Source organism: Methanobrevibacter sp., assembly GCF_015062985.1.
Classification (GTDB): domain Archaea; phylum Methanobacteriota; class Methanobacteria; order Methanobacteriales; family Methanobacteriaceae; genus Methanocatella.
In genome coordinates, this window is record NZ_SUTI01000006.1 from 1 (window position 1) to 57,671 (window position 57,671).

Here is a 57,671-nt window from a genome sequence, read left to right on the forward strand (position 1 = left end):
CGTCCGGGATTTGAACCCGGGTCTCTAACGTGGCAGGCTAGAGTCTTAACCAGGCTGGACTAACACCGCATGAAAAATAACAACAAATAAACTTATGTTTTAATGATATATAAATCTTTGCATATGTTGGCCGATATCTGGGAAATTCTTAATCATTCCATTTTGAAAATATTTTACATCATTAATCCTTTTTTAACATTAAATTTTTCTTGCTGTTACACAAATCCAATCGTTTTCATCGTTTATGAATGCTTTGAAATCCTTAAATCCTGTCTTTTCCAACAATTTTTTTAAGACTTCTTCAGAATAGATTTTCATGTCCAGCAATTCTATTAAATCCTTGAATTTTTCCATTTCGCCTTCTCTGTAGACTGCTTCGTTACAGAAAAATACCAAACCATCTTTTTTAAGGACTCTATGAACCTCTTTTAGGTCATTGATAAAATCCGGCCAGAAGTAAATTGTTTCAAAACCTGTGACAATGTCAAAGGTTTCATCATCAAACGGCATGGCTGAAACTGATCCCTGCAAAATTTTCACTATTCCTTCCTCAATGAATTTCATATTCAATTCAATTGACTTTTCAACGCTCACTTCTGAATAGTCAATTCCGACAACCTTTCCATTTTTGGAAATCTGCTCGGCAAAGCGCTCGATGTTTCTTCCGCCGCCGCATCCTATGTCCAATATTATGCTGTCGCTTTCAATTTGAAAATGACTTACGCCCCACTGAGCCATATTTTCATGAGATTTATTCATTCTGTCCAATATCTGATGGCCCAATTCGCCAACCGGCTTTCTTGCATTTTTGATTAGTTCCTTACTTTCAATATGATGGCCTGTATTGACCTTATCATCTTCACTCATTTTATCACTTTTTCATTCCTTTACGTGTTTTGATTGCTTGTCCTGTATTGAACGATTCGATTTCACATGCTCCGAGAAGTGATTTGCCGTAGGCAAGTAGCTTGTCCTCTTCATTGACAATCAGCACTTCATCCTTTGCTCTTATATTTTCATCACATTCCACGACAAATTTTGAAAATACGCTTTTTCCTTCAAGTGCAAAAGGTTCTGAATCCTTATTGACAACAACCCTATTTTGAGGATATGGCATTGCATTGTGAAGCCTTTTTGCACCTTCTTTCGATAAGATCAAATAGGAATCTGACGCTCTCATGTTGACAATCAATACCTTTCCGTCATATATATGCCTGATTTTTCCAGTCTTTTTACTTTTTTCAATGTTGATGTTTCCTGTGAATAGGGCCTCGCCGGCGCCAAATCCGAATTGATAGTCTGCAATGGCCTTGACCTTTTTGACATCATCCTTTTTGTATCTTATCTCATCGGAATCGATGCATTTATTGTAAAGGCCTATTTCAAGGTCCTTGATTATTCTTGAATGGATGAGCACCTGCTCATAGTATTCGACAAATTCGGATATGAAATCCTCTACGAATTCAATGCTGTCAACATCCCTTATCTTTGGTGCATCATTTTGGCTTAAAGGATAAACTTCATCAATTTCCAATGGAATCAAACCGAACGGAACATCCAAAACCATGAAATCACTGTTTTCCAAATCGATTTCCTGTTCGGCACCGTAAATATAAAATTCGCCCAGTTTGCCTGAAGTGAACTTTGAGTAAGGCTTTCTTGTTGGAGGCAGAATTATAAGGTCTCTTTTCTTAGGCATTTCCCTCAATTTCTGCATGTGTCTTAAAACTTCACTGCGGCACAATGATTCGGGACCTGTGTAGAAGAATGCAGACTTTTTACTCCTCGGGTCATACTTTTCCAAATCTCTTGAATAATATCCCAGCTGCCTGACCGCTTCCAACAGTGCAGGATGAGCTCTGCAGCGCTCTTCAACAAGTTCCATCAAGTTTCCGTCATAAATGGCCTGTCTGATTAATCTCAATTCTGCAAATGAAACATGCAGGTTATGCTGGGCAATCAGATCCCTTCTCTTTTCCTTAGGCATTGCCCTCAAATCGTCTGGAGTGTATTTGGTACATACCTCACAGGAGCATGGCATTTCCTGCAGGTTCTCCAATTTGAAGGTTCCTCTTGTTGACAAAAGCCTATCATCCTCTGCATACAATATGTAAGCTGCTGAATCAAACAAGTCACAGCCCATTGCCACACACAACGCGAAAATCATAGGATGACCTGCACCCATCAGATGACGTGCAGTGTTGTCCGGCAGTTCCTTCATTGAATTCATCACAACGTCGACCAGGTCCTTGTAGTGATAGGATTCCATCAGCGGGACAACCGCACCGATCGGATATAAGTCAGCGTCAAGCTTGGACAGTTCGCGGGCACATTCACGTCTCAAGTCCAGGAAAGTTGAACCCTGAACAACAGAGTTGAGCATCATTTCCATATTTTGCTCTTTTTTAAACTCAACTGCCTCTTTCGCCCTTTCCAAAGTAATTTTCAAATCTTCTTCAGCCTTTTCTCTGTCAACAAAAGGTGCTGTTGGAATGTCAAGGCTTGTTCCGATGTCAGTCCTGATAAGTTCCTGAAATTCAATGACTTCCTTGTTTGTTATTTCCACATCACCATATACTGACAATTGGAAAGACCCTGAATCTGTCATGATCGGACCGTCAAAATTGATTAGGTTATGTAATCCTTCATCAATCGCCTTCTGCTTCAATTCTTCATCCTTATAAATTAAATACGCATTGGTAATGACTATATCCGCACCGTATTTGCCGACATCAACTGCTTGTTTGCGCGGATGAATGACCGGCATTAATGCGGGAGTTCTTACGTCGCCATGCTTAGTTTTTAAAACTCCAACACGTCCCATATTATCTTTTGCTTTAATCTCGAACATTTATCTAACCTTACAAAAAATCATCTTATAAAAAGTCATCTCCTAATAGTGGAGTAAATTGGTATCTAAATTTAATTATAATTAGAAATTATATAAATTTTGCTCATTTGCAAGTTAAAAAATAAAATTGAAATATTAAAAAAAAATTAGCTTGAATAATTGATATTATGATGGCTGATTTCTAAAATCAATAAATATTAAAAAATACTAAACTAACTAATAGATAAAATGAGTTATGAAAACAAAGCCAGAATAATAAACGATGACATCTTCGATTTAGTTAATGGATATTTCGATGACGAAAGAAGTGGTCGAAATAATGAAAACAGAGTAAATTTTTTTGATACTTACAGAGATTATTTTGTTTTAACAGATGATGGATCATATTCTATTAATTCTAAAGAAATAAATAACAAAATTGAAACACTTCATACATCTACAGGAGCAATAAGTGAGTCATTTGAGAAGTTTATCAAGCCTATGAAATTCGACTACAGCAAAGACATTGCAATTTTGGATATCTGTGCAGGACTTGGCTATAACTCATCCGCGGCAATAGCAGATTTCATGAGAAACTCAAACAGAAATCTGACAATTGACATGGTTGAAATCTCAAAGGCAACACTGGCATGCGGACTATTGGTACCGTCACCCATCAAAGAGCACGACATCACAAAGAAGGCCATTGAAGATGAACTGATAAAACAGGATTACGCTTCACTGCAATTGGAAAAGTGCGAAATACCAGATAACATTAGTATAAATGTCTATATTGAGGATGCACGCCAGACTGTGCAGAAATTGAAGGACAACTCATATGATGCAATATTTCTGGATCCGTTCAGCCAAAATATGGCTCCTGAATTGTTTTCACTTGAATTTTTCAAGGAATTCAGGCGAGTCATAAAGGATGACGGGATCGTTGCAACATATACCTCCTCAGCACCCGTGAGAGCCGGATTTATTGAAACAGGATTTTACATTGGACAAGGCCCGATTTTCGGAAGAAAGCAGGGAGGAACTCTTGCAAGCCCAAATCCGTTAATGGTCGATACCGCTCTTCCGAAAAACGATGAGATAAGAATCGCACTGTCAGATGTTGGAATTCCATTCAGGGACCCTGACCTGAAAAGCAGCAGTGAATCAATTTTAGACTCAAGAACAGAAGAAAGACATCTTGCACGCCATAACACCAGAATATCCTCCGCGGTCAAGACACCAATTTTTTTAGGTGATGAGATGGATGATGAAAAGTTAAAAAGACGTGTCGAGCGAAACCTTGCAAAAATGAATATTCCGTCTACAACTTCACCAGAAGCCTTTTACATTATAGAATGCGAAAAAAATTATTCTAAAAATCAGGATGAGAAAAACAACTCAACAAATAGAATTTTGGATATGAAAAAAAGATTAAAAGAAGTAAAAAATGGAAATTATGTTGCAACATAATTCCCTTCTAAAAGATCATATGCATCTTGTTTTGTTGTTTTGACCGGACCGGATATGACTGTCAAGTCTCCTCCACCACCACCGTGGTTATGTCCGAAAACGGACCAGTCTGAATCACAGTCTGCACAGATGATAATACCTTCGGCACTTCCTCCTTCATTATAACCGGTGGCGGGGAACACACCCCAATTGCTGTATTCGTTGCCCGCAAAGAAAATGCTCCAGTAAAGGTTATGGCCTCCACAATATGAACATGTCCTTAAAATCTTGGTCTTGTAGAAAGTGTAACCATATTTGCTCTCTTCACTGGCTGTTGATGGTCTTCCGATGACCAAAAGGGTACTTCCATCCAAAGAAACGCCGTTTTCATCATAGACAGCAGTTCCCTCAGCTAAAACATGAATCTTTTTGGTTAATTTAAAGCCTGTGTTCAAGTCTTCAGATACTGCATTATATGTACCCTCAGGAAGGTTGAAGGTATATGTGGCGGCTCCTTTCTCGTCAGTGACAACTGTTTTAGTTACTCCATTGATTGTTATTTTCATTGAAGTATATTTCGCAGCATTACCGTTTTCGTTTACAAGGTGAACTGTGAATTTTGAGGAGTGGCCTGCAACTGCTGTAACGTCTGAAGCAGTAATTGTAGCAGGTTTAACTGTTACTTTGGTGCTGAAAGTATAGCCGGTTCTTGGATCAACCGCCTTAATGTAGTATGTTCCCTTGCTTGAAAGTTTGAAAGTTAAGGATGCGACACCGTTACTGTCAGTTGTAACAGTTTGTTTTTTTCCGTCTACATAAATATTCATATTCTTATTTTTGGCTAAAGATTCGCTGGTATATAAGGTAAGCTGATACTTTGTGTTGACTCCAACATATGTGGTCATGGTAGCCGGAGCATCAATCGGAGACAATACATTAATCTTGTTTGTTTTGGACTCCCCGGTAGCCAGATTAGTTAACTTGATTGAATAGTCTCCCGGAAGGGAGTTTACTGATATTTTGGCAATGCCGTTTGCGTCGGTTTTTATAGTGTAAGAGCTACCTGCATAATATTGGATATTTGAATTTGCCAGCGGTTTGCCGTTTGCATCAAAGAATTTTGCAGAAAAGACTTTGGAACTTAAATAATGCTTTTCAAAGTTGCTTGACTGAATAGTTGACAACACCTTAATAGTTTTTGTAACACTTTCGGAAGTTACGGGGTTGACTGCTTCAATTGTATAAGTTCCAGGCTGGGAACCTATATTGAGACTTGCAATACCTTCAGAATTGGTAGTCCTGGTATAAGTAGTTCCCTTATAAACAAACTGAACATTCCTATTCTTCAAAGGATTACCGTTCTTATCAAAGAATTTGGATTTGAACGGTGCCGGATTAGAATAATACTTCTGCAAATTACTGGACTGAATAGTAGACAACACCTTAATGGTATTGGTAACGCTTTCAGAAGTGACAGGGTTAATAGCCTTAATTGAATAGGTTCCAGGCAAAGACCCGATATTTAAACTGGCAAAACCATTGGAATTGGTAGTTCTGGTATAAGTAGTTCCCTTATAAACAAACTGAACAGCAGTATTCTTCAAAGGATTACCGTTCTTATCGAAAAATTTAGGTTTATAAGGTGTCGGATTAGAATAATACTTCTGTAAATTACTGGACTGAATAGTTGACAACACCCTAATAGAGTTGGTAACAGTTTCTGAAGTGACAGGGTTAATAGCCTTAATTGAATAAGTTCCCGGCACGGATCCTATAGTAAGTCCGGCAACCCCTTTGGAATTGGTAGTTCTGGTATAAGTAGTTCCCTTATAAACAAACTGAACATCCCTATTCTTCAAAGGATTACCGTTCTTATCCACAAATGTTGCCTGATAAGCTTGGGTACCAGTATAATATTTCACCAAATCACTTGATTCGATTGTTGGCAAAACTGTAAGAGTATTTTTAGAAGTTGCAGAGTGTCCATAAGCCGCAGATATTTTGTAAGTACCTGAATTCAGATTTTTAATTAAAAATGATGCTTTACCATTTGAATCAGTATTTACTGTGTGTGTCTGACCGTTGACCCAAAAATCAACAGGTACTGATTTAAGCGGATTATTATTCTTGGTTAAAGTGGCCGTATAAGTAACTTGGCCTGTATAATACATTGTAACATCATTGGCTTCCATAGAATAAGTTGTTTGTGTACCGGAAGCTATGACTTCATCTGTAGATACATCGGAAATCCCCGATGGGGGCTCTTCATCTACATCACTAGTCATCACATCATCGGTTCCATTTACATCACTTGCCGCAACGGCAGAAACGGAAAATATGAAAACCAGCATTATAAAAATTAAACTAATTTTTTTATTAAACATAAACGTTATCTCCATCTAACATTTTCGTGTTTAATTGTATTTTGTTTTTTCTATAAAAAGCTATTGATTTTAAAAATAAGCTTAAATAGCCTTAAATAGCTAAAAATAAGCAATTATAGCCTAAAAAATATATTAAATATTTGAAAGCAAATGAAACTATATATAAATAGAAAAAAGCTATTTAAATTGAAATCTCGAAATTAAATTAAACTTGTTAAAACTCTAAATAATAATCAAATAATCGAATATGAAAAAAACAAAGACCTAATAGATAAATTTGGATAAATGAAATTAATTCATCTTAAACTTAAAAATAAAGATATATTGCCGTTAAATCATAAAACAAAGCAAGGAAAATAAAAAAATAAAAAAAGGCAAATAAGGTAAAAAATACCTTACTCGACAGTTACACATTTCGCTAAGTTTTTAGGCTTGTCAGGGTCATGACCCTTTTCAAGAGTGATGTAATAAGCAATCAGTTGTAAAGGCACGATATATACCAATGGTGCAATAATCTCCTTTACCTCGGAATTAATTGGAATTACATCATTTGATTTGGCCTTAAGAGACTCGTCATTATCTGCCCCAATTGCCAATACGTTAGCTCCACGGGATTTTACCTCTTCCAGATTGCTCATGGTTTTTCTGTAGTTGTCCCCAGGCGGGATGATGACAACAACAGGAATTCCTTCATCGATTAAAGCCAGAGGACCATGCTTTAGCTCACCTGCAGCATAACCTTCACCATGAATATAGGTAATCTCCTTGAGCTTCAATGCACCTTCCAAAGCTGTAGGGTAGGAATAGCCCCTTCCCAAATAGAAGAAGTCGCGTGCATAATTGTATCTTTTTGAGATATCCTTGATGAAATCAACACTCTCAAGGCTTTCATCAATGTAATCAGGGACCTTGTCAAGCTCCTTAAGCAATTCAGCATTATTGGAAAGCAATGCCGCAAACAGATAAATTGATGTGAGCTGAGCCACATAGGTTTTTGTTGCTGCAACACCAATCTCAGGACCTGCCTGAGTTTGAATTACATATTGAGCCCTTCTGGTTATGGATGAACCCGCTACATTAACTATTCCTAAAGTTATGGAAGTTTGATTAGCAACATCCAATGCCTTCAAGGAGTCTGCTGTTTCACCTGATTGTGAAATGAATATGACCAGAGTCTTGTCATTTAAAGTGTTGGCAGAATATTTGAATTCTGATGCCAGAATCACATCTGTAGGAACGCCGGCAAGAGATTCGATTAAATATTTCCCTGTCAATGATGCATGATAGGATGTTCCGCATGCAACAAAGCATATCCTTTGAATATCACCAATCTCATCAATTATCTGCTGGATATTGTCCTTTTGGGTTAATGTATTTCTAACGGCGGTTGCCTGTTCATTGATTTCCTTAATCATGAAATGATCGTAGCCTTCCTTTTCAGCCATTTCGGGAGTCCAGTTGATTGTGTCGATTTCCTTGTTGACAACATTGTCGAATTCGTCATGGACAACAACGCCTTCCTTATCTATTATGACTATTTCTCCCCTTTCAGGATAGATTATGTCACGGGCATATTTCAAAATGGCCGGTGAGTCTGAAGCAAGATAATAACCCTCTTCCCCTATTCCAACAATTAATGGAGAATCCTTACGGGTTGCAACAATCTTGTTAGGTTCATTCACGCTGATTGCTGCAATTGCATATGCTCCTTCGATTATTTCAATGGTTTTTCGAACAGCGTGTTCCAAATCAAATTTTTCAGCCATGAACTTTTGAATTAAATGAGGAATGACCTCTGTATCAGTATCTGATTTGAAAACATGTCCTTCCATCATCAATTTTTCCTTAATTTCCAAATAATTTTCAATAATACCGTTGTGAACTACAGCCACTGTATTGTCCTCGTCAACATGGGGGTGTGAATTCATCTTGGATGGGTCTCCGTGTGTTGCCCAACGAACATGTGCAATACCGAAGTTTCCAGGCATGTCAGTGAGGTCCAATTTTTTATCAACCTCTTCAATTTTCCCCTTGTCCTTTTTAATATGAATTTTGTCTTCAAAATAAGTAGCTAATCCGATTGAATCGTATCCCCTATATTCCAACTTTGAGATACAATCAAAGAGAATCGGCGCTACATCCTCGTCATTCTTTAAGATACAACCAACAATTCCGCACATCTAATCACCTTTGATAATCGTAAATGTCTTTATACATCTTTACAACATCTCCAATTATTAAAATAGCTGGAGTGTTAATCTTTTTATCTGAAATATCGCCTAAGGTTCCGAATACCAAGTTTTCATCCGGCAATGTTCCGCTTTCAATAGCACAGACTGGAGTGTCAGCTGAGCGATATTTCATGATTTCAGCTGTGTTTTCCTTAATGTTTCCTATTCCCATCAGGATTACTAATGTGTCTGCAGTATAGTCCCAATGGACCTGACTTTCAGGTTTTGTAGGGTCCTCATGACCTGTCACAATAGTAAGTGAAGTTGCAACTGCCCTGTGGGTTACCGGTAGTCCAAGAGAAGTCGGTGCCCCAATAGCTGAAGTTACACCTGGAATAACTTCGAATTTGATATCATGTTCCATTAAAGCCAATATCTCTTCTCCTCCACGACCAAAGACAAAAGGATCGCCTCCTTTAAGTCTCACTACATTTTCATGATTTTCAGCCTGCTGGATAATCAACTCATTTATTTCATCTTGAGTTTTATAATGCTCTCCTGCCTTTTTACCAACATAGATTCTTTCTGCAGTATCGGGAGCATGAGCCAATATTTCTTCATTAGCCAAATAATCATATAAAACAACATCAGCTTTATTCAATGCTTTTACAGCCTTAAGAGTTATTAAATCAGCATCTCCAGGTCCTGCACCAATCAAATAAACTACCATTATATCACTTATAAAAATCCTTTAAAGAAATTCAAACCGTCATCGGAACCGAATATTTTCTCACAGGCCCTTTCAGGGTGAGGCATCATTGCACATACAAGTCCTGATTCGTCGCATACGCTTGTAATAGCTTCCATGGATCCGTTCGGGTTTTTACCTTCGAATTGTAAAACGATTTGGTCCTGGTCTTTCAATAAATCAATGTCTTCAGTGTAAAACCTTCCTTCAGCATGAGCTATCGGAAGTGCAATGCTCTGATTGTTTTTGAATGCCTTGGTAAATGGGGTTCTGTTTGTTGCGACTTTCAGGTCAACCCATTCACAGTTGAATTTAGGATTTTCATTTGTAATGAAAATACCCGGAACAAGACCAATTTCACCTAAAATCTGAGCACCATTACAGATTCCCAAAACCGGTTTTTCCTCTTTCACCAATTCTTTAATACCATCAATTACAGGTGTGATGGATGCCATTGCACCCGCTCTCAAGTAATCTCCATATGAAAAACCGCCAGGAATAACGATGCCATCGAAATCTGTTAATTTTTCTTCGCTCCACCAGATATATTCCGGTGTAAGGCCTGCCAATTCAATAGCCTGTGCAACATCTCTGTCACAGTTGGTTCCCGGAAATCTTATTACTCCAATTTTCATTTTCTACACCTATTTACCGCAAGCCATATTCTGTGGAATAACATTGATCTTATAATCATGAATCACTGGATTACACAGTAATCTTTCACACATGTCCACTACATTTGCCCTTATTGCTTCACGGTCTTCTCCTTCCATTTGGAATTTGATAATTTCAACGGTTTTTACGTTGTTTACATCATAACCAAGCAATTCAAGAGATCTTTCAATTGTAGTAGCTTCAGGATTTAACATACCGCTTTTTAAAGATATTTTAACTTCAATATCAAATAACATCTAAATCACCTTTTCATCATCTGGAATAATTCTATTATAAACTTCTATATAAGCATCCATAACTTCATTATCTTTTCCTTTTCTGAATAATTCCTTATCCAGCATGTCTAAAGTTTCGCTGTCCCATAATCTGCATCCATCTGGAGAAATTTCATCACCCAAAAGGATATTTCCATCTTTATCCTTACCGAATTCAATTTTAAAATCAACTAGAATAATGCCTGATTCCTTTAAGAATTTTCTTAGGATTTCATTGATTTTTAATGCCTTTTCAGTTAGAATGTCAATTTCTTCTTGAGTAGCTATTCCTAAAGCCTTGATAATTGAATCGTTTAGCATAGGATCATGGTATTCATCATCTTTATAGTCCATTTCAACAATAGGAGGTTCTAATCTTGTACCGTCTGCAATAGGATATTTACGTATTAAACTTCCAGTAGCAATGTTTCTAATGATGACTTCAATAGGAATCATCTCAAGTTTCTTTGCAATCATGACGTTAGGCTCAGGAAGGTCAACGAATTGTGTCTCAATACCATTTTCCTCCAATACCTTAAATATTTTAGCGGAAATAACGGCATTGTAAGCACCCTTATTTTCCATAACCTCTTTTCTTTCACCGTCGCCGGCGGTCATATCATCCCTAAACTCAATAATGACTTCATCATCATTAGTGGAATTGTATACGCTTTTTACTTTACCGCAATTAATTAACTCTTTTTTGTCCATGATATCAACAAAATTAAATTATTATAATATAATTTTTGGCTTTAATATTATATAAAAATAGTTAAAAAAATAAAAAAAGAAGGTAGTTTTAATACCTTGATATGATTTGATTATCCGTGCCCAATTTGAGCACCGGTTTCTGCATCATACTGGTCGAAATGACCGTCACTGTATGTCACTTCATAATAATAGCTTCCGTCATCAAGCTGATGGTTATATTTCAATTCCCTGCTTTCAACATCACTGCTGGATGATGAAGATGAAGAGGATGAGGAAGATGATGAAGATGGGGAAGACGAAGTGCCTGAAGATGAATGCTGAGTGCTTTCATCATTATCTCCATCGCTTTCGCTTGAAGCGTTATCTATTGTCGCATTTATAGTGGTGGTGTTATTTGTAACGTTTTTTGTTGGAACAATAGGCTCTTTATAATTATTCATGGATGTAACCAACAAAGTCACACCTATAAGAAACAAGCATATTATAATTGTTGTTATAATCAATTGAGTCCTGTTCATGATTTTCACCTAATTATTAGATAGTATATTATCATTTAAAATAATTTTCCCATACGCCAATATTGTGGCTATAACTCATTAATGTATTTCAGGTCATCCTTGGTTTGGCCAAATTTAACCCCATTTAACAGTCCGTTCGGAAGTTCGGACAATATTATAACAGGATAGTCCTCCTTTGGCTTTATGAACATTGTATGAGTGACTTTCTTTCTTGTTTTGGCCACAATCCTATAATCATTGTTCTCTTTAGAAAAATCTCCGTTTAAAAAGACTTCATTGAAAGATTCCTCTAAAAGATAATCGGGAAATGATTCCTCAATTTCAAAATGAGTTAATATGTCTTTGAAAAGCATAGAATCATTCCAAGCTAGGAAGCTTACTTTGGTCGGATTCATATGATGAACCGATTAATTCGCCGGTTTCCACATCAAATTGGCGGAATCCACCGTCCTTATAGGTAACTTCACGGTAGTATCCTTCACCATTTTGTTCATTAAATTTAACTTCTTCTTTTACCACATCATTATCTGATGCCATATTATCACCTCTATTAGTTAAATTATCGATTTAAACAGAGTTTTTGTATAACTCACTATGTTCATTAAATTATGAATAAGGCCATTTAAATACTTTTCTAAAATTATCCGGAATATCTTAAACTTTCGGCAATGCCCAATATGAAAATAATATTACTTTCAAGATTCACCACCTCAAAGTCCAAATAAAATAAACAAACAATTAAAAAATTATAAAAATAATAATATATATTTATACAATCAATCTAAATATGAATATGAATAAATTTATTTCTTTATTAATCAAAAGATATTTTAAAAACTATTCTTCTATTACTTTTATATAGACTATGGATAAATATTATAAAATATGAACACAAAGGATATCGCGATTATTTTGATATTGCTGCTGGCCGTTTTGGGGCTGATTATTGGTGCTTACTACACTGAATCAGTCAATGACAGTGCAAACACCACTAATAATGGAAAAATAGATTATAATAACTCAAGCAATGTAATTACAATCGACATAGAACCCCAACTAAAAAATGAAAGTTCCATTGCCAATTCCTGAACTAAAATAAATAAAAAAAATAAAAGAGATGCTATAGCTTTTGCTATAACACTCATACCCTTTCTTCAACATCATCCCAATCAGGGTTTTTGGCAGGACGGAATGTGAATATAAAGGTTGCAGCCAGAAGAATTGCCGCAACAATAATTGTGAATACAGTCTGATCGAATGTTGAAGTTTTTATTACATCAATCAATCCGCCAATCCAAATAATTGAAATGAATAATGGAAGGATATATTTGACAATTACAATCCACCATTTCCCCAATTTGATAGTTTTACTTCTAGAATTTAAAAAATCAATTAGTTTATCTGCTTCAAATACCCATGCAAATACAATACACTCCAGGATAACACCGAACAGAAGTGCAATCTGGTTGATGAACGTATCCACATATCCGAGTACTGATCCACCATAAGAGGTCGCATAAATCATAGAGACAATAGCACCGAAAATAATCAGTATTGTCATTGTCTTGGATCTTGTGTACCCAAACTTGTTTTGAATTGAAAAAGACAATGGTTCGATTGTGGACAATATGCTTGTAAGACCTGCAAGATATACAGTCAGGAAGAACAGAGGTCCTAAAATGTAAGCCCACTGACCCAGCACATTGAATACAGTAGGATATGCAACGAATACAAGTCCTGTTCCCTGAGTTACAAGTTCTGATACTGCAGTTCCGGACTGCATTGACATGTAGCCTAAAATTGAAAATACTCCTAAAGCTGCGAAGTTTTCAAAAAGGGAGTTTGCAAGAACAATTGAAATGGTATTTGTAATCAGATCAGCATCATCCTTTGTGTAACTTGCATATGTGAAAGCTATTGACATTCCCAAACTCAGTGAGAAAACTATTTGTCCAAATGCCGCCATCCAAATCTCAAAGTGTGTCAGAAGTGACCAGTCAGGGTTGAATAGTTCCGCAAGACCTATTGAAGCCCCAGGCAAAGTCAGTGAAAAGCCAACAATGACCACCATAATTACAAACAATGCAGGCACTAAAACTCTTGAAACCTTACCCAGACCCTCTTCAAGATCTTTGTGAGATATAAACCAGATAATTACCCAACCTACAAGCATTGCAACAGCAATGATTGGAATGAAATGCAATAAACCTGATATGGAGTCACTTGACTGCAGAAGAGTGGTTGCAAAGAATGCATCCGGATTTGCACCCCATCCCTTGGTGAAACTCAAAATCATATAGATTCCATCCCAGCCCAGAATAGCTGAGTAATAAATCATAATCATAAAAACCGCAACCGGCAAAAGCCAGCCTAAAAATTCCCAATTGGAGTGAATCTTTCTAATCGCCTTTGGAAAAGAAGATTTGAAATTGTATCCTACACCATATTCCAAAATCAAAAACGGAATTCCCATCAAAAGAATCGCCACAATATAAGGGATGTAAAATGCTCCCCCACCATTTGAATAAAGCACATAAGGATATCTCCAAATGTTTCCAAGTCCAACGGCAGAACCTATCATTGCGAGGATAAATGACAAGTTGCTGCCCCATTCATTTTTATCTGCCATAATTTCCCATTTTCCTTTTTAATTATTAGTCACATTTTTGTAATCAAAGTATTAAATAAGTTACTTTTTTAAAAAAATAAGTATGATTTTCAATATTTTCCAAAATCAATGAAATCAATTGGATGGTTATATCTTTCATCCTCCGGAGGCAACTGCATATAATCGCCATATAACTCAGTTAAGATTTTATCATAATCTTTGGGGACATTGACATAAACATCTTCAAATTTGACTTTTTCAACTTCCCTAAAATCCTTTTTATCATATATTAATGGATATTCATGCGCCATTGCGGAAATGTCAAATATCCTCTCGGCATTCACATCAGCATATTTGCTTAAGAATCTTAAACATCTTTTATTAATTTTGGTCGGATTCAATCCTAAAAGATTCAATATATGATATGCAGTATGAGAAAGTGCCTTAGAAAGAAACGGCAAATCATCCAACCTCATAGCTGACATTAACAACAGGCGGTTGTATAAAAATGCCTTCTTAAGCTGGTAAGACTGTTTGGACTCATTTCCGGTCAAGTCATCCAACACAAAAATATCTATGTTGAAACCGATGTCAAAATTAAGCTGTGATGCCCATTCTTCTTCAAATCTGGTATCTTTAAGAGATAATTTGGCAAACAGATAAGGATAACCGGCATGTGATTCCACAGATAACAATTCATATTTTTCATTGGATGAAAACAGTTTTTTGAATCTTTCAAAATCATCCCTTAGCATGCACACATCCAAATCATCATCCCACGGAATAAAGCCATTGTGCCTTATTGTCCCTAAGAGGGAACCTGCATACATGAAATATGTAATGTCATTCTCATCACAAAAGCTGATCAAATCCTTTAGAATCATCAGTTCAACATCATGAATGTGATTTAAAGTTTCGTCATCGTATTCTTTTAGTTTCACACAATCACTATTCTTTTTTAAGGAATTTCATAAAATTTTCTTTATTTTCAATTGCAGTTGTTGTCGGCCTTCCCAAATCCGCTCTGGAACCAATTGAAGACATGATTTCAATGAATGAAAGTTCATCCCTTGACTTTGCCAATTTCAATTCCTCATCCAAATCGTCAAAGTTGTCAACTGAAACTGCATATGAATAGCCGCAGGATTCGGCAATATTAACCAAATCCATAGTTGAAGCTACTGTCGGCATTCCACCAACGGTTTCATGAGCTGCATTATTGATTACGATATGAACCATATTATCAGGATTCACATTGCCTACAAGAGCCAATGAACCCATATGCATCAATGCCGCACCGTCACCGTCAATGCACCATACCTTTTTATCCGGCTTGTTTATGGCAACACCCAATGCTATTGAAGATGAATGTCCCATTGAGCCTACAGTCAAGAAGTCATACTTATGCTCCTGACCGTTGGCTTCCCTTATCTCGAAAAGCTCGCGGCTTGCCTTTCCTGTTGTTGAAACAATCGGGTCCTCATCGGATACATTGACAATGTGTTCAATAATCTCTTCACGAATCATGTCATTGTCATTTTCATAAACTACTTTCTCATCATAGGTCAGGGCATTCTTTCGGATGACGAATGCAACGCTTTTTCCTGATTCAAGAATGTTCCTATATCCGGACATCACTTCTTCAAGCTCATCTACGGTTGTATCCTCACCTATGACAAAGTTTTCAATATCCATCAAATCAAGCAAATCACATGTGATTTTGCCCTGATAAATATGCTGAGGCTCATCATGAACTCCCGGTTCGCCACGCCAACCGATGACAAAAATGGACGGAATCGCATAGACCTTGTCATTCAATAAGGATGCGACAGGATTGATGATATTTCCTTCACCACTATTCTGCATATAAACGACAGGAACCTTGCCTGTAGCCAAATGATAACCTGCTGCAAGGGCGGTACAATTACCTTCATTGGCGGCTATCAGGTGATGCTTTTCATCAATTCCATAATTGTTCATCAAATAGTTACATAATGCTTTTAGCTGTGAATCCGGAACGCCTGTGTAGAAGTCACAATCTAAAATTTCTACAAAATCTTCAACTTTCATTGTGCCTAATCCTATTTATCTAATTGTGGAGTGATAATCTTCTCAATTAAAAACTCTGCGGTTTTTTCAATTTCATCATATTTAACTTCCTTAGGCAAGTCCTCACCGAATGCATCTTTTACTTTACTGATCAGGTCATCTGTATAGATTAATGTTGCATCACGGATATCTTCCACACCATCCAATGCCAGTGATTCGCGATTTGCCTTATCCATTTCATCAAAGCTGAATACGGACTCATCAATCCAAGAGGATATTTGACCATCCTTATAACCGACAATTACAGGATATCCTCCGATATGGCCAAAGACTCCCGGTGCAAACACTTTCTGATTTTCACCTGTGCGGATTGCATCGATGACAGCGCTGATAATGCGGTAGTTACTTGAAGCGTTCATCATGTTCCTCTTTTGGTCAACAGGCATGCTGATGGAGCATCTGCTGAATATTTCATCATGAGGAATGTCCTGCTCTTCACCTTTGTAGTAGATTTTAAGCGGCAATTCGACTCCTTCTGTCTGGCCTTCCTTACTTATGCATACGTCGTGGAAGTGTGCTGCAGCAAAGTTAAAGTCGACATTCCAGAAATCGTCAACCCCTAAAATGTCCGCTACTGCAAATTTCATTCTAGGAATCAGGTGATTCAGGTTTCCGCTTCCAAAGTCGGGATATGCTTTTCCAGCGCTTTTGAGCCATGGAATGACAGCATCGGAATAGGAAGTGTTGATGACAACCGCATCGGTATCTGCCTTATCGCATGCTTCCATTATGTTTTTTGTAAATCTGATTGATAACGGGGTCCAAATACCATAAGCCCTTACATTGCTCCAGGAGATGCTTCCGTACTTGAGTCCAGGATAAGCTCTGCTTGAGTTTACAATGAAATCAGGACTGTATTTGCTTATTGCCTTTTCGATTGATTCTATGTCGTTTAAATCAACGCCTGCTTCAATTTCAATTTGAGATTTGTTAACTTCACGAATGAGACTTGCAACACGAACTATATTAACATCGGATTGCATTTTTTCCTGGTTTCTTCCAACAACGACTAATTTTATTGCAGGGTCGTTTTTACTTACTAAAAAGTCCAATAAATAGGTACCCACACTGCCTAAACCAATAATCATTATTGTAATTTCATCATCTTTTACATGTTTTTCCACTATTTTTAACCTTTCATCTAAAGTTTTCATTTTATTTCTCCCAATAATCTTTAATAAATTGATAATCTTTACGGGTATTGCAGTTAACCCAATGATTCAATCCGATGATTTCAATATCATCGGAATTTTCAATCAAATCGAAATACTTCTGGATAATGCCCAGGTTAGTGTCTTCGATAATGTTTTCATAGAAATTGTCATTGGCAATCTTCAACAGTTCCATGTCAGTGAACTTCCAGGTCTGGCCTGAATTGAAAATGGCCTTGAACTCTTCATCTATTGTCAAATTTCCATGGTCGCTGTTGAAGAGGTAATGATACTCATCATTCTCATTCTGATACAGGACCACGGCCTTATTTGAATAGATCGGCTCATGATTATATGTCAAAACGTTTTTATCTGCATCAATAACCTTTGCAAATGATTCCTCATCTATATCCAAATCGCCTTCAACAAAAAGAATTTCCTCAATGTCTGAAAAATTGTCTAAAGCTTCCTTAACTCCAAGATATAAACTGTAACCTGAACTTAAATCACTGAAATGGTCGTTGTAGACAAGCAGAATCTTTTCCTTTAAATCCTCAGGAATTTCCGTTTCCAAATATTCCTCCAAATCAGAATACTTATATCCTCCCACAACGATTATTTTATCATATGAATCCAATTTCTTAAGCATTTGATAGATTAAGGTGTTTTGAGGATTTCCTTCGCAATACAGGCATTTCAGCATTTTATTTTCTTCCGGAATATCCTTGTTGAATCTGCTGGAAACTCCGGCGACTGTGATAATAGAAACTTTCAAATCCTTCACCTAATTTTTTGTGTAATTTTGAACGCATTCATCCAATCCTTTGTCCAAATCAATGATTGGTTCCCAATTGGTTCTGGTTCTGATTTTTTCAGTTGAGAGCAATCTTCTTTCAGGGTCGGATTCACGGTATCCTTCAAACTTGATAACCGGATTCTCAATGCCCATTTTTGAAGCTATCAGCTTTGTCAAGTCAATGATTGAAATTTCTTCGTCAGTTGCCACGTTATAGATTGTTCCGTCAAGTGCTGAATCTGTTTTTGCAAGTTCAAGTACTGCGCTGCAACTGTCATAGTTATTCAGAAATGTTCTGCAGTTCTTTTTGGAATTTTCAAGCAATGTGACTTCACCAGTGTTTTTGAAACTGTCTATGATATGTGGAATGATGTGTTTAGGATATTTTTCATCTCTGCTGTAGACATTTGCAAAACGGATGGAACATCCTTTGATTTTTCCGTTGTCAACGGCATCCTTCATGAAGAACTCGGTCAATAGCTTGCCTGTTGCATAGCTGGTCCTTTGACTGTGCTCTGCAATTGCCATTGTGATGTAGTCTGATTCCTTTACACCTCCGTCCTCATTCCAGGAGTTCATTGAGTATACTTCGGAAGTGGAACAGTTGATATACTTTTCAGCGCCTACGCGAATAGCTTGCTCCAAAAAGTCATTCATGCTGACAACATTGGTTTCGTAAGTTTCATAAACATTGTAGAAATGTTCTGTGTGAACAACAGCTGCGCAATTAATGTAGACAACTTCATCAAAATCATCCTTTGCTTCGTTGACGTATGATTCTATCTTATCCATGTCTTCGCTGCTGTTTAAGTCATATTCGTAAAAATCAAATCTTTCATCATCGATGCAGTCTGCAACCGTATCGATTGAAGATGCGTAAAAGTTATCGAAACCGATGATTTTAACTTCATCCTCATCCTGATTCAACAGCTGGCGAACCAATTCGTTCCCGGTCATTCCGGTAACACCACTAATAACATACAATATTTTCATATTAACTACCTTCAAATTCCATTTTCTAATCTTTTTTTGTAAAATTCATCAACGCTACCATCAAATAAGTCCATCGCCTCATATTTAGGATATTCGACTGATTTCAATTCAACGCTCATCAGTTCAGCATCCAAAATAGCGTATTGGGCATTCGGATTATGGTTTCTAGGCTGGCCCACTGAGCCAGGATTAATAAATAAGACTGATTTTTTATTTCTCATGAGAGGATTGTCGAATTCATAAAACTTCTGAAAGACATGAGGATAATGTGAATGTGCTGATAAAACTATATCATAGTCGACATAGTTCCCGTTCAGGTTATCCGGAAAAATAGCCTTCCAATAATAATCGTTCAGGGATCCGTGAACGGCCAACGCCTTCTTGCCATCCAATTCAAATTCCAATTTGGCCTCCCTAACCAATTCTTCGTTCAGGTAATCCCTTGAATCCTGAGTTAAAACAGAATCTGTGAATTTTGCTGACTCAACTCCCCTTTGGCTTGAAAAATGAGAGAAATCCCCGGTTAAAATTGCATTTTCATGATTTCCCCAGATATTGCAGATAATTTTTGAAGAGAATTCCTTTCTGATGAACTCGACCACTTCATTGGACTGCATTCCATAATCAATCAGGTCGCCTAAAAGAATTATTGAATCAATATCCTGACTGGCCAAATCCCTGAAAACCTCTTCCAGGGCAAACAGATTACCATGAATATCTGACAATATAGCATATCTTGACATTTAATCACTTATAATTCATCGATTAATGTTATAATATCTTTAATGGATAACAGTTGTTCATCAATTTCCTGAGCCCTATGATGTTTTAAAATGCTTATTGCAGCATTTTGCATTGCAGGAAATGCCGCTCTCAATAACTGGTTGGCATAAATGACAATATTGACTCCATGTTCAAGGAGTTCACTTTCTGTAATTGAGTTATATGAAGATGGGACTACGACAATAGGAGTCTGCTTATCTTCAGCCCTGAACTTATCACAGAATTCGAGTATTTCATCAGGCTCCTTTCTTCTGCTGTGAATCATTATTCCATCTGCACCTGCATCACGGAATGCAAATGCCCTTTTAAGTGCATCATCCATTCCTTGCTCAAGTATAAGGCTTTCAATTCTTGCAATAATCATGAAATCGTCTGAAAGCTGTGCGTTTTTACCTGCAGCAATCTTTTCACAGAAATGCTCTATTTCATCCTGAGTCTGTTTTACTTCTGTTCCGAACAATGAATTTTTCTTCAATCCGATTTTATCCTCTATGATTACCGCAGATACACCCATTCTTTCAAGGGATCTTACTGTATAGACGAAATGCTCTGCAATTCCGCCTGTGTCACCGTCAAAAATGATCGGTTTGGTTGTAACTTCCATTATATCGTTGATTGTTCTGAATCTGGAGGTCATGTCAACCAGTTCGATGTCTGGTTTTCCCTTTTCTGTACTGTCGCATAGGCTGGAAATCCACATCGCTTCAAACTGGTCCATATGTTCGTCATCGGCAATGACTGTTTTTTCTGCAATCAAACCTGTTAATCCGCTGTGAACCTCGATTGTCTTTACAATAGGCACCATATCCAACAATTTTCTTAATCTTGCTCTTCTAAGCTCAGGCATTGCCAGCTGTTCCCTCATTTGCCTGTCAACTTTCTGTATCTTTTCATTGAAGGTGTATGGCACTTCAATAAGTTCCCCGCCATTTTCTTCAAGAACTTTAAGGATATTGTTCCTTATCACCTTCATGGAATCTTCAGCCCAATTATCCCCATGGATAATGTAATCAGGCTTAAGCTCCTTGACAATGTCATCATACATTATCTTATTTTGAACAACTACCTTTTTTACGCCTGGAATTTCTTTTACTAACTCAATACGTTCTTCTGTTGATTTTAATGGGAATCTATTATACTTTACCATTTGAGAATCGCATAAAACTCCCACAACAACATCTCCATATTTTTTAGCTTCATTAATTAAATTTAAATGTCCGTCATGGATTACATCAGTACAAAAACAAGTATAAACAATCGGATTATCAGAACTCATAATTATTACCTAATATATAAATGTTATTTATTAATTATATTATAAATTTTAAAAAAAGAAATATTTAAAAATTTCCAATATAAAAATAAATATTAGTTTTGAAAAAATATTTACAGGAATAATTATGTTTAAATCAAAAAGATATGATGATGAAACTCTAAAGCATTTACAAAAAGTTCAATTAATGATTTTGAAATATTTCATTAAGGTTTGCGAAGAAAATAACTTGACTTATTTTATATATGGTGGAAGCCTGCTTGGAACCATAAGACACAAAGGATTCATTCCATGGGATGACGACATCGATGTGATAATGTTTAGGGAAGATTTTGAAAAATTAAATGAAATACTTGAAAAAAATATTGATGAAAAATATGACTATATCAATATATTAAATGAAGATTCTTACTTTTATACCTGGGCCAGATTAACATTGAAAAATACATTATTCGCAGAATGGTGGGTGGATCAAGTTGATTACACTCCAAACATATTTATGGATATTTTTATTTTAGAGAATGTTCCAAACAACAAAATAAAGCGAAAAATCCACTTATCTGAAGGGTTTATACTTAATCAATTAACCATGTATTCATATATCAAATTTGATAATGATTCTGCATTAAAAAAACTGTTCCAACAAACAATTCATTATTTCTTAAAGATTTTACCAATTTCCCCATCTACTATTAAAAGAAAATGTGTGGAAACCTATTCTAAATATAAAGATAAAGAATGTGATGCGGTTTGCGATTTTCCTGCAGTTTGTCAATTACCAGTATATGATAAAAAAGATTTTTTACCCTTAAAAAAAGCAAAATTTGAAGATATCGAGGTCAATATACCTAATAATCCAGATAAAATTTTAACAAGAATTTATGGAAACTATATGGAACTACCTCCTGAAGACAAAAGATTCCGTCCCGCACCCGAAAAGATTGATTTTGGAAAATATTAATATAACTACAGATTAAAATTAAAAAAAAAAATATAAAATAAAATTGAATGCCCCCGCCATTTAAAATGGCAATTGAATTCAATTTACCCAACCATAAATCAAATAAACAAAATATCGCCACAGTTATTGATAGTCATAACTGTTTTAATAGTTATATTGTTCAATTAATCCTCACTTACCTTTTATTATTTTACTTATTTTTTCAGCATTTTTATTACCCGGTTCCATTGCTGATTTACGTGATGATTTATTTTTAATTGCAGATTTAAAAACTGTCGGGAGACCTTTTGGAAATGCTAATGATTTTTTAATTATGAATTTTATTCTTGAAAATGTTGGATTACTTGGATAAAAATCATTTTTAAATGAATCATCAGCAATCATTTTTTCAGCATAGTCACAAATAGCCTCGTAAGCTAATTTATCTCCGAAATAGTAATATTTTTCTACGTCTTCATCAGATATAGGGAATGGATTATCAGATTTATTAGTATTTGCCTTTTCAAAGTCTTCATATGAATCAATGTAATCTGCATGAAGTAATAATGGATTATCAAATCCAGGGTCTAAAGGAACCGGCCTTAAAATATTACATTGCTTTTTTAATAAATAAACATCAATGATGGAAGTGCTTAAACATGTATTTAAGTAATCACATGGCCTAACCCATTCCTGAATAGCATATTTACCGATATAATGGAAATTAGGATATTTTTCTTCCAAAGCACTCATATTTATGTCTTCAGTTACCACATTATTTTCAGCAGGATGAGGTCTATAAATAAATTCTTTTTCAGGATGGTCTTCTAAAAATTTTTTAACCCAATCCATAAAAATTTTTTTAGTCTCAATATCCCATTTTTGCATATATTTACCATCTTCAAGATTGTTATTCAACCTTATTAAAAATTCATCAGGATCATATTCATTGAATGTAAAACTGGAAATAAATAAAACCCATTCTTTTTGATAGTCCAATCCGAATTCTTTACCTAATTCTTCTTTTGTTTTATAAAACGAATCAAATAGCTCATTAGAAAAATCAGTCTTGATATCGCCAGTGACGGCTAAATTCTTCTCAGGAATTCCCTGTTTCATCATTTCTTCTTTAATATGTTCACTCCAACATATAAAGGACATGTGTTTCAGGTATTCTCTAGGATAATGAAGTGTTGAATTTAAAATTCTTTCAGCAATTACCTGTTCGTATCTCATGTTCAACATTTTATCAATTTTAGGTCTAAAACGTGCAGTGAATCTTTCTAAATCCTTATTATCATATCCTGAATGTGCAATTACTAATTTTGGTTTCTTTTTAATTGGAAAAACAATTTCATGATAATTCCAATAATCTTTTAAAGCAACAGAATATCCTCTTCTTTCAAATTCTGCTTTTAAAAGATATGCATTATTTAATTCTCTTTCAGGTAGTTCATAAAATATTACAATATCTGCCATTTAATCACCTAATATTGATTGAGAAATAGTTATATCAAAAGGACGTGTGATTTTAAAGTTAGATGAATCTCCTTTGAATAAATAGACTTCTTCATCTCTCAAATAGAAAAGCATCATTGCTTCATCTAATAATTTAATTTCATCCTCAGTTAAATCTTCATAAATCTCTATATATTTTTTAATATTAAAAGATTGTGGAGTTTGTGCATGGAACAAATATTTTCTTTCAGGAATGCTTGTAAGCTTAGAATCCTCTTTACTTTGGAAAATCACGTCAACTGCAGGAATAACTGGACTAGCGGCACCAAATTCAATAGCATATTTAATACTATCTTCAATTAAATTTGGTGAGACAAAAATTCTTGCACCATCATGAGTAACCATGACCGAACTATCATCAGCACCGTTTTCAATAGCATATTCAATTGAATTTAAAATAGTATAATTTCGTGTTTTTCCACCTTCAATAACAACCAGCTTATCATCATCAAAATACTCATCAATTAATGCCTGAGTTTCATTTAAATATTGTTTTGGGGAAGAAACAATAATTTTATCCAATAAATCCACTTTTAAAAAAGGTTCAATACAATAAGCCAATAACGGTTTATTATTTATCTTGAAAAACTGTTTTGGAACACCCTTTCCCAATCTGGTTCCGGTTCCTCCAGCCAATATTGCAGCAAAAATCATATAATCACTTAATTATAATTGTTCCCATAGTCTATAAAATGCATTTTTAGGATTTGCTTGATTAATAATTACATCATAAACAAAGTCAACCGTTAATGAATTGATATTTAATTCATCACATAAATTTTTTAATATAGTTGCAGTATTTTTTCCTTCAAACAATACTCCAGATGCTTTTTCATCAATGACAATGCCTTGACCACTCAATACGCCTAAAGTATGATTTCTACTAACTGATAAAGTAGATGCAGTTACAATATCTCCAAAACCACAATAATCATCCACAGTATCTCTTTTACCACCTAATTTTTCAATAATGTCTTTTGTTTCATTGTAACTTTTAGTAAATACTGCGAATTTTGCATTATTGTTGATGTTCATTCCTTCACAGATTCCTTGTGAAATTGCAACAATATTCTTGAGGATTCCACAAAATTCTGTTCCAATTACATCATTGTTTGCATTAACTTTAAAAGAATCTGTAACAAGGACATTTTTAACTTTATTTAAGCAATTATCATTAACGCAGGCAATTGTAGTTGAAGCAGGTGAACTTTTAACCATTTCAGATGCAATATTTGGTCCTGAAAATGCAACTGGTGGTCTTTCAGTAATCTCTTCAATAATATCAGTCATTGTCTTATTAGTTTTATTTTCTAGTCCTTTAGCAGTATTGACAAAAATACAATCTCTATTGACAACGTTATTTAGTTTTTCAACCAATTCTCTCATTACAGATGATGGAATGCATAAAAATATTATTTCAACATCTTTTAACTCATTCAAATCACATACTGCAGTAATATTTTCATGTAATTTAACATTCGGGAAGTATTGTGAATTCACCTTAGTATTGTTAATATCATTACAAATTTCCTCACGTCGTGCATATAATAACACATTAGCATTTGGAGCGACAGTCTGGGCAACAGCAGTTCCCATAGCTCCAGCCCCAATGACTCCAACAGTTATTGGCATTTAATCACCTCTAACAAAATTTAATTCAAAAGGAGTTCCCTTTTTCAAATCCTTATTAACTTTTTTTCCTAAAATTTCTTTTAAATATTTCGGATGAAGACCAAAGCCCGGCCTTATTGAACGGACGTTTTCTTCAGTTATGACCTCATCTTTTTTCATGTCACTAACAACAAATAATGATCTTGAAAATTCTCTATTGGCTTTCATTTTATCAGATAATTCATAGCTGACTTTTCCCAATGCTTTTTCAACATTTCTAATTGAATCAACCATCTGTTTGAATTCATGAGGTTCCATTGAAAATTCTGAATCCGAACCTCCCATATCCCTGTCCAAAATAAAATGTTTTTCAATTATATTGGAACCCAATGCAATAGATGCTGTTGAAACTTCGCCACCCAAAGTATGATCAGATAAACCAACAACAACATCGAATTTCTCTTTAATATCAGGAATCGTATTTAAGTTAATTTCATCTAATGGGGCAGGATAAGATGAAGTGCATTTTAAAAGAGCAATCTCATCATTTCCTACATCCAAACAAGTTTTTACAGCAAGTTCAATATCTTCAAAAGAGGCAATGCCTGTGGATATTATGATTGGCTTTCCTTTTGATGCAACATATTCTATTAACGGAATATCAGTTATCTCAAAAGATGCAATTTTATATGCAGGCACATCCATATCCTCTAAGAAATCAACGGAAGTTTTATCGAAAGGTGAAGAAAATACGATTAACCCTAAATTTTGCGCTATCTTTTTGAGTTTAGGTTGCCAATCCCATGGCATGTATGCATCCTCATACAACTTATGAAGGATCTGCCCGTCCCATACTGTTCCTTGTTTAATCTGAAAGTATTCATTATCACAATCAATTGTAATTGTATCCGGAGTGAAAGTTTGAAATTTAACTGCATCTGCTCCAGCTTCCGCAATAGCTTCAATTGTTTTAACAGCAATATCAAAATCATTCATGTGATTAGCAGAAAGTTCTGCAATAATAAATGTAGGATTACCTTCACCTATTTCTTTTTCACCAATTTTAAATTCCATAATATTACCCTTTTATAAATTTTAATGCATCACAATTTTTAATTACAACATCCCCTTCCTTTTTAAATCCCATTGATTTAAAAAATGAAATTGAACGGACATTGTCTTTTTTAATATAAGCAACAACTTTTCCATCAATTAATTTTAGGCCTTCTGATAACAATATTTTTGACAAACCGAGGCCCCTATATTTTTTATTTAAACTAATACTGATAACGGGATATTTTTCATCAAAATCTAATCTTAATTGACCAATCAAATCAGTTTCATACTCTAAAACATGAAATTTTACTGAATCGTCATTTAAAATATTATTAAACCACTTTTTGTGATCTTCTAATTGAATTTTTTCCGAATTGAATGAACTTTTACGGACATCATCATCATTTGCAATTTCAAATATTTTTAAACAATCCTCTTTTTGAATGGACCTAAATGTTGAATTATTTTTATAAAACTCATTTAGAATGTTTTTAACAATTTTCAGAGACCCTTTACCATTTACGGCCTGAATACCCAATAATCTTTTATCAAAACGAATCCCATTATCTTGTAAATAATTTATTCTGTCTAAAATATTATCTAAAAGATTATCATCATTCCAACAACCGGCATATTCAATAAAACCCTGATTTATCCAATTTTTAATATTATTTTTCTGATTATCAATAATGCCAATAGCCACTGTTGGAACACCAATACATGCAAGTTCATATAATGTTTGACCACTGGCAGAGATAGCTAAATCAACAGAACTCATTGCATTAATAATTTCATCAGAATCCGGAGAGTAAATTAACTCAACATGATTATTTTTTAAGGATTCAATCTCATGAGTGTTTTTAAAGCTATCTGCAATTATGACCTTCTTATTAACTTCGGGAAAATTCTCATTTAACAATTTTAATATTTTTGGAGTTAAATTTCTTAAATCATTGCCACCCAGGGTAATTAAAATATTTTCAATGGAATCATTTATTTTTAATTTTTGAATGTTCCAAAAATCATTTCTCAATGGAATAAATTCACTTCCAACCAAATAAGTTATATCTCCCCTTTCCAAATAACCCATAGCGGAAGTATCCAATGTTCCATTAACTACAATTCCTTTCGGATAATCTAAACGATTATTATCATCAATATAAACACATAATGATGAATTTTTAGAAATTTCATTATAAAAAGTCAAATCTGCCAAATAAGAATCAATAACAATAATATCTGCTTTAAAAGATTTATTTAACCAATCGGTAATTTCTACAGGAATATCCGGAACAATAGATTTTATTGATTCATCACCATTTACGATGAACCTTGGGGAAATATTATAATGTTCAAAAGCTTGATAAATAGAACTGCATCTAGCTACATGACCATATCCGTAATCTTTTCCACCTTCTGTTAAAATTACCACTTTCATTTTAATCAAATTCAGAAATTACTTTGAAAAGTTTCTCTTTGACAAATTCTATATCATCATCAGATAATGTTGGATACATAGGAATACTCATTACCCTTTTATAAAATTCTTCGCAAACAGGACATAATTCACTATCAAATCCTAATTTTTGATAATATGGTTGTTTGTAAACCGGAATATAATGTACTTGAACACCCAAACCTTCCTGTCTTAATTTTGAAAAGATTTCTTTTTTATGGTTGGTAAATTTTTCTTTTAAAAGAATAGGGTATAAATGATAAGCGGATTGCCTATTTTCCTTTTCAAGTATAACATCGAAATAAGGATTTTCGGCAAATATTTCATCATAGGTCTTGGCTATTCTCCTTCTAGCTTCAATAAACGAATTTAATTTTTTAAGTTGTGAAATACCCAATGCGCATTGAATATCAGTTATACGATAATTGAAACCTAATTCCTGCATTTCATAATACCAATCACCATGAGACTCATTAACTAAATTGTTTTTGGTTATTCCATGTGATCTGAATAACTGTAAGCGCTCATAATACTCTTCATCGTTTGTAACAATGATTCCACCTTCACCAGTTGTAATATGTTTAACTGGATGGAAGCTGAACATTGCCATTTCAGAATACTCCAAAGATCCGATTTTTTTGCCGCCGTACACCGCACCTAACGCATGAGCACTATCCTCAAAGAGTTTAACATCATTATCTTCAGCTATTTCGGAAAATTCTTTTAGGTCTACAGGCTGGCCAGAATAATGAACGGGAGAAATCAATTTAGTTTTATCACTAATTTCAATTTTAGATGCATCCAAGTTACCAGTTTTGAGTTCAACATCCCCAAAGTTCACATCAGCTCCCAGGTACAATGCTGCATTTGAAGTAGCAACAAAAGTATTTGGAGAAGTAATTACTTCATCCCCTTTTCCAATGCCTAAAGCAAAATAAGCACCATGTAACGCTGAAGTTCCTGAATTAAAAGCTACAGCATATTTTGCACCACAATATTTAGCAATGTCTTTTTCGAATTCTTCAATTTTAGGTCCTTGAGTGATTAAAGGAGATCTGAGAGTTTTTACAACCTCTTCAATATCATCCTCATCAATAGTCTGTTTTCCATATGGTAAAAATTTAGAAATAAAAAACACCCCAATTAGTTTTCTTCAACAATATTACGCTTAAATACAGGATTCACTTTTTTACCAATTAAAATACCTTCTGTAGAATCTTGTTCAATAGCCTTTTTAATATTAATCATCGCTTCTTCAGCAGCAGATAAGAAAGCTTCAATTTCCTTTTCAGTGTGAGATAAATTGATATTATTAATTCCAACAGTTATTATTCCATTATGAATCATTGCTTGGGAGTAAATTGAATTAATATCTAAATAATCTAAACTTCCAACATCTTCAAATTCAACACCACAGTGTGGTGGAAGTCCACTGACAAGAATAACATCCCCCAATTCATATTTTTCAATAAGCCCTTCAAGTCCTTCTTTTAACATTGTTCCTAATTTCCAAATATGATCATAGGAGCCAGGTTTTTCCAAAATTTTTAAAGCTGCAATGGATCCTGCCATAGATAATGCTTCACCACCGAATGTTGTTGAAACAAAAATTCCGTCTTCGATTTGTTTCATGATTTCTTTTTTACCTGCAACAGCTGAAATTGGCAATCCGTTACCCATGCCCTTTCCAAAAGCAGCCATATCAGGAACAACATCATATAATTCTGAAGCTCCACCTAAAGCATATCTAAAACCAGATACCACTTCATCAAATATTAAAACTGCACCATTTTTTTCTGTTAATTCTTTAACTTTCTGTAAAAAGTTGTCTTTAGGACCGTTGGCTTGAATTGGTTCTAAAATGACGGCTGCAATTTGATTAGGATACTCATTAAAAAGTTCTTCTAATGATTCAATATTATTATATTCGAAAGTTTTTGTTAAATTTGAGATATCTTTTGGAATTCCTTTATTATTTTCGGTTGAACCAATAGACCAATCATGCATCCCATGATATCCGGATAATGCAACCAGATCTCTTCCAGTGAATGCTCTAGCTAGTCTGATTGCAGAAGTAGTGGCGTCACCACCATTTTTGACAAACCTTACCATTTCTGCACAAGGAATAATTTCAATAACTTTTTCAGCTAATTCAACTTCAACTTCAGCTTGAAGAGAAAATGAAATTCCCTTTTCAAGTTGTTCTTTAACAGCATTATTTACTTCTTCAATATTATATCCGATTGTTATTGGACCTAATGCACATACAAAATCAATGAATTTATTTCCGTCCACATCATATAAATAACAGCCTTCACCTCGTTCAATAAACGCAGGAGAATCTCCTTGACAATAATATCTATATGATTTACTGTATGTTTGAGCGCCTAACGGAGTTACTTCAACAGCTCTTTTTAATAATTCATTACTTTTTTCATAGTTTGCCATTTTATCACCAGTTAAAAATTATTCCATTTTCTAGGATCAATTAAATAATCGTCATTTATTCTTAAACTGTCAAAATCAATATCCTCTAAAAGAGTCTTATCAAACTTATCTATGCTTTTTATATTAGTTTCTAACTCTTCAGGAGAGTTAACTCCCAAAATAGTTGAATTAATATAATTATTATAATAAACAAATACACTAGCTAATTCTGCTGCACTAACATCACATTTATTAGCAATATCTATCAAATCCTGTTTGAAAGGCTTTATTTTTTCTAAGCCTTCTGGAACATCATCAATATCGCAGGGAATGATTCCTTTCAAGAAAGTTGACCTGCTTATCAAACCGATATTATTTTCTTCCAGTTGATTTTGAATGGCATCAAAACGCCTATCAAAAATGTTGTAAGGAATTTGGAAAAAATCAACAGAACCACTGTGATTTTCTGTTATGAACTCTGTTTCCTGTAATTCATAAACTGAAACGCCGAATAAATCAATCAGGTTATCATCTTTTAATTGATTGACTACAGTCCAAAAATCATCGTTTTTGTAAATTTCATCAACAGCTTGATGTAGTTGTAGAATAGGAACTTTATCTAATTGAAGTTTTTCTAATGACTCTTCAACAGAATTATAAATGTTATTCTTAAAATTGGTGTAATTTAAATTATCTAAATCCTCAATCAATCTTAATTTAGTGGCTATTACAAAATTATTTTTATAATTTTGTAAAAAATTTCCAATTTTTTCTTCACTGTCACCATACTCACGTGCCGTATCAATTAATGTGATACCATTGTCATTTGCAGTGGTGAGAATGGCATTTACTTCATCTTGAGTTTTTCTTTTAGTAAAACCATAATCAAGACCAAATTGAACAGTCCCCAATCCAAATTTAGAAATTTCATATTTTGAGTTTCTAAAATTATTCATCAACATTTCTACTACCTAAATCAACATCTTCTCTTAATGATTTTAATAAACCTTCATTTCTGGTAAATTTTGAATTAATCTCCAATAATTCAGGTTTGTCATTTAATAATTGCACTACATCATCCATTGTAAAAAAAGAATCCTCATTGAAAAGATTTTTATAAACTTCCTTTATAAAAATAAAATCTTCTTTTTCATCCAAAGTCCATCTCAAATCAGATAAATCAATGTCATTTTTTACATTACCCAATTTAAATTTATCAGGATTGTCTCGGATATATAAGGTAACATGTTCCCTTTGAGAACTTAAATTAGCATTAACCCAAGTATCCTTTAAAACATGGAAATTGAACACTTCACAATCAAGACCATCAGGATATGTGCAATCGATAACATTAGTAGTGTAATCATTATTTTCAGAAATATGTTCTTCGACAACTTTATCCACAACAAAAGGATCTATCAAAGGACAATCTGAAGTTATCCTGATTACAATATCATCATCTTTCATATGATTATCCATTGCCGCTTGATAATACCTGTCTAAAACATCATCTTCACTACCAACAAAATAATCAATATCGTTTTCTTTACAAAAATCTATAATAGGAACGTTATTAGAATCAAAACTTGTTGCAATGATTATTTTATCAATAAAATTACTTTTATTTAGTCTTTTTACAACGTGTTCAATGACAGGACTGCCACACAAATCCATCATTACTTTGCCGGGCAATCTTGTTGAACCCATTCTTGCTTGAATAATTGCATAAATCACGTTATCATCTAGTAAACAATATCTATATCTTTTAAAGCTTCACGAATCTCTTCCACACTTAACCATTCAGTATTATTATCTGATGCATAGCGGAATCTGTCATCTACTTTTTTACCGCCATCTTTGATATTGACATTCTCCCACCATTCCAATTCAGGGTAGATTACGTAATAATCATCATATTCATAAGCAGACCTTGAATCTTCAGCAGTAATCATTACTTCATGGAGTTTTTCGCCAGGCCTAATCCCAACATCTTCAAGTTCACAATCAGGAAGCATTGCTTTTGCTAAATCTGTAACTTTAAATGACGGACATTTATAAATAAATAATTCACCACCGGTTGCCTCATCAATAGCTTTTATTACCAAATCAACTGCTTCATCAAGAGTAATCCAAAAACGAGTCATTCTCATATCGGTAATTGGCAGTTTTGTTTCTCCTTCCTCAATTAATGTTTTAAAAAATGGAATTACGGAACCTCGACTTCCGCTAACATTACCATAACGAACAACAGAAAAATGAGTATTTTTAGCCCCAACATATGCATTAGCAGCAATGAATAGTTTATCTGAAACCATTTTAGTTGCACCATAAAGATTTACAGGATTTACTGCCTTATCAGTTGATAAAGCAACTACTTTTTCAACATCTTTATCAATAGCCACATCAACAATGTTCCTTGCACCATCAATATTAGTTTTTATAGCTTCCAAAGGATTGTATTCACAGGCTGGAACTTGTTTTAATGCCGCTGCATGTACAATTATATCAACACCATCACAAGCTCTTGCAAATCTTTCCTTATCCCTTACATCACCTATAAAGTATCTCATTAATTCATTATGTTCTGCAAATTGTCTTTGCATTAAATATTGTTTGTACTCATCTCTTGAGTAAATAATGATTTTTTTAGGATTAAATTGTTCTAAAACCCTTTTAGTAAATTTTTTACCAAAAGAACCTGTCCCTCCAGTAATTAAAATAACTTTATCATCTAACATTAGTTTGCTCCTATTGATTAATAAAAATTCAAATAAATATTAAATATTAATATATTATTTTCTACTTAAATATTTAACATACTAAATATAATAAGTACTATATAAATTGAAAAATCGTGAGTTTATGAGTCAAGTACAAACAATATTCAAAAATATGAGTTGGTTATTTATTTCCCAAATTGTTGCCAGCATCTGTGCATTTATTTGGACTGTGTTAATGGCAAGATATCTTGGAGTGGATAAATATGGTATTTTTGGATTTGCTACTTCCTTAACTGCTATTTTAATGGTTACTACTGATTTAGGATTAAATACTCATATTGTCCGACATATCGCTACCGATTATGATTCTGCACCAAAATATTTAGGTAATGCAATACCCCTGAAATGTATTTTCGGTGTAAGTACAATGATTTTAACATTAATTATTTTGATAATAATGAAAACGGATGAACTCACATTTACTGTAACCATGCTGTTCACTATTGAAATGATTATAAAAACAATAATAAACTTATTAAACGGATCATTTCAAGCATTTGAAGAAGGAAAATATCAGGGAATCGAAAATACATTATTACATATCATTTTATTAATATTCATTTTAATTACAATATTTTACGATTTCGACATTATCGGAATTGCAATTTCATACATATTAGCAAATGCCATTGCATTTATTTACGCTTATTATGCCCTTGAAAAAAATGTTACTAAACCTAAATTCGAGCTAGATTTAGGATTTTGTAAAGAAATTACCATTTTATCACTACCTTTTGCAATCATTAGCCTATTATACATCATATATTACTCCATAGACGTAGTTATGCTTACCAATATGGTTGGAAATTATGCTTCTGGAATCTATAATGCAACATACAAATTAATATCCGTCTTAACCTTATTTTACTCAGTTTACAGTGCAGTGATCTTCCCAGTAATGAGTAAATTTTTTAATGATGATGAATCCCTACTTTTGATAAGTTTTGAAAAATCAATAAAATATCTGATGCTTATAATTATCCCAATTGCAGTAGCAACAGTTTTATACTCAAATGATATAATACACTTAATTTATGGGCACAAATATGATGCTGCATCATCTGTTTTATGCATTTTAATCTGGACAGTCTGTTTATTATTCATTAGTGGAGCAACCACCACATTACTAAATGCATCACATAAAGAAGTAAGTGTTACAAAAATATATGGAATAGCTGCAATATTTAACATAGCTTTAAACTTCGTCATGATTCCGTATTTCTCATATAACGGAGCTGCAATTACAACCGTTTTAAGTGATGTTTTAATTGTTGTTATCCAAGCATATGTAATCTATAAACTAGGTCACAGACCAAACAAAAAGTTATACTTTGACATCATAAAAATAATAGCCGGATCAGCAGTCTTAGGAATTGCACTATACTTCTTAAACCTAAACATGTGGGTGGCACTTCCAGTTGGAATAATAATTTATTTTGCATCTATTTATCTATTTAGATTCTTTGATGATGATGACACATATGTAATAAAAGAAATTATAGGAAGAAACTGATAATACAAAAACCAAATATTAAAGAATAACCATTACTATTTATTATAGCATTCGAATTATGTCTTGTAGTTCACTTTTTAATCAGAATGTCCAAATTCATGATATTGCAAGGGATATTCGAATATTGGAAATATTTTTGTTACTACTTTTAATTATTAGGATCATTCTTCCTTTAAAGTAAGATTACAAATTCTTAAAGATGAAATTTGCCTAACTCTAATTTAATCTTTAATATAAACATTATCTTCAAAATCTTTATATAAAATTTGTGCAGATACTCTTTCTTGGATTTCACAATTAAAATTTGAAGTATTATGTGAATATTGTTTTTTCTCTACAAGAGAATACTGAGGATTACTTAAAAAAAGATTAGCATAATCCATTTTATAAGTAAATGTTTCTTCATTATGAACATTAATCCTTTTATAAGGATTGGTTGTATCAAAATCTGTTATAAATAAGAATCCTCCTGTTTTTAAAATTCTATCTGCTTCAGATATGGATTTGAATAAATATTTCCTATCTACCCAAAACAGAGAAAATCCAAACATTACAATATCCATAGACTCATCATCATAAGGAAGAGAATCAGAACTCCCTTTTAATAAAACTTCATCTCCATTAAAAAATTTGTTATTTCCATCTGATATGGCTTTTGAGGAAGGTTCAATACCTGAAACTTCACATTTTAAGTTATCCTTAAAGAAATTAAGGTTGCGACCATTACTCGCACCAATTTCCACTATTTTAATATCTTCAAATTCATTGTTTAAAAGAAACTGGGTATAAAACAACACATCCAATCCCACATCCTCATTAAGAGCTTTTTTATTTCTTAAATAATAAGCATCCCCTTCACTTTTTAAAAAAATATCTCGGCTATACATACACTTAACTATATAATTACAATATAATAATTTTATCTTGTAATCATATTGTATATTATTGACTCAATTAACAACTGCAACAAAAATAATCGAATGACTTTCCAGAATATCCTAAAAACAGACATATTAAACTGTTTAATAATTTGTGATGCTCTTTATAGAAACTATCCGGATCTTCCACATTTTAAAAAAAAATGCACATATCTCATTTATATTGTAATTGTCTTCTTATTTGGGTTAATGCACCTTATTTTAAGCAGGAAAAAAGCATATAATTCAAATAGTTATAGTGATTAATTTTCAAAATAATAAATGTTATATATAACTTACGAGTTATTACTTTCATGAAACCAAAAGTTTTGCTTGCAGTTATTGCAATCCTATTAATCATTTGTGCGGGTGCTTTTGCGATTTCAAATGCTACGGCAGGTACTGATTCCGTCAGTATTGACGCAAATGCGCTTGAAAAGAAGGGCAACATTACTGTTGACTCAAAAACATTAGATGTAACAAAAGGACTTTTTTCAACTGAAAACGCTGATATTAACGCTATTTTAGTTAAAAATGGTGGAATATTAAAACTTACTAATTCTATTATAAACAAAACCGGTGATACTGCATCCACCGGTGATGACGCTGATTTTTATGGAATCAATTCTGCTGTTTTAGTTAATACAAACGGCAGTCTGGAAATCTCCGATGTCGAAATCAACACCAATTCCAAAGGATCCAATGGTATCTTTGTAACCAATGCAAATGCCAGCGGAGATTCTTCCCAGGGCTCCGATGAAGGAGGACAACCTCCCGAAGCAACAGGCAATGGCAACGCAGGAGGACAAGCTCCTGAAGCTGGTGATGGAGGACAACCTCCTGAAAAACCTGAAGGTTCCGGTGAAGGAGGATCTGCACCTGGCGGAAACGGTGGAGGACCTGGTGAAACTACAGTTTCCGGAAACACAACAGCAACAGTTAAAAACGTGAAGATTACAACACATTCCGATAAGTCAAGAGGCCTTGACGCAACATACAACGGAGTAATCAATGCCGAAAATGTCATTATCAACACCGACGGCCAAAGCTGTGCCGCTCTTGCAACCGACCGCGGAGAAGGTCAGGTCCATGTCAAAAACTCAGAAATAAACACAGGAGTGAGCAAATCCAGCGGAAGGGGTTCACCTTTAATCTACTCCACAGGAAATATCACATTGGAAAACACTAAAGGTACTTCTTATGTTTCCCAAATAGCTTGTATAGAAGGTAAAAACTCCATTGAACTTACAAACTGTGAATTAAACGGTTATGGTGAAGGAAACCGTAAAGACGGTGATGCATATGTCGATTTAGGTGGAGTATTCATTTACCAAAGCATGAGCGGAGATGCTGATGTTGGAACATCCCTCTTCGATGCTAAAAACTCCAAACTATCAATTCCTAAAGAATCTTCAGTCTATAAAGAGGCACCAATGTTCCATGTAACCAATACTGCCTGCGTTATCAATCTGGACAACACCGAGTTAAGCTTCGGAAGCGGAACATTCCTTGAAGTTTCAAGCCAAAACCAATGGGGAACTCAGGGATCAAACGGCGGAGTGGCTGAATTGAACACCAATAACGAAAAAATAGAAGGAAATGTTATTGTTGATGCAATCAGCTCTCTCAACTGGACCATGAAAAATACTGAGTTTAAAGGAGCCGTCAACTCTACCGGAAACACTACCGTCAATGTTGCAGACGGATCCACATGGACTTTAACCGGCGACAGTGCCGTATCCAGTTTAACCGTTTCCGGCAAGATTGATTACGGAAACTACAAATTGACTGTCGGCGATAAAACTTACGACAGTTCAAATCCATTTAAATAATGGAAAGATTTATTTCTTTCCTTATTTTTCATTTTTAACATAATCTAACCAGATTATCCACCTTATCAAAATCACTATCAAAACTGGCAATCTTAATAATATCCTCTTTTTTCATTACCGCGACGTACATTGCATCAAAAAATGAGATTGTTGAGTCATATTTTACGAATTCATTCATTGCTTCACCATACAATGAATTGTCATCGACTACATGGAAAAAATTCGGAATATTCCTATATATTTCCATGATGTCTTTTGTCTTAAGCTTATTTTTTAATATGGTGACCGTTTCGGCAATGACCAGATTGGAGATTACAAGTTTCTCGTTTCTTATTTCATCATACACCCTAACTGCAGATTCATGCCAATCATCATTTGAAACGAACAAAGCCACAACAAAAGTAGTGTCTAAAAAAATCATTTAAAGCACACCATCCTTGAAATCTTTTTTTAGATTTACACAATCCATACTGTCATCTGCATTATATTTCCCAATGAATTTATCAAGGCAAATTTTATTTCGTGGTGTTCTTTTACGATACATTCCATGTTTTTCCACAATTTCAGATGATGGCATTTTCCCTTCCTTATAATTGAAAACATTCACTGTATCACCTAACTTAATATTAAAATCCTAACTATTTAAATATTTTCATGAAACTATAATCTGCTGTTTTTAAAATCGTGCTTCAACTGAACGGAATCAATATTTTCAGCTGCAGAATACTTGCCTATCATTTCATCCAATGTTAAATCCTTGATGAAATCAAGTTCTACTTTTCCATCCTTAGTTATCTTCCATTCCACTTTATAAGATTTATCCAAATTAAATTCCTTGCGGATTTCAAGAGGAATTACAGTTTGAAACTTGTCATATATTCTTGTTACACTAACCATTGACAATGCCTCCTAACTATAATTTAATTTCCTAACTCCATATAAATATTTATGTTTTTAAAAAAAATAGCGTTAATAAAATATATTAAAACAAAAAAAAAGAAAATGAGTTCAGCAGTCAAAGCCTGCTTCATATACTTCTTTTAACAATTCAGGTTGGGATTTTACATCACCGAATGCAGAAAATACTGCCTTTTCAGTCGGGTTTTTGGAAAAACTAATGAAATCCCTGATTCCAACCAATACGTTTCCGTTGCTTGAGCCTGCAGCGGTAATAATGTAGTAATCCTTGTTTTCCAAATCCCTGAATATAGGATAGCATCTGTCAAAGAACCTTTTAAGGGTTCCGCACATTGAATAGTAATACACAGGTGTTGCGTATACGATTACGTCCGCTTCCATCATCTTATCCAGGACCTCTGCAAGACCATCTTCCTGGAAACATTTCATTTCAGGTGTTTTGCATTTATAGCATGCCTTGCATGAATGGAATCGGATTTCTTCCAGATTATATTTTACAACTGCATTGTCCGCATCAAGGGCTCCTCTTACAAATTCATCACATAATGTATCTGAGTTTCCACCTATTCTTGGTGATGAACTTATCACAATAACTTTTTTAGACATGATAACTACTCTCTTTTAACTATTATTTATTCGTTTTCTATCCAGTCTTTTGCTTTTGAAGTGTCACCCATGAACCTGATTCCCTTTGCAAAGCTAAGTTCAGGATATGTTGCCTGGAGGTCGCTTACGCACTTGTCAATTCCGGATCCTCCTGATGTGCAGAATGCCTTGATTGTTTTGCCTTTCAAATCAACGCTTTCAATGAAGGTATTGATGATTGTCGGTGCGGTGTACCACCATACCGGAAATCCGATGACAACAGTATCATATCCTGAAACGTCACATGTTTCAGCTATCGGAGGTCTGAACTGCCTGTCATTCATTTCAATTGTTGATCTTGAATTTTTGTCTGTCCAGTCCAAATCCTGAGGGGTGTATATTTCCTCAGGCACGATTTCAAATATGTCATATCCGTTTTCACCAGCTATTTTTTCCGCTACACCTTTGGTAACTCCGCTGGCTGAGAAATACGCTACTAAAACATTACTCATATTATCACCTGTTTAAAATTAGGTTTTCATATTATATAATTGTTAACATTCGCAACAATTATGATTCGAAAAAAATGAAATTGACAAAAAGATATAAGCAATCTAAAACAGATATATAACATTATTAAATTAATGAAGGTAATACAAGATGTCAAAACCTGTTGTTGCAATAACAAGACCTAAGGATCGGGCAAAAAAGGCTTGTGAAATTGTAGAGAAATTAGGCGGTGTGCCGATTCTTGCACCGACACTTGATTTGGAGCCTGTAAACAGCGAATCACTGAAAAACCTGGTTAAAAGAAAAGATGAATTGGACTGGATTATCTTTACATCCCCGACAACCATCGTTTCACTGAATAAGTTTTATCCGGATTTCATTGAAAGTCTTGACTGCAGGCTGGCAGTCATCGGAAACAAGACAGGAAAGCTTGCTGAAAAAAACGGCTTGACTGTTGACCTGATGCCTGAAGAGTTCACAGCCGAAGGTCTAATTGAAGAGTTCCGGAAAAGGAAAATCACCGATAAAGTAATTGGAATTCCCAGAACCGCTTCTGCAAGACCGATATTACCTGAAAGCCTGGAAGAACTTGGAAATGAAGTTATTCTGGCTGAAGCCTACAAATCACTGTTTCCGATGGATGAAGATGCCGTCAAGGATTTGATTTCAAAAATTGAAAATAAGGAAATTGACGCTATCACATTCACAAGTCCATTGACTGTTGAAAACTTCTTTGAAATAGTTGAGGACAAGGAAAAAATAGCCAGACTGCTTTGTGAAAATCTTTTGACCGTCTGCATAGGCCCCATCACTGCAAAGGTTTTGGAAAAATATGGCGTTACCTACATTTACCCAGACACTTATACGGTTCCTGACATGATGGAACTATTATTCAAAACATTGGACAGGTGTTAGATATGATTACAATTTGGCCACAATATTTAAATAAGAATTTATCCCTTAAGCAAGGTCGTAAAATCGCTTTGGAAGATTGCGTTAAAGAACCGACCATGAATGAAATCGAAAAAGCATTGAAAAGACTTGGACTTAAATACAATATCGACAAGGAACGCGCTTATCCTGGAAAATGGTATGAAAAATCAGGCAGAGTACTTGTTGAATGGGAAGGGACAAAATTAGAACTGATAAAAGAAGTTAGCTTAAAGATCAAAGATATAAGAAACTGATTACTATGCAAATACCACAACTGATGCACGAACAATACCTTGAAGCGAAAAAGATTATTGAGAATTCACAAGACATTAAGGTCTACTCACATATCGACTGTGACGGGATTTGTTCCGGTGCAATTTTATCAACCACACTTGACAGACAAAATAAGAAACATGACATCGAATTCGTGAACCTTGATGTTCTGGACAACATTGAACTTGACCATGAACTGACAATATTTTCTGATTTGGGTTCAGGCCAGAACATTACCGGAAAGGCCAAACCAGGTCAAAAGATAATTGTTTTGGACCACCATCCACCCTTAAGGGACCTCGATTATAAAAACGATAAGAATTATACATATCTGGAAATCAATCCTATGCATCACGGCATTGACGGGTCATATTATGTTTGCGGAGGAGGATTATGCTATTTCCTTGCAAAGGAATTCGGATACACTGACTTGAGCTGGATTGGAGTGTTGTCCGCTATCGGAGATATGCAGAACACCAGAACCGGACATTTTGAAGGTTTGAATGAAATCATCCAGCAGGATGCAATTGACGGAGGATACCTCGATGTGACAAAAAGCGACATCAACATCTACGGAAGAAATACAAGGCCACTGTTTGTTGCACTATCCTACTTCAGCGATGTCAAATTGCCGATTACAAACAACACTACAGAAACCATGGCCATTTTGGAAGAGCTGGGAATTGATGAAAAACACAACAGGAAAACCTTAAATCAACTGACAATGGAAGAAAAGGGCAAGCTTTACCAGAGACTTGTTGAAATGATTTCAAAAGTTGTTCCCGGAAGATATGTCAAATACATCCCACAATTAATCATAGGAGATTCATATACATTCCTGAAGGAAGACAAAAACAGCTTTTTAAGGGATGCCTCCGAGTTCTCAACTGCAATGAATGCCTGCGGACGAAATCATGAAGAAAAGATTGCAATGGAAGTGCTGAAAGGCGACAGGATTGTAGCATTGGATGAGCTTGAAAGCGTAAGCTTGGATCATAGACGCAATCTTGCCCAATCAATCGCCAAAGTGGCTGAGGGCGATGAAACCAACATCATTGAGCTGGAAAATCTGCAATATTTTGACGGCGACGGAATAAAGCCAGAAATTGTTGGAACAATAACAGGAATGATTCTCGGATACTGCAACTGGAAAAAACCAATCCTCGGTTTTACTCAAACAGACAGCGACGGGCTTAAGGTATCGCTGAGATGCTCAAGATTGCTTTCCTATGACGGCATACACTTCGGAAATATAATCAGAAAAATTGCCGGAGAAGTTGGAGGAAGCGGCGGAGGCCATTCAATGGCATGCGGAGCCTACATTCCAATTGATAAAAAATCAGATTTCATTGAACTGTTTAATAGGGAACTTGATGGTAAAATAACAAATTAATATATATACTATAAAATAGTAAATATTATATTATCAAGTATAATTGAGGAATGAATAATGATGAAAGCATTTAAAAAAAGAGGTGCACTAACCCATTTTCAAATTTTGAGTGAAATTTCAAAACAAGATCCGCACCTCAAACAAAAAGATTTGGCTAATAAATTAGGAATTACAATTCAGGCAGTGTCCGAAAATATCAAAACACTTATTGAATTAGGTTATATCACATCAAAAGATGGCAGATCCCCTTATAAGATTACTCAAGCCGGCATTGACAAAGTCAAAAAAGATGCAATCAGCTTGAGGAAATATTCCGATTCTGTTTTAGAGACCATGAACCATTATAAAACAATATGGCCAGCAATTGCAACAGAAGAACTTAAAAAAGACGATATTGTCGGCCTTTATATGGACGATGGAGTATTATACGCTCACAAAAAAGAGGAAAATGCAACAGGTCTCGTTATGGATGATGCGGAATCCGGCATGGATGTGGCATTGACAAACCTTACCGGAATCATTGAAATGAGTGTCGGTGAAGTTACCGTCATTAATGTCCCAACCATAAAAGATGGAGGATCAAAATCCTGCGATTTAGACTTAATTAAAAACGTTTATGACAAAGGCACCAACACTGGTGAAAAAATTGACAAAATAGCTGTTGCAGGTACTGTTTCACGTGCTGTAGCCAATAAATTAGGTTTATCAATTGATATTGAATTTGCAGCTCCACAAGCAACCGCCAATGCTGCCCGCAAAGGACTGAATGTTCTTGCAATTTGCGTTGGAGACATGAGCAAAGCATTTACACGCGAATTGGAAGCTGAAAAAATCAAATACAACATTATAGATGGCGGAAAATAATCAATTTTCCCTTATCATTTTCAATAAAGCAGCTGCAAGTTTATCTGATTTGAATTTATTAGTTTCACTTTTCTTTATTATTCCAACATATTCCTCCAAATCATCATTGCTAATCATATTTTTTGCTTTTTTTATAATGAACTCATTTTTGATGTCGTTTAATTGCCTAAGCGTGGGCACTTCCTTTTCAACGATTCTGGTTTCATTGGATTTTTTTATATTGTTGAATCTTGCCACTTCATCGCGACTTACCAATGTGAAAGCGTAGCCTGTTTTTCCCGCCCTTGCAGTTCTTCCGATTCTGTGAATGTAATCGTCAAGGTTTTGCGGAACATCATAATTGATGATGAATCCAACATCGTCAATGTCAAGGCCCCTTGCAGCCACATCTGTTGCAACCAACAGGCGGATGTTACCGTTTCTGAATTTGTTCAATACCTTATCCCTTGCCTTTTGGGTCAGGTCACCATGAAGAGCGTCAACGGAAAATTCCTGCTTTTTCAGATGTTTTTTAACAAAATCAACACTTTTTTTGGTATTGCAGAATATCAGGGCAGTTCTGATGTCATAGGCTTCAATCAGACGAGTCATGCTTTCAAACTTGTCCTCAATGTTGCATTTGAATGCATACTGGGTTATCTTTGGAAGGTTCTGCTTTCTGTTAGCTATCTTAATAAATTTGGGATTTTTTTGATAGTTTTGAGCGATTTGCCTTATTTCATCAGGGATTGTGGCCGAAAAGAGCAATGTCTGCCTTTGATCAGGAGTCTTTTCAAGGATTTTTTCAATGTCCTCTCGAAATCCCATCTCCAGCATTTCATCGGCTTCATCGAGAACAACGCTTTCAATGCCAATCAAATCCAGGTTTCCCCTTTCTATGTGGTCAATTACACGACCAGGAGTTCCAACTACGATATGAACCCCCTTCTTCAATACCCTTGTCTGCTTTCCGATCGGCTGGCCTCCATAAACCGCCAAAACCTTAAGCTTTTTGATGTTGCTTCCCGCCTTGGAGATTTCTGATGCCACCTGCATGGAGAGCTCCCTTGTAGGACATAATATTATGGCCTGAGGAGACCTGTCCGGAATGAAAATCTTTTGAAGAATCGGCACTGCAAATGCAAGGGTCTTTCCGGAACCTGTCTGTGCCTGCCCAATGATGTCAATCCCCCTTAAAGCGTCAGGAATTGTTTTTGCCTGAATTGGAGTCGGCTTTGTAAAACCCATTTCATCTATGGCGCTTTTGATATCATCTGAAATGTTTAAATCATCGAAATTCATTATTATTAATATTTAAAAAACAGGGTTTATATTAGTTTTGTTTGAACTGATTTTTGAGGAAAATGATGCAGATACCGGAATATCTCATCGTTGTTGTTTAAGATACCGTTCTCGCTGGTTCTTTTTTTGAAAATCTTCATCAGTTCACTGTTGTTTGGAGATGTCACTGCATAGGAATCCCCAAATTTTTCAGCATATTTTTTCCTGAGGCCAGGGAAATTTTCATCAAGCCTTCTGTAGAAATACTCGCGGTTGCCTTCCCTTAAAGTCAATCCCATGCCAAAGCAGATTATGCCGCGAACTTTGCTTTCAATGCAGAAATCAAGTATCCCGTTTATGTTTTCAGCACTGTCATTGATATAGGGCAGAATCGGACACAACCATACGACAGTTGGGATTCCCGCCTCGTTTAATGTCTTCAATACTTCGACCCTCCTTGAAGTCACGCATACGTTGGGCTCCAGAATGCGACATAACTCATCGTCGGCTGTTGTCAATGTCATCTGGATTACTGCCTTTGACTTTTCATTGATTTTTTCAAGAAGGTCCAAATCCCTCAATACCAAATCGGATTTCGTGATGCAGGTAAATCCGAAGCCGTACCTGTAAATCAGCTCCAATGATTTTCTGACATATCGCAAATCCTTTTCAAGCGGGACATAGGGATCTGTCATCGAACCTGTTCCGACCATTGCAGGCTGGCGCTTAAGAAGCTCCCTTTTTAGAAGCTCAAGAGAATTTTGCTTTACTTCAATGTCTTCAAAGTCATGATTCATGTTGTAGCATTCGCTTCTGGAATCGCAATATATGCATCCGTGAGTGCATCCCCTGTAGAGGTTCATTCCATTATTGGCGGACAGCAAAGTTTTTGAAGTTACATAATGCATGAATTTTAATTTAATCCTAATCGCATATAAAAAAATCGAAAGAGCACATGGAAAGTAAAAAGATAATGGCATATATGAAAAGGAACAAAGGGGATATCATGGAACAAAAAAACATTATAGGATATGAAAAGGAATATGACATTAAAAAGCATCCTTCAATCAAAGGTCTTCAGATAATTGAAGGTAAAAGCAATTTCCCAATTAGCTGGCTCAACAAACAGGGATATTGTGAATACCAGCTATATCTCGAACATGTAAAAGGTATAGAAACCACACCAACACAGGCAATGACCCACGGAAGCGAGATTCACCAGCAGCTTGAAGACATATTCAAACAGGATTCCACACCTGCAACATTTGAGAATGCCCTCAACGAGTCAAAGGAAAAGGCTTCAATGTCAAGGGAAGTTTTTGTAGTTGCCCCCGATTACGGAATCAGGGGATACATCGACGAAATTTGGATGAAGCCTGATGAAATAGTCATAATCGATGACAAGCCTGGAAGGACACCATATGAATCCACAATGAATCAGGTAAGAGCATATTGCCTTGCCTTCAAAGACATGACCGGAGATGAACGTAAAATCAAAGGAGCATTGAGAGAAAGAGGGACAGAAAATCTATTCTGGATTGAAATATTCACTGAGGATATTGAAAAGGAAATCAAGTTTACTATAGACAGGATGCACGGCCTCTTCGATGGGACCAAACCTTTCATTGCAACCAAAAATCCCAACAAATGCAGGTCCTGCAGATTTAAAGATGAATGTGAACATGCGAAATAGATTTACATGAACAGAAAAGCAATTTCAATAATTCTACTAATCATATTTCTGATAACTATTCTATTTACAGTGGCGAACATCTTTCTGGAAGATTCAAGCACACAGGAAAACCAAACGGGAACACTGAAGATAGGCAACGTCAGTGTGAACTATGAAAATGGCGGAAAGTGCATTGAAGTGATTGACGCCAATACCATCCAAGTATACGGCGTCGGACGGGTTCAGCTGGTTCAGATAGATGCCCCAGACAGCGAACCTCAAATAAGTGAGGCAAAAAAGTTTGTTGAAGAGAGATGCCTTGGAAAAACAGTTTATCTGAATATAGACGACAAGCAGCCGAAAGACAAATACGGACGCACAATCGCCATAGTATACACAGACAGTGAAGATATCAATAGGGGACTGCTGGAGAACGGTCTGGCCAACATTTCATATTTCGAGCCAAGCGAATTTAAAAAAGGAGAAGTATAGCTAAACAGCCCTGTTCAAACCCAAATAGATTTTGTTTTTCTTATATACTTTTTCTAAAATCTCATTCCATTCATCAACAGTGATATGTCCCTTGTTCGGAATCATATTGTCGAGGGACGATTCATTCAGGTTCAATATGTCCGCAAGAACAAAGGACAACGCCCTGCCTGTCAGAGGCAAATCATAAGGGTCATAGCCTGTTACGGTCAAAACCCAAATGTTATCCCTTGAAGAGCTGTCATATTCCCTTTTGAGCGAATCGAACCAGGATGCTATGACATTGCCTTCACATCCTATGCCGCAGCCTATTGAAATGTAATAATCTTCGGCAGAAAAATCAATGGAATCAATAGCTTTTCTTATTTTGGAGTTTAATTCATCAGAACCTATTTCCAAATCAAACTCATTATTTGTTATAAAATCAGAAACATAATTTTCAAGTTCTTTCTTGTTCTTGAAGTAGCCTATCGGCTCCAATCTGTCGGGATCCCTGTCGCAGAGATCATATATCAAGTCCTCATCAACGTCAACAATCTCATATCCGTCTAGCTTATGGGACTTATACTCCTTGAAATCTATGCAATAGTTTTCCAAATCCTCTTTATTCAGGTACCAGAGTACCTGGACTTTTCTAATCATTCAAATCTAAATATATTGGTATTGATGAGCTTATCTTAGCTCATCGATGACAACTGTTTTTGTAACAGTGTTCAGTAACCTGTCGGTCTTCAATATTTTGCCTATAGCCCAATCAAAAATGATAGGGAACCAATAGATTTTGGTTATATTACGTACAAGAGCCTGAGGCATTGAAATTCTGGCCCCGTTTTTAGATCTTACCTGCAAATACATAATGGATTTGCCGACAGTGGCTCCATATGTTTTTTCACAGTATACGAAATATACGAATATCAAAATCGGAACGATGTAAATAAGTACCTGGTATAATGAATAAGCATGACCTGCCACTGCAAAGTTCAATAAAAAAGACACAATCCACATGAATGCTGAAAGGACAAAGAAATCCATAAGATATGCGATAACCCTTCTTGTAAATACACTTACCATCTTATCACCTTAACAAACTCTAGGAACAGGATCAGCTATAGGTGCTTCCAAAATTCTTTCACCGCCGATAGGAGTTTTTACTATGACATAATCACCCTCGACGACTTCACCTACAATAGCTGCATTTTCACCATATTTTTCATTTTTAATAGCTTCTAAAACCTCATCAGCCTTATCAGCCTTAACTCCCATTACAACCTTGCCTTCATTGGCCACTTCAAAAGGATCGATTCCCAACATCTCGGATACCGCATGGACCTCATCCCTGATTGGAATGGCTTCCTGTTCAAGCACGACGCCCACGCCCGCTTTTGATGCCATCTCATTAATGGCATTTGCAAATCCTCCACGGGTAGGGTCCTTCATGGCTGTAACTCCACCAATTTCTAAAGCTTTGCTGATAATGTTCCACATCGGAGCTACATCAGATTTCAAATCAGTTTCAAAGCCAAATCCTTCTCTAAAAGACATGAGACTCATTCCATGGTCGCCTAAGCTTCCGGTGACAATAATCTTGTCGCCGACTTCGAGGGTTGAATCACGGATGACCTCACCCTTTTTAGCCAATCCGATACCGGTTGTAACCATGACTATGCCGTCAAGCTTATCCTGAGGCATTACTTTGGTGTCGCCTGTGATTACGGCAACGTCCACTTCTTCACAAGTCTCGTTTAAAGATTTCATTATTTTGTCTAAATCATCAATTGGAAATCCTTCCTGCATGATAATTGCATTTGAAATAGCCAAAGGACGTGCTCCCATTACGGAAACATCGTTGATTGTTCCGGCAGCTGAAATCCTTCCTATATCCCCTCCAGGGAAAAACAATGGATCAATAGTATGACCGTCAGTTGTCATGACTATTTCATAATCTCCAATCGGTATAGACGCCCCATCATCAAGAGCATCTAAACTAATACCACCATTAACGCTTTTTTTAGTGATATTATCCAATATTGTGCTGGAAATAAGGTTAGCCATCACTTCCCCGCCAGCACCATGATTCATACTAATTTTATCTTCTGACATTTTATCTCCTAATTATCATATGCTATGGATAAAATTATGTTAAAACAAGTATTTAATAATAATGAATAATGTATAAAAATAGTAAAAAAAAGAGAATTTAAAGAAAAATCTTTAAATTAAAATTCCGTTGATAACACCGTCTTGACCAGGTCTTGATGTTACTTTAGCATTACCTTCAGGAGTTTCTACAATAGCACCTTTGGTAATGATGTTCCTTCTTACGTAGTTAGTTGATTTTCCTTGAGAAATTGCCATTATTTCACCTAAATAAATATAATAAATAATTAATAATCGCTGTCAATAAGGCTCTTTTCAATTAAACTATTTGCAAGATTAATAATAGCCTAATTCTTGAGAGCAAAAAAGAGTCTTAAAGAATAATGATAATAAAATATTAATTTATCATTATATATAAATGTTTTATTTTTCAAGAGAAAAATCAAGTTTTTACTTTTTGTTTTTCAAAATAAATTCATCAACCAGCCTGTCAAAATCATCTTCGGTGATATTTTCATCGGAAGCCGCATCCAGTATTTTCTGTATTTCCTCCTGTGAAACGTCATCACCTAAAAAATCCTGCAGCAGTTCCCTCAAATCCTCATCGTCAATGTATGCCTGACCATCTGAAACATTGAACTCGCAATTGCCTTCATCGTCTAAAGTATAATAGGGAATATTCTTTTCCATTCAAACACTACTCCTTTGGAAATTCATAATATGTGATAGCATACGGATCATCCTCATAATGCCATTCGCAGGCCATGTCCGCACCCATGTCCATGTTGTCCTCAAGTTGAACCACAATATTGATGTCCTGGGCCAAATTTTCAGCATCAATGCCCAATTCATTCAAATCGATTACAAGCTCATCCCCATCGCTGCTTTCGGAAACGACAATGACTATTTCATCACCGGGAAGGTTCCCATCCAATACGACATCGGCGAGTCCGCCATCATCCAATTCGATTGAATTGTCTTTTCTATTGCTTATAAGCAGATAGTTCTTAGCAAACAACTCTTCAATGTCCAATTCGCATGCAGGACAGATGAAGCTGCCTTTCGACAGTTCACAACCGCAAGATGGACAGAAATTAATTTTCACCATTTTATAAAAACCCCAACAATTGGTATTAATTATTATTTAATAAGTTATATTTAAAATTTAAAGATAGCAACTAATAGTTGCTATCGATTGAAAAGCTGATTTCCGGAATTTCAAAATCGTTCCTGCACCTGACGGAAAATACCTTCAGGTCCTCAATGAACATGGACAAATCAAGGAAGGACCTGTCGCAGCCTATGAATATTTTCACATTCGGATTTTCCAGAATCTCCTTCGGAATACTGAAGACCTCAGATGCGCCGTCAACATATATGGAATTCGGGAAGTTGTTCCTGTCAAGGCCTAAAAACACCCCATCATGAATGCTGTAATCGGCAGACATTCCGTTTTCATTTTCAACTTTTCCTGCAAACGTATCATTTGCTTCATCATAACTTGAAATCAGTCTTTTTTTCATAATATCAACCTCACAGGTATTATATGTTCCATAATTAATATTGAATTGCCAAGAGCATTTGAAAAGTAATTTAAAAACATATCAACATAAATAAAGCAATTTGAAAGCAATTTGATTGACATGATATTGAAAAATCGATTCGATAAAATATTATAACCATGAAAACAAAATATTCATAACCAAAGTTTAGGTGTAAAAATTGACTGAAGAAACAGCCGAACAACTTGCCCTCGAAGCAGAAATCAAAAGTCAGGCACAGAAATTCCTGAAGTATCTCAATTCAACCCTTCCGGAAAGCATGGAACTGGAGTACGAAGGGTTCTACAGAAGAGGATTTTTCGTAAGCAAAAAGAGATACGCCGTTATCGAAGACGGGGAAATCATAGCCAAAGGACTGGAACTTGTCAGAAGAGACTGGGCACCTATAGTCAAAAAGACACAGGAAGCTGTCCTGATGGCCATTTTAAGAGAAGGGGATTCCGATAAGGCAATTGAAGAGGTTAAAAAGGTTTTGAAAAGAATCAAAAAGGGCGATGTTGAAAGAAAGGAGCTCATCATACACACCCAAATCACCAAGCCCCTCAACCAGTACAAGCAGGTCGGACCTCATGTGGTAGCTGCAAGGAGAATTGAGGAACATGGCATTAAAGTGACACGTGGAACCATCATCCAGTATATAATTGTTAAAGGAAAAGGATCTATCAGTCAAAGAGCCGTACCTTATGAGTATAGTGAAGGATATGTATATGACAAGGACTATTACATAAATAATCAGCTGATTCCTGCCATCGAAAGGATAATGTATTCCTTCGGATACACAAAAAAGGACCTTGAGGACATGGCGCGCGGTGAAGTCCAACAGAGTCTGGATGCCTTTTTCTAAAAAAATTTAAATAATCTTAAAGTAATAATAAAGAGTATATGATACAGAATGATGATGACCGTGTTGTCTTCTTCGATATAGACGGCACACTACTCGATACTTCAGATTTTGCTGAAACAGCAAGAAAAGCAGCTATTGGATTGATGGTAGATAATGGTCTTCCGCTTGATAAAGACGAAGCATATGGTGTTTTAAAAACAATTATCCGTGAGAAAGGATCAAATTACGGCAAACACTTCAATGTCCTGACCCAGGTTGTTTTAGGTCATGAGGATCCTATGCTTGTAGCACTTGGAATGATTACTTACCACAACGTTAAGATGGCGCTTTTAAGACCATACGCCGAAACAATTGACACTCTAATTTACCTAAAGAGTCAAGGATATCGTTTAGCAGTCATATCCAATGGAATCACTATCAAGCAATGGGAAAAATTAGTAAGACTTAATGTGCATTCCTTTTTCGATGAAGTAATCACATCAGAAGAGGTCGGTAAGGAAAAACCAGATAAGCTAATCTTTGATGTTGCACTCAGAAAAATGAAGGGAAACCCTGAAAGATCCGTGATGATTGGAAATAAATTCAAGGCGGATGCATTGGGTGCAGTGAATGCAGGATTAAGAGCCATCCTTGTCAATTCAGACGTTACCGAAGAGGACAGGGAATACATTAAAAAAGAGCAACTGGACATTACAGTCATTGATGACATTGGTGATGTTAATTTAATATTGTAAAATCACCAAAACTTCTTATTTTTTTAAAAGTCCGGCTTTAATTAAACAACAATATAAAAAAATAAAAAAAGATAGAGAACAGAATTCTCTATTTTAACAGTACATTATTGTTATCAGATATAATCGGGGCATGGTTGTCGTCGCAAACATTGCATAAAAGATAATCATTTGCATTATTCACATCAACAGTTGCGCCTTGCCCATATTTACCTGATAGATCTGCATAAGCGAGTGGAGTTTTGTCAGTCACCCGAAAAATTGTTTGAACATTTTTGGAATGATATCTGGCATTGCCTGCAAAATATGAGCGCAATGAATATTTTCCCACATCAAGGCCTTGAACATCGCAAGTAGCAACACCCTCCTCAATATGACCTTTTCCTGTGAAAACCTTGACATTATTTTCATCGAATATGGTAAAGTGGATATTACCATTAATATCATCATTTATTTCAGCCATAATGCTTGTATTGTAGCCTGGAGTAACACAAACTTCCATGTCCGGATCCGCTTTATAAGTAGGCAATGCGAATATATGGTTGTAAGATGCATAATATGTGTTTCCGGCATAAACCACTCTCACAGAATTGCTTCCTGCCTGCAGAGCAGTCAGCGGGAACTTTAAAACAGTATCATTTATTGATATGGCTTTAGTAACATCATTAATAGTTACATGCACCCTTCCCGGAGCCATTTTAGTATTATTATTAACGTTGAAGTTATTCATGTAGATATAAAGTGTAGAACTTTTAGCATACCTAATATCTACAGAATCACCATAATTTATTTCTCCCAATTCAGGTGAAACAATCTTAAGGCTATTAATTGAATTTGCTTTAACTACATTAAAGGAAAGTGTTTTAACTTGATCGGCATAATCTTCACTTCCCGCATAGCTCACTTTAATGTCATAAGATCCAGGCTTCATAATACCTAATGCAAAAGACAGAGTGGATTTGCCATAGGTATCCCTTATATATGATGCCCCATTTATTGTTACATTAATACTGCCAGGCACATCACTGCCCTTCAAGTAGACAAAAAGTTTTGAAGAATTATAAGTAAATTTGATTTGACCCTTGTTTGAAGGATTAGTTGGTGTAACCTTAATGCTCTTTATAGGGAACTGGCTAACCACATCCAATGAAATAGTGATAGTTTGAGCGTTGAAATTTGCACTTCCACCATACTTCACTTCAATATCATTATGTCCTGTCTCAAGAACACCTAAGGAAACGCTTAAAATGGAACCTGATATTTTAACTTTTTGAGAAACACCATTTACTTTGACATGCACATTGCCAGGAACATTACTTTTTACCATGGTAATGTTAAGTGTGGAATTTGTACCTGTATATTGAACACGGCCCTGATAATTTCCATTTGAATTAACGGATGGTTTATCAATCTTCACTTTAGAAATAGGATTTAGTTTCTTTACTCTAAAAGAAGTTGTTACATTTTGAGCTTCGTAATTAGCACTTCCGGAATAGATTGCCTGAACAGTATATGTGCCTGCATTCAAACCGCTTAATGTGATACTTCTACCGAAATACTCTGGTTTGATTGTGTAAGATTTTCCGTTTACCGTAACATCAACAGTGCCGGCATTAGTCCCATAAAATTCAATTATTGCATCATTTCCATAATTAACATTTTTTGCAATGACAGAATTAATTACTGCAAAACCCCTGCAGTTTATAAAAGTACACTTAGAAGCAGTACCTTTGCAAATGGCCGCATCACTATATTTAGTAGAACAGTTCACAAAATATGAATCATAAGCATTACCGCAAACGGCACCCCCACTTCCTGAAGAAGAGCAATCTACAAAAGAACAATTATATGCATTACCATAAACGGCACCTCCCATATATCTAGTAGAACATTCTACAAAAGAACAATTATAGGCATTACCATAAACGGCACCCCCACTATCTAAAGAAGAACAGTCTACAAAAGAACAATTATAAGCATTACCCTCAATAGCACCACCCAGTTTACCATCATTACAATTTACAAATGAACAGTTATAGGCATTACCATATGAAACAGCAGCATAATGATTAGAACTAGTGCAACCCCCTTCAAAAGAACAATCGTAAACGGAAAGTCCATAGTCGCTTTGATAGGAATATATGAAACAGGAACCATTGATGAACTGAATATTCTTAAATGCAACACCCCTACATGAAACATAGATTGTTGCGGATAATTTATTAAAATCTAAAGTGTGGCCATTTCCATCAACAGTAATTGCTTTAGTAATATGTATACTTTCATAATTATTTTGCACATAATCCTTATCCAGATATAATGTTTCTCCAGCGTTGGTTTTTTTTATTAAACCTGAAAGTTCAGAAAAATCTCCTGGAGATTCAGTGATTAGATCATCATCTGCAGACTCAACACTTAAAACATCCTCCGTTGTGTCTGTAACATTCTCATCGGCTGCACTTACAGCCCCAACTATAAGAATAGCAAGTAGTAAAATACCCACTATCGCAATCTTATTAAACTTCAAAATAATTACCCCTTAAAAATATTTAAAATGTATGTAATATGTTTTAACCATGGAACATATATATAATTTATCATTAAAAAAGCCACAAATAGGCTTGGAAAAGAAAAGTAAACGAGAATAACAATTATATTCCAAATTTCAACAGTGCAGTAATTTAAAGAGTGCAAATTATATCAGTTAAGCAATTAAAAAAACAGATACTATTTAAACAAACATTTTCAATGCAAAAATATTGAAAAAAAAGAAATTTTTAAAAATCAAGTTCCAAGGTTACCGGACAATGGTCGGAGCCATAAATGTCAGATAAGATTTCGGCTGATTTCACTTTTTCTTTCATTTCTTCATTTACATAAAAATAATCGAGTCTCCAGCCTGCATTCCTTTCGCGTGCGCGGGTTCTGTAGCTCCACCAGGTAAAGTTGTTTTCGCCTTCATCAAACATCCTGAAGGTATCGATGAAACCTGCTTCCTCAAGCTGGTCAAGCCATGCGCGCTCTTCAGGCAGGTACCCTGATTTTCCCTCACAGTTTTTAGGGTTGTACACATCAATCGGATTGTGGGCGATATTGTAATCTCCAGTGATTACAAGATTTTTGCCCTGATTTTTTAACTCAACAAGCTGTTCCAATAATGCATCGCAGAAGGCAACCTTGAAGTCAAGCCTTTTGGCTTCCATGCCGCTGTTCGGAAAGTAGATGTTGTATAAGATAAAGTCGGGATATTCAATCCTTAGAACTCTCCCTTCGCTGTCGAGCTCATCGATTCCAAGGCCTTTTGTTACTTCAACAGGCTCGATTCTTGAGTATGTTCCAACACCGCTGTATCCTTTCTTTTCAGCTTCGTTGAAACATTTGTGAAAATCATCAGTATCAGCCAGTTTCTTTGGAATCTGCTTTTGGGTAGCCCTCACTTCCTGAAAGTTTATGATATCAGCATCGCTATTGTCAAACCAGTCCCAAAACTCTTCCTTTTTGGTGACTGCCCTGATGCCGTTTACGTTCCATGAAACCAGCTTGATTGACATTATAATCTGACTCCCCTGTCGATAGGCAATTCGCGAAGCCATTTGATGTCGCTTTTGTAAAGCATACGAATGTCTTCAACATCATATCTAATCATTGCAAGCCTTTCAATACCCAAACCGAATGCAAGTGCAGGTTGGTTGATTCCAAGAGGCTTCAACACTTCTGGACGGAACATTCCTGCTCCTCCGAGCTCAATCCAACTGTCCCTTTCCTCAAGGTATATTTCAGTTTCAGTGGAGAGGTAAGTGTACGGGAAGTATGCCGGACGGAACCTTACTTCAAATCCTAATTTCTTATAGAATTCCTTCAAGGTTCCTAAAAGGTTCTGGTAGCTTATTCCTTCGTCACATACAAGTCCTTCAACCTGATGGAATTCTGGCAGGTGCTTGTAATCGAATGTTTCCCTTCTGAATACCCTTCCGACTGAAAACATCTTAATCGGAGGTTCATGATTGAATAAGTGTTTGGTTGATATTCCTGTTGTATGTGTTCTCAGGACGCTTTGGCGTGCAATGTCCTCGCTCCAGCCGTATTGCCATCCGATAGAACCGGTATCCGCACCGGTCTCGTGAGTTTCTGCAGTGAGCCTTACAAGGGCATCATCGGGAAGATCACATGTTAACGGGTTTTTGAGATAGAATGTATCCTGCATTTCACGGGCTGCATGGTCCTGCGGCTGGAAAAGTGAATCGAAGTTCCAGAATGCAGATTCTACAAATTCCCCATTGTCTTCTGAAAATCCCATATTCAAAAAGATTTCCCTGATTTCATCAATGATGATTCTCAACGGGTGTTTTTTGCCTGCAAAGATAACCGGCGCTTCGGCGTTGATGTCATAAGGACGGTACTGCAGGTTTTTCCATTCACCGTCTTTTAACTGTTGGTGTGTTAATTGAGTAGCTTGCTCTTGGATAGTGAAACCTTCCTTAATGATTGCTTCACCCTTATCAAGGAGTTTAAAAGAGTGTGAGGTATTCTTTTTTACATTCAAAATGTTTTTTCTGTCGTTGAGTTTTTTAAATCCTTCAAGGAGTGCATCATCAAGTTTGTCTTTGATAACTTTTGTGGTTTCGGTTAACTGATTCAGCAGTTCCTCGTCGTCACCCAATTTGTTCCTGCTCTCGGTTCCGACATCGGTGACCTTGACTACACCCTTGTCGATTTGAGCCCAATTCTTACGGCGCAGCCATCCGATTGCAATATTGGCCTCTTTTTTATCGATGCCGGTTTCTCCTGCCAAATCCTTCATGTGTATTTCCTTCTTATCTGCCAAAACATCAAGAATCCTACGTTCAGGAAGCTTTTTTTGAGCAAATTCAAGACCCACATCAGATAGGGAAATTTCCTCTTCGACATCCTTTTCCACTTCAATGATGTCCTTTGAAGCAAGTGATCCAGCTGCACTCATGACCGCTTTGATGTCCATGCCTGTATTTTCGGCAATCTCTTCTGGAGTCGCATTCGGATTTGCCTCAAGTTCCTTTAAAACTTTCTTTTCATAAATATGCAATTCATTAATGGTTTTTTTAATATCCTCACTCATTTAAACACCATAAATTAAGATTAATAATATAATAATATATGTTTAAAGTGATTTATAAAAGTAGTGTAAAAAAGACAAGTTTTATTGAAAATCAGCAAAAAAGAAAAAAAGAATAGAGAAAATGAATTTCCCTATTTGATTGTTTTTGAACGTGTGTTGGTTCCGGAAGGTATTTGCAGTTGCCGCACGGCTTGTTTTAATGGCATATATGCAACAACCCGTATGAGGTAAAGCCAATGTAACCCCGCCGTCAGCAATTTTGACCCCCTAAGCGTTGCCGCCAGCTGTTGCATTTATAACTGAAAGCTCAGATGAACGGTCAATCACTTTAAAACTTGTTTTGGTTGTTTGGGCATTATAGTTAACGTTTCCGGCATAATAGATGTGAAGGTAATACTTGCCTATAGCAAGATTTGGAACAGAGCAGGTTGCAACACCTTCTTTAATTGCCATCTTGTCCGTGGTGAGCTTGGTCTTGTTTTCATCGGAAACTGTGAACCATACGTTGCCGTTTATCTTGTTATTTGACATGTCCACTTTAATTGTCACATTTTCACCATAGCCAACATTTGCGGCAGGCTGTGAAACTGATTTGATTGGATTTGCCTTAGTCACATTAACTGTGAATGAGATTTCCTGGGCTTCGAAATATGCGCTTCCTGAGTAAGTCACCTTGATTACATTGGTTCCTGCCTTTAAAATTCCTAAAGGAATGTTATCCAAATATGAATTGCCGGATAAAGCAAATGCTTTATGTGAAGCACCGTTTACAGTAATATGCACTTTTCCTGCAATACGGTTGCTGGTCAGATTAATGGTAAGTGAAGTGTCCTTGCCGTCATATGTGATTGTTCCTGAAGATGCGCTGCTGGAGCAATAGTTGTAAGGTGAAATAGTAATGCTGTCAATAGGTTTTGCTTTGACTACCTTAAATGAAAGCGG

The 57,671-nt window shown here is 35.5% G+C and carries 60 protein-coding genes and 1 pseudogene (1 of these 61 running past the window's edge); 13 read left to right on the forward strand and 48 right to left on the reverse strand.

Annotated elements, in window-relative coordinates; translation table 11 throughout:
- Positions 1-198 precede the first annotated feature (198 nt).
- Both E7Z77_RS03795 and tgtA read right to left on the reverse strand, forming a co-directional pair.
- Complete coding sequence (locus tag E7Z77_RS03795) at positions 199-867, reverse strand: class I SAM-dependent methyltransferase (protein WP_292750439.1); 669 nt, start codon at positions 865-867, stop codon at positions 199-201.
- Between the two features lie 4 nt (positions 868-871).
- On the reverse strand, positions 872-2,851 hold the full coding sequence (tgtA, locus tag E7Z77_RS03800; protein WP_292750441.1) for a tRNA guanosine(15) transglycosylase TgtA: 1,980 nt from the start codon (positions 2,849-2,851) through the stop codon (positions 872-874).
- Between the two features lie 228 nt (positions 2,852-3,079).
- Here tgtA and E7Z77_RS03805 point away from each other — a divergent pair, with 228 nt between their 5' ends.
- A complete protein-coding gene (locus E7Z77_RS03805; RefSeq protein ID WP_292750443.1) occupies positions 3,080-4,300 on the forward strand; it encodes an MnmC family methyltransferase in 1,221 nt (406 codons plus the stop codon).
- On the opposite strand, the gene E7Z77_RS03810 is transcribed toward E7Z77_RS03805, so the two are convergent.
- From E7Z77_RS03810 to E7Z77_RS03850, 9 genes are all read right to left on the reverse strand, one after another.
- Positions 4,285-6,663, reverse strand: a complete 2,379-nt coding sequence (locus E7Z77_RS03810) for an Ig-like domain-containing protein (RefSeq protein WP_292750445.1) — start codon at positions 6,661-6,663, stop codon at positions 4,285-4,287. The genes E7Z77_RS03805 and E7Z77_RS03810 overlap by 16 nt on opposite strands.
- A gap of 395 nt (positions 6,664-7,058) precedes the next feature.
- Positions 7,059-8,843 carry a glutamine--fructose-6-phosphate transaminase (isomerizing) gene (glmS, locus tag E7Z77_RS03815; protein WP_292750447.1) on the reverse strand — a complete coding sequence of 595 codons (1,785 nt, stop codon included), beginning with the start codon at positions 8,841-8,843 and terminating at the stop codon, positions 7,059-7,061.
- Positions 8,844-8,847: 4 nt separating this feature from the next.
- Positions 8,848-9,564: a uroporphyrinogen-III C-methyltransferase gene (cobA, locus tag E7Z77_RS03820; RefSeq protein WP_292750449.1), complete on the reverse strand. Its 717-nt coding sequence runs from the start codon at positions 9,562-9,564 to the stop codon at positions 8,848-8,850.
- An 8-nt stretch (positions 9,565-9,572) separates the two neighbouring features.
- Positions 9,573-10,217 carry a phosphoribosylformylglycinamidine synthase subunit PurQ gene (purQ, locus tag E7Z77_RS03825; RefSeq protein WP_292750451.1) on the reverse strand — a complete coding sequence of 215 codons (645 nt, stop codon included), beginning with the start codon at positions 10,215-10,217 and terminating at the stop codon, positions 9,573-9,575.
- 9 nt (positions 10,218-10,226) lie between these two features.
- Positions 10,227-10,493: a phosphoribosylformylglycinamidine synthase subunit PurS gene (gene purS / locus E7Z77_RS03830; RefSeq protein WP_292750453.1), complete on the reverse strand. Its 267-nt coding sequence runs from the start codon at positions 10,491-10,493 to the stop codon at positions 10,227-10,229.
- Positions 10,494-11,222, reverse strand: a complete 729-nt coding sequence (gene purC, locus E7Z77_RS03835; protein ID WP_292750455.1) for a phosphoribosylaminoimidazolesuccinocarboxamide synthase — start codon at positions 11,220-11,222, stop codon at positions 10,494-10,496. It abuts the gene before it with no gap.
- 110 nt (positions 11,223-11,332) lie between these two features.
- The gene (locus E7Z77_RS03840) at positions 11,333-11,740 is read right to left on the reverse strand and encodes a hypothetical protein (protein WP_292750457.1); all 408 of its coding nucleotides are present in this window, start codon (positions 11,738-11,740) and stop codon (positions 11,333-11,335) included.
- A 68-nt stretch (positions 11,741-11,808) separates the two neighbouring features.
- Positions 11,809-12,093, reverse strand: a complete 285-nt coding sequence (locus E7Z77_RS03845) for a hypothetical protein (RefSeq protein ID WP_292750459.1) — start codon at positions 12,091-12,093, stop codon at positions 11,809-11,811.
- 4 nt (positions 12,094-12,097) lie between these two features.
- A complete protein-coding gene (locus tag E7Z77_RS03850; protein WP_292750461.1) occupies positions 12,098-12,277 on the reverse strand; it encodes a hypothetical protein in 180 nt (59 codons plus the stop codon).
- A 348-nt stretch (positions 12,278-12,625) separates the two neighbouring features.
- Between E7Z77_RS03850 and E7Z77_RS03855 the strand changes: the two genes are divergently transcribed.
- On the forward strand, positions 12,626-12,829 hold the full coding sequence (locus E7Z77_RS03855; protein WP_292750463.1) for a hypothetical protein: 204 nt from the start codon (positions 12,626-12,628) through the stop codon (positions 12,827-12,829).
- Positions 12,830-12,881: 52 nt separating this feature from the next.
- Here the strand turns inward: E7Z77_RS03855 and E7Z77_RS03860 are convergent, their stop codons facing one another.
- The 8 genes from E7Z77_RS03860 to aepX form a co-directional block, all read right to left on the reverse strand.
- Complete coding sequence (locus tag E7Z77_RS03860; RefSeq protein WP_292750465.1) at positions 12,882-14,369, reverse strand: sodium-dependent transporter; 1,488 nt, start codon at positions 14,367-14,369, stop codon at positions 12,882-12,884.
- Between the two features lie 89 nt (positions 14,370-14,458).
- Positions 14,459-15,289, reverse strand: coding sequence for a LicD family protein (locus E7Z77_RS03865; RefSeq protein ID WP_292750467.1), 831 nt, complete (start codon positions 15,287-15,289; stop codon positions 14,459-14,461).
- A gap of 7 nt (positions 15,290-15,296) precedes the next feature.
- Positions 15,297-16,418, reverse strand: a complete 1,122-nt coding sequence (gene aepY, locus E7Z77_RS03870; protein ID WP_292750469.1) for a phosphonopyruvate decarboxylase — start codon at positions 16,416-16,418, stop codon at positions 15,297-15,299.
- Between the two features lie 11 nt (positions 16,419-16,429).
- Positions 16,430-17,611 (reverse strand): saccharopine dehydrogenase NADP-binding domain-containing protein, encoded by a 1,182-nt coding sequence (locus tag E7Z77_RS03875; RefSeq protein WP_292750471.1) that lies wholly within the window; start codon positions 17,609-17,611, stop codon positions 16,430-16,432.
- A gap of 1 nt (position 17,612) precedes the next feature.
- On the reverse strand, positions 17,613-18,383 hold the full coding sequence (locus E7Z77_RS03880; RefSeq protein WP_292750473.1) for a DUF6564 domain-containing protein: 771 nt from the start codon (positions 18,381-18,383) through the stop codon (positions 17,613-17,615).
- A gap of 9 nt (positions 18,384-18,392) precedes the next feature.
- Entirely contained in the window at positions 18,393-19,397 is a 1,005-nt protein-coding gene (locus E7Z77_RS03885; RefSeq protein WP_292750475.1) for an NAD(P)-dependent oxidoreductase, read from the reverse strand.
- A gap of 11 nt (positions 19,398-19,408) precedes the next feature.
- Positions 19,409-20,140, reverse strand: coding sequence for a metallophosphoesterase family protein (locus tag E7Z77_RS03890; protein ID WP_292750477.1), 732 nt, complete (start codon positions 20,138-20,140; stop codon positions 19,409-19,411).
- Between the two features lie 8 nt (positions 20,141-20,148).
- On the reverse strand, positions 20,149-21,456 hold the full coding sequence (gene aepX / locus E7Z77_RS03895; RefSeq protein WP_292750479.1) for a phosphoenolpyruvate mutase: 1,308 nt from the start codon (positions 21,454-21,456) through the stop codon (positions 20,149-20,151).
- A 124-nt stretch (positions 21,457-21,580) separates the two neighbouring features.
- Here aepX and E7Z77_RS03900 point away from each other — a divergent pair, with 124 nt between their 5' ends.
- Positions 21,581-22,414: a LicD family protein gene (locus tag E7Z77_RS03900; RefSeq protein WP_292750481.1), complete on the forward strand. Its 834-nt coding sequence runs from the start codon at positions 21,581-21,583 to the stop codon at positions 22,412-22,414.
- A gap of 171 nt (positions 22,415-22,585) precedes the next feature.
- Here E7Z77_RS03900 and E7Z77_RS03905 read toward each other — a convergent pair whose 3' ends face one another.
- Genes E7Z77_RS03905 through pseB form a run of 10 tightly spaced genes read right to left on the reverse strand, consistent with a single transcriptional unit; the run spans position 22,586 to position 33,199 of the window.
- Entirely contained in the window at positions 22,586-23,872 is a 1,287-nt protein-coding gene (locus E7Z77_RS03905) for a surface carbohydrate biosynthesis protein (RefSeq protein ID WP_292750483.1), read from the reverse strand.
- Positions 23,873-24,565, reverse strand: a complete 693-nt coding sequence (locus E7Z77_RS03910; RefSeq protein ID WP_292750485.1) for a 2-C-methyl-D-erythritol 4-phosphate cytidylyltransferase — start codon at positions 24,563-24,565, stop codon at positions 23,873-23,875.
- Between the two features lie 12 nt (positions 24,566-24,577).
- Positions 24,578-25,543 (reverse strand): NAD(P)H-dependent glycerol-3-phosphate dehydrogenase, encoded by a 966-nt coding sequence (locus E7Z77_RS03915; RefSeq protein ID WP_292750487.1) that lies wholly within the window; start codon positions 25,541-25,543, stop codon positions 24,578-24,580.
- Entirely contained in the window at positions 25,544-26,596 is a 1,053-nt protein-coding gene (gene pseI / locus E7Z77_RS03920; protein ID WP_292750490.1) for a pseudaminic acid synthase, read from the reverse strand.
- A 4-nt stretch (positions 26,597-26,600) separates the two neighbouring features.
- A complete protein-coding gene (locus E7Z77_RS03925) occupies positions 26,601-28,016 on the reverse strand; it encodes a bifunctional UDP-2,4-diacetamido-2,4,6-trideoxy-beta-L-altropyranose hydrolase/GNAT family N-acetyltransferase (protein ID WP_292750492.1) in 1,416 nt (471 codons plus the stop codon).
- A gap of 1 nt (position 28,017) precedes the next feature.
- Positions 28,018-29,172, reverse strand: coding sequence for a UDP-4-amino-4,6-dideoxy-N-acetyl-beta-L-altrosamine transaminase (gene pseC / locus E7Z77_RS03930; protein ID WP_292750494.1), 1,155 nt, complete (start codon positions 29,170-29,172; stop codon positions 28,018-28,020).
- Between the two features lie 5 nt (positions 29,173-29,177).
- Entirely contained in the window at positions 29,178-30,482 is a 1,305-nt protein-coding gene (locus E7Z77_RS03935) for an aspartate aminotransferase family protein (RefSeq protein ID WP_292750496.1), read from the reverse strand.
- Positions 30,483-30,493: 11 nt separating this feature from the next.
- The gene (locus E7Z77_RS03940; protein WP_292750498.1) at positions 30,494-31,423 is read right to left on the reverse strand and encodes an aldo/keto reductase; all 930 of its coding nucleotides are present in this window, start codon (positions 31,421-31,423) and stop codon (positions 30,494-30,496) included.
- A complete protein-coding gene (locus E7Z77_RS03945; RefSeq protein WP_292750500.1) occupies positions 31,410-32,195 on the reverse strand; it encodes a glycosyltransferase family protein in 786 nt (261 codons plus the stop codon). The genes E7Z77_RS03940 and E7Z77_RS03945 overlap by 14 nt, the downstream gene beginning before the upstream one ends.
- A gap of 8 nt (positions 32,196-32,203) precedes the next feature.
- A complete protein-coding gene (gene pseB, locus E7Z77_RS03950; RefSeq protein WP_292750502.1) occupies positions 32,204-33,199 on the reverse strand; it encodes a UDP-N-acetylglucosamine 4,6-dehydratase (inverting) in 996 nt (331 codons plus the stop codon).
- Between the two features lie 124 nt (positions 33,200-33,323).
- Here pseB and E7Z77_RS03955 point away from each other — a divergent pair, with 124 nt between their 5' ends.
- Positions 33,324-34,754 carry a flippase gene (locus E7Z77_RS03955; protein WP_292750504.1) on the forward strand — a complete coding sequence of 477 codons (1,431 nt, stop codon included), beginning with the start codon at positions 33,324-33,326 and terminating at the stop codon, positions 34,752-34,754.
- A gap of 221 nt (positions 34,755-34,975) precedes the next feature.
- On the opposite strand, the gene E7Z77_RS03960 is transcribed toward E7Z77_RS03955, so the two are convergent.
- The gene (locus tag E7Z77_RS03960; RefSeq protein ID WP_292750506.1) at positions 34,976-35,641 is read right to left on the reverse strand and encodes a class I SAM-dependent methyltransferase; all 666 of its coding nucleotides are present in this window, start codon (positions 35,639-35,641) and stop codon (positions 34,976-34,978) included.
- Positions 35,642-35,985: 344 nt separating this feature from the next.
- Between E7Z77_RS03960 and E7Z77_RS03965 the strand changes: the two genes are divergently transcribed.
- Positions 35,986-37,503, forward strand: coding sequence for a hypothetical protein (locus E7Z77_RS03965; RefSeq protein ID WP_292750508.1), 1,518 nt, complete (start codon positions 35,986-35,988; stop codon positions 37,501-37,503).
- A 34-nt stretch (positions 37,504-37,537) separates the two neighbouring features.
- On the opposite strand, the gene E7Z77_RS03970 is transcribed toward E7Z77_RS03965, so the two are convergent.
- The 5 genes from E7Z77_RS03970 to E7Z77_RS03990 form a co-directional block, all read right to left on the reverse strand.
- A complete protein-coding gene (locus E7Z77_RS03970) occupies positions 37,538-37,924 on the reverse strand; it encodes a PIN domain-containing protein (protein WP_292750510.1) in 387 nt (128 codons plus the stop codon).
- Positions 37,925-38,110, reverse strand: a complete 186-nt coding sequence (locus E7Z77_RS03975; protein WP_292750512.1) for a hypothetical protein — start codon at positions 38,108-38,110, stop codon at positions 37,925-37,927.
- Between the two features lie 53 nt (positions 38,111-38,163).
- Entirely contained in the window at positions 38,164-38,400 is a 237-nt protein-coding gene (locus E7Z77_RS03980) for a hypothetical protein (protein WP_292750514.1), read from the reverse strand.
- Between the two features lie 111 nt (positions 38,401-38,511).
- Complete coding sequence (locus tag E7Z77_RS03985) at positions 38,512-39,027, reverse strand: flavodoxin family protein (protein WP_292750519.1); 516 nt, start codon at positions 39,025-39,027, stop codon at positions 38,512-38,514.
- A 26-nt stretch (positions 39,028-39,053) separates the two neighbouring features.
- Complete coding sequence (locus E7Z77_RS03990) at positions 39,054-39,518, reverse strand: flavodoxin (RefSeq protein ID WP_292750521.1); 465 nt, start codon at positions 39,516-39,518, stop codon at positions 39,054-39,056.
- Positions 39,519-39,666: 148 nt separating this feature from the next.
- Here E7Z77_RS03990 and E7Z77_RS03995 point away from each other — a divergent pair, with 148 nt between their 5' ends.
- The 4 genes from E7Z77_RS03995 to E7Z77_RS04010 are packed head-to-tail and all read left to right on the forward strand — an operon-like array spanning position 39,667 to position 42,979.
- Positions 39,667-40,431: a uroporphyrinogen-III synthase gene (locus tag E7Z77_RS03995; RefSeq protein ID WP_292750523.1), complete on the forward strand. Its 765-nt coding sequence runs from the start codon at positions 39,667-39,669 to the stop codon at positions 40,429-40,431.
- Positions 40,432-40,433: 2 nt separating this feature from the next.
- A complete protein-coding gene (locus tag E7Z77_RS04000) occupies positions 40,434-40,703 on the forward strand; it encodes a signal recognition particle subunit SRP19/SEC65 family protein (RefSeq protein WP_292750525.1) in 270 nt (89 codons plus the stop codon).
- Positions 40,704-40,708: 5 nt separating this feature from the next.
- On the forward strand, positions 40,709-42,115 hold the full coding sequence (gene recJ, locus E7Z77_RS04005) for a single-stranded-DNA-specific exonuclease RecJ (protein ID WP_292750527.1): 1,407 nt from the start codon (positions 40,709-40,711) through the stop codon (positions 42,113-42,115).
- Positions 42,116-42,175: 60 nt separating this feature from the next.
- A complete protein-coding gene (locus tag E7Z77_RS04010; protein WP_292750671.1) occupies positions 42,176-42,979 on the forward strand; it encodes a winged helix-turn-helix transcriptional regulator in 804 nt (267 codons plus the stop codon).
- Here the strand turns inward: E7Z77_RS04010 and E7Z77_RS04015 are convergent, their stop codons facing one another.
- Together E7Z77_RS04015 and E7Z77_RS04020 are read right to left on the reverse strand one after the other, a co-directional pair.
- Positions 42,980-44,260, reverse strand: a complete 1,281-nt coding sequence (locus tag E7Z77_RS04015) for a DEAD/DEAH box helicase (protein WP_292750529.1) — start codon at positions 44,258-44,260, stop codon at positions 42,980-42,982. It abuts the gene before it with no gap.
- 26 nt (positions 44,261-44,286) lie between these two features.
- Positions 44,287-45,147, reverse strand: a complete 861-nt coding sequence (locus E7Z77_RS04020) for a radical SAM protein (protein WP_292750531.1) — start codon at positions 45,145-45,147, stop codon at positions 44,287-44,289.
- Between the two features lie 98 nt (positions 45,148-45,245).
- On the opposite strand from E7Z77_RS04020, the gene cas4 reads away from it, so the two are divergent.
- Positions 45,246-45,932, forward strand: coding sequence for a CRISPR-associated protein Cas4 (cas4, locus tag E7Z77_RS04025; RefSeq protein ID WP_292750533.1), 687 nt, complete (start codon positions 45,246-45,248; stop codon positions 45,930-45,932).
- Between the two features lie 6 nt (positions 45,933-45,938).
- Positions 45,939-46,403, forward strand: a complete 465-nt coding sequence (locus E7Z77_RS04030) for a thermonuclease family protein (protein ID WP_292750535.1) — start codon at positions 45,939-45,941, stop codon at positions 46,401-46,403.
- Here E7Z77_RS04030 and E7Z77_RS04035 read toward each other — a convergent pair whose 3' ends face one another.
- The 7 genes and pseudogenes from E7Z77_RS04035 to E7Z77_RS04065 form a co-directional block, all read right to left on the reverse strand.
- Positions 46,404-47,042, reverse strand: coding sequence for a hypothetical protein (locus tag E7Z77_RS04035; protein ID WP_292750536.1), 639 nt, complete (start codon positions 47,040-47,042; stop codon positions 46,404-46,406). It lies immediately after the preceding gene.
- A 30-nt stretch (positions 47,043-47,072) separates the two neighbouring features.
- Entirely contained in the window at positions 47,073-47,471 is a 399-nt protein-coding gene (locus E7Z77_RS04040) for an RDD family protein (protein ID WP_292750537.1), read from the reverse strand.
- A gap of 9 nt (positions 47,472-47,480) precedes the next feature.
- Entirely contained in the window at positions 47,481-48,500 is a 1,020-nt protein-coding gene (gene hypE, locus E7Z77_RS04045) for a hydrogenase expression/formation protein HypE (protein WP_292750539.1), read from the reverse strand.
- 111 nt (positions 48,501-48,611) lie between these two features.
- Positions 48,612-48,734 (reverse strand): annotated as a pseudogene (locus tag E7Z77_RS04050) (30S ribosomal protein S8e); the annotation flags it as partial.
- 213 nt (positions 48,735-48,947) lie between these two features.
- Complete coding sequence (locus tag E7Z77_RS04055; RefSeq protein ID WP_292750541.1) at positions 48,948-49,187, reverse strand: hypothetical protein; 240 nt, start codon at positions 49,185-49,187, stop codon at positions 48,948-48,950.
- A 7-nt stretch (positions 49,188-49,194) separates the two neighbouring features.
- Positions 49,195-49,605: a hypothetical protein gene (locus E7Z77_RS04060; protein WP_292750544.1), complete on the reverse strand. Its 411-nt coding sequence runs from the start codon at positions 49,603-49,605 to the stop codon at positions 49,195-49,197.
- A gap of 70 nt (positions 49,606-49,675) precedes the next feature.
- Complete coding sequence (locus E7Z77_RS04065; protein ID WP_292750546.1) at positions 49,676-50,020, reverse strand: hypothetical protein; 345 nt, start codon at positions 50,018-50,020, stop codon at positions 49,676-49,678.
- Between the two features lie 199 nt (positions 50,021-50,219).
- Here E7Z77_RS04065 and E7Z77_RS04070 point away from each other — a divergent pair, with 199 nt between their 5' ends.
- Both E7Z77_RS04070 and E7Z77_RS04075 read left to right on the forward strand, forming a co-directional pair.
- Entirely contained in the window at positions 50,220-50,903 is a 684-nt protein-coding gene (locus tag E7Z77_RS04070) for a DNA polymerase domain-containing protein (protein WP_292750548.1), read from the forward strand.
- Between the two features lie 38 nt (positions 50,904-50,941).
- A complete protein-coding gene (locus E7Z77_RS04075; protein ID WP_292750551.1) occupies positions 50,942-51,637 on the forward strand; it encodes a TIGR02253 family HAD-type hydrolase in 696 nt (231 codons plus the stop codon).
- An 88-nt stretch (positions 51,638-51,725) separates the two neighbouring features.
- On the opposite strand, the gene E7Z77_RS04080 is transcribed toward E7Z77_RS04075, so the two are convergent.
- The 4 genes from E7Z77_RS04080 to E7Z77_RS04095 all read right to left on the reverse strand — a co-directional run.
- Complete coding sequence (locus E7Z77_RS04080; protein ID WP_292750553.1) at positions 51,726-54,161, reverse strand: Ig-like domain-containing protein; 2,436 nt, start codon at positions 54,159-54,161, stop codon at positions 51,726-51,728.
- Between the two features lie 250 nt (positions 54,162-54,411).
- The gene (locus E7Z77_RS04085) at positions 54,412-55,185 is read right to left on the reverse strand and encodes an exodeoxyribonuclease III (RefSeq protein WP_292750555.1); all 774 of its coding nucleotides are present in this window, start codon (positions 55,183-55,185) and stop codon (positions 54,412-54,414) included.
- Positions 55,185-56,729: a phenylalanine--tRNA ligase subunit alpha gene (locus tag E7Z77_RS04090; RefSeq protein ID WP_292750557.1), complete on the reverse strand. Its 1,545-nt coding sequence runs from the start codon at positions 56,727-56,729 to the stop codon at positions 55,185-55,187. Before E7Z77_RS04090 ends, E7Z77_RS04085 begins: the two co-directional genes overlap by 1 nt.
- A gap of 267 nt (positions 56,730-56,996) precedes the next feature.
- Positions 56,997-57,671, reverse strand: partial view of an Ig-like domain-containing protein gene (locus E7Z77_RS04095; RefSeq protein WP_292750559.1) — the 3' portion only. 2,385 nt of this gene lie beyond the right edge of the window; only the last 675 of its 3,060 coding nucleotides appear in the window; its start codon lies beyond the right edge, outside the window — the gene reads right to left on this strand; the stop codon is at positions 56,997-56,999.

What these genes read in the sequence shown, in the direction of transcription:
- E7Z77_RS03840 (WP_292750457.1), bottom strand. Translation starts at nt 11,740, where the DNA reads ATGAACAGGACTCAATTGATTATAACAACAATTATAATATGCTTGTTT.
- E7Z77_RS04015 (WP_292750529.1), bottom strand. Translation starts at nt 44,260, where the DNA reads ATGAATTTCGATGATTTAAACATTTCAGATGATATCAAAAGCGCCATA.
- tgtA (WP_292750441.1), bottom strand. Translation starts at nt 2,851, where the DNA reads ATGTTCGAGATTAAAGCAAAAGATAATATGGGACGTGTTGGAGTTTTA.
- E7Z77_RS04065 (WP_292750546.1), bottom strand. Translation starts at nt 50,020, where the DNA reads ATGAAAAAAAGACTGATTTCAAGTTATGATGAAGCAAATGATACGTTT.
- E7Z77_RS03905 (WP_292750483.1), bottom strand. Translation starts at nt 23,872, where the DNA reads ATGGCAGATATTGTAATATTTTATGAACTACCTGAAAGAGAATTAAAT.
- E7Z77_RS03875 (WP_292750471.1), bottom strand. Translation starts at nt 17,611, where the DNA reads ATGAAAACTTTAGATGAAAGGTTAAAAATAGTGGAAAAACATGTAAAA.
- E7Z77_RS04085 (WP_292750555.1), bottom strand. Translation starts at nt 55,185, where the DNA reads ATGTCAATCAAGCTGGTTTCATGGAACGTAAACGGCATCAGGGCAGTC.
- E7Z77_RS03860 (WP_292750465.1), bottom strand. Translation starts at nt 14,369, where the DNA reads ATGGCAGATAAAAATGAATGGGGCAGCAACTTGTCATTTATCCTCGCA.
- E7Z77_RS04090 (WP_292750557.1), bottom strand. Translation starts at nt 56,729, where the DNA reads ATGAGTGAGGATATTAAAAAAACCATTAATGAATTGCATATTTATGAA.
- E7Z77_RS03845 (WP_292750459.1), bottom strand. Translation starts at nt 12,093, where the DNA reads ATGCTTTTCAAAGACATATTAACTCATTTTGAAATTGAGGAATCATTT.
- E7Z77_RS03910 (WP_292750485.1), bottom strand. Translation starts at nt 24,565, where the DNA reads ATGATTTTTGCTGCAATATTGGCTGGAGGAACCGGAACCAGATTGGGA.
- E7Z77_RS03995 (WP_292750523.1), top strand. Translation starts at nt 39,667, where the DNA reads ATGTCAAAACCTGTTGTTGCAATAACAAGACCTAAGGATCGGGCAAAA.
- pseI (WP_292750490.1), bottom strand. Translation starts at nt 26,596, where the DNA reads ATGGAATTTAAAATTGGTGAAAAAGAAATAGGTGAAGGTAATCCTACA.
- E7Z77_RS04075 (WP_292750551.1), top strand. Translation starts at nt 50,942, where the DNA reads ATGATACAGAATGATGATGACCGTGTTGTCTTCTTCGATATAGACGGC.
- E7Z77_RS03810 (WP_292750445.1), bottom strand. Translation starts at nt 6,663, where the DNA reads ATGTTTAATAAAAAAATTAGTTTAATTTTTATAATGCTGGTTTTCATA.
- E7Z77_RS03885 (WP_292750475.1), bottom strand. Translation starts at nt 19,397, where the DNA reads ATGAAAATATTGTATGTTATTAGTGGTGTTACCGGAATGACCGGGAAC.
- E7Z77_RS03900 (WP_292750481.1), top strand. Translation starts at nt 21,581, where the DNA reads ATGTTTAAATCAAAAAGATATGATGATGAAACTCTAAAGCATTTACAA.
- purS (WP_292750453.1), bottom strand. Translation starts at nt 10,493, where the DNA reads ATGTTATTTGATATTGAAGTTAAAATATCTTTAAAAAGCGGTATGTTA.
- E7Z77_RS04010 (WP_292750671.1), top strand. Translation starts at nt 42,176, where the DNA reads ATGAAAGCATTTAAAAAAAGAGGTGCACTAACCCATTTTCAAATTTTG.
- purQ (WP_292750451.1), bottom strand. Translation starts at nt 10,217, where the DNA reads ATGAAAATTGGAGTAATAAGATTTCCGGGAACCAACTGTGACAGAGAT.
- E7Z77_RS03935 (WP_292750496.1), bottom strand. Translation starts at nt 30,482, where the DNA reads ATGGCAAACTATGAAAAAAGTAATGAATTATTAAAAAGAGCTGTTGAA.
- E7Z77_RS03915 (WP_292750487.1), bottom strand. Translation starts at nt 25,543, where the DNA reads ATGCCAATAACTGTTGGAGTCATTGGGGCTGGAGCTATGGGAACTGCT.
- recJ (WP_292750527.1), top strand. Translation starts at nt 40,709, where the DNA reads ATGCAAATACCACAACTGATGCACGAACAATACCTTGAAGCGAAAAAG.
- E7Z77_RS03940 (WP_292750498.1), bottom strand. Translation starts at nt 31,423, where the DNA reads ATGTTGATGAATAATTTTAGAAACTCAAAATATGAAATTTCTAAATTT.
- pseB (WP_292750502.1), bottom strand. Translation starts at nt 33,199, where the DNA reads ATGTTAGATGATAAAGTTATTTTAATTACTGGAGGGACAGGTTCTTTT.
- aepY (WP_292750469.1), bottom strand. Translation starts at nt 16,418, where the DNA reads ATGAAAGTTGAAGATTTTGTAGAAATTTTAGATTGTGACTTCTACACA.
- E7Z77_RS03965 (WP_292750508.1), top strand. Translation starts at nt 35,986, where the DNA reads ATGAAACCAAAAGTTTTGCTTGCAGTTATTGCAATCCTATTAATCATT.
- E7Z77_RS03970 (WP_292750510.1), bottom strand. Translation starts at nt 37,924, where the DNA reads ATGATTTTTTTAGACACTACTTTTGTTGTGGCTTTGTTCGTTTCAAAT.
- E7Z77_RS04020 (WP_292750531.1), bottom strand. Translation starts at nt 45,147, where the DNA reads ATGCATTATGTAACTTCAAAAACTTTGCTGTCCGCCAATAATGGAATG.
- E7Z77_RS03960 (WP_292750506.1), bottom strand. Translation starts at nt 35,641, where the DNA reads ATGTATAGCCGAGATATTTTTTTAAAAAGTGAAGGGGATGCTTATTAT.
- hypE (WP_292750539.1), bottom strand. Translation starts at nt 48,500, where the DNA reads ATGTCAGAAGATAAAATTAGTATGAATCATGGTGCTGGCGGGGAAGTG.
- purC (WP_292750455.1), bottom strand. Translation starts at nt 11,222, where the DNA reads ATGGACAAAAAAGAGTTAATTAATTGCGGTAAAGTAAAAAGCGTATAC.
- cobA (WP_292750449.1), bottom strand. Translation starts at nt 9,564, where the DNA reads ATGGTAGTTTATTTGATTGGTGCAGGACCTGGAGATGCTGATTTAATA.
- E7Z77_RS04055 (WP_292750541.1), bottom strand. Translation starts at nt 49,187, where the DNA reads ATGGAAAAGAATATTCCCTATTATACTTTAGACGATGAAGGCAATTGC.
- E7Z77_RS04030 (WP_292750535.1), top strand. Translation starts at nt 45,939, where the DNA reads ATGAACAGAAAAGCAATTTCAATAATTCTACTAATCATATTTCTGATA.
- E7Z77_RS04035 (WP_292750536.1), bottom strand. Translation starts at nt 47,042, where the DNA reads ATGATTAGAAAAGTCCAGGTACTCTGGTACCTGAATAAAGAGGATTTG.
- E7Z77_RS03795 (WP_292750439.1), bottom strand. Translation starts at nt 867, where the DNA reads ATGAGTGAAGATGATAAGGTCAATACAGGCCATCATATTGAAAGTAAG.
- E7Z77_RS03985 (WP_292750519.1), bottom strand. Translation starts at nt 39,027, where the DNA reads ATGTCTAAAAAAGTTATTGTGATAAGTTCATCACCAAGAATAGGTGGA.
- E7Z77_RS03955 (WP_292750504.1), top strand. Translation starts at nt 33,324, where the DNA reads ATGAGTCAAGTACAAACAATATTCAAAAATATGAGTTGGTTATTTATT.
- E7Z77_RS04060 (WP_292750544.1), bottom strand. Translation starts at nt 49,605, where the DNA reads ATGGTGAAAATTAATTTCTGTCCATCTTGCGGTTGTGAACTGTCGAAA.
- E7Z77_RS03805 (WP_292750443.1), top strand. Translation starts at nt 3,080, where the DNA reads ATGAGTTATGAAAACAAAGCCAGAATAATAAACGATGACATCTTCGAT.
- aepX (WP_292750479.1), bottom strand. Translation starts at nt 21,456, where the DNA reads ATGAGTTCTGATAATCCGATTGTTTATACTTGTTTTTGTACTGATGTA.
- E7Z77_RS03850 (WP_292750461.1), bottom strand. Translation starts at nt 12,277, where the DNA reads ATGGCATCAGATAATGATGTGGTAAAAGAAGAAGTTAAATTTAATGAA.
- E7Z77_RS03855 (WP_292750463.1), top strand. Translation starts at nt 12,626, where the DNA reads ATGAACACAAAGGATATCGCGATTATTTTGATATTGCTGCTGGCCGTT.
- E7Z77_RS04000 (WP_292750525.1), top strand. Translation starts at nt 40,434, where the DNA reads ATGATTACAATTTGGCCACAATATTTAAATAAGAATTTATCCCTTAAG.
- E7Z77_RS03980 (WP_292750514.1), bottom strand. Translation starts at nt 38,400, where the DNA reads ATGGTTAGTGTAACAAGAATATATGACAAGTTTCAAACTGTAATTCCT.
- E7Z77_RS03925 (WP_292750492.1), bottom strand. Translation starts at nt 28,016, where the DNA reads ATGAAAGTGGTAATTTTAACAGAAGGTGGAAAAGATTACGGATATGGT.
- E7Z77_RS03890 (WP_292750477.1), bottom strand. Translation starts at nt 20,140, where the DNA reads ATGTCAAGATATGCTATATTGTCAGATATTCATGGTAATCTGTTTGCC.
- E7Z77_RS04040 (WP_292750537.1), bottom strand. Translation starts at nt 47,471, where the DNA reads ATGGTAAGTGTATTTACAAGAAGGGTTATCGCATATCTTATGGATTTC.
- cas4 (WP_292750533.1), top strand. Translation starts at nt 45,246, where the DNA reads ATGGAACAAAAAAACATTATAGGATATGAAAAGGAATATGACATTAAA.
- E7Z77_RS03990 (WP_292750521.1), bottom strand. Translation starts at nt 39,518, where the DNA reads ATGAGTAATGTTTTAGTAGCGTATTTCTCAGCCAGCGGAGTTACCAAA.
- glmS (WP_292750447.1), bottom strand. Translation starts at nt 8,843, where the DNA reads ATGTGCGGAATTGTTGGTTGTATCTTAAAGAATGACGAGGATGTAGCG.